60 protein-coding genes (2 of these 60 cut by a window edge) are annotated in these 54953 nt (G+C 74.3%); 13 read left to right on the plus strand and 47 right to left on the minus strand.

The window, feature by feature from the left end:
* From rosag_RS05080 to rosag_RS05120, 9 genes are all read right to left on the minus strand, one after another.
* Positions 1-639 carry the 5' portion of an MltF family protein gene (locus rosag_RS05080; RefSeq protein WP_284348963.1) on the minus strand. 987 nt of this gene lie to the left of the window's left edge, so only the first 639 of its 1626 coding nucleotides appear in the window; its start codon is at positions 637-639; its stop codon lies off the left edge, out of view.
* Between the two features lie 75 nt (positions 640-714).
* Positions 715-1377, minus strand: a complete 663-nt coding sequence (locus rosag_RS05085; RefSeq protein WP_284348964.1) for a hypothetical protein — start codon at positions 1375-1377, stop codon at positions 715-717.
* 383 nt (positions 1378-1760) lie between these two features.
* The gene (locus rosag_RS05090; protein WP_284348965.1) at positions 1761-2453 is read right to left on the minus strand and encodes a hypothetical protein; all 693 of its coding nucleotides are present in this window, start codon (positions 2451-2453) and stop codon (positions 1761-1763) included.
* Between the two features lie 67 nt (positions 2454-2520).
* Complete coding sequence (locus rosag_RS05095; protein ID WP_284348966.1) at positions 2521-2979, minus strand: DUF2214 family protein; 459 nt, start codon at positions 2977-2979, stop codon at positions 2521-2523.
* The gene (locus rosag_RS05100) at positions 2976-3443 is read right to left on the minus strand and encodes an FKBP-type peptidyl-prolyl cis-trans isomerase (protein ID WP_284348967.1); all 468 of its coding nucleotides are present in this window, start codon (positions 3441-3443) and stop codon (positions 2976-2978) included. The genes rosag_RS05095 and rosag_RS05100 overlap by 4 nt, the downstream gene beginning before the upstream one ends.
* 85 nt (positions 3444-3528) lie before the next feature.
* On the minus strand, positions 3529-4845 hold the full coding sequence (locus tag rosag_RS05105) for an App1 family protein phosphatidate phosphatase (protein WP_284348968.1): 1317 nt from the start codon (positions 4843-4845) through the stop codon (positions 3529-3531).
* A 5-nt stretch (positions 4846-4850) separates the two neighbouring features.
* Positions 4851-5132, minus strand: coding sequence for a hypothetical protein (locus rosag_RS05110; RefSeq protein ID WP_284348969.1), 282 nt, complete (start codon positions 5130-5132; stop codon positions 4851-4853).
* Between the two features lie 46 nt (positions 5133-5178).
* Positions 5179-5736, minus strand: a complete 558-nt coding sequence (locus rosag_RS05115; protein WP_284348970.1) for a hypothetical protein — start codon at positions 5734-5736, stop codon at positions 5179-5181.
* Between the two features lie 16 nt (positions 5737-5752).
* Positions 5753-5959 carry a hypothetical protein gene (locus rosag_RS05120; RefSeq protein ID WP_284348971.1) on the minus strand — a complete coding sequence of 69 codons (207 nt, stop codon included), beginning with the start codon at positions 5957-5959 and terminating at the stop codon, positions 5753-5755.
* 225 nt (positions 5960-6184) lie between these two features.
* Here rosag_RS05120 and rosag_RS05125 point away from each other — a divergent pair, with 225 nt between their 5' ends.
* Positions 6185-6397: a cold shock domain-containing protein gene (locus tag rosag_RS05125; protein ID WP_284348972.1), complete on the plus strand. Its 213-nt coding sequence runs from the start codon at positions 6185-6187 to the stop codon at positions 6395-6397.
* Positions 6398-6521: 124 nt separating this feature from the next.
* Positions 6522-6716, plus strand: coding sequence for a 30S ribosomal protein S21 (rpsU, locus tag rosag_RS05130; RefSeq protein ID WP_284348973.1), 195 nt, complete (start codon positions 6522-6524; stop codon positions 6714-6716).
* Positions 6717-6936: 220 nt separating this feature from the next.
* On the opposite strand, the gene rosag_RS05135 is transcribed toward rpsU, so the two are convergent.
* The 4 genes from rosag_RS05135 to rosag_RS05150 form a co-directional block, all read right to left on the minus strand.
* On the minus strand, positions 6937-7113 hold the full coding sequence (locus rosag_RS05135; protein WP_284348974.1) for a hypothetical protein: 177 nt from the start codon (positions 7111-7113) through the stop codon (positions 6937-6939).
* Between the two features lie 61 nt (positions 7114-7174).
* Positions 7175-7783: a peroxiredoxin family protein gene (locus rosag_RS05140; RefSeq protein ID WP_284348975.1), complete on the minus strand. Its 609-nt coding sequence runs from the start codon at positions 7781-7783 to the stop codon at positions 7175-7177.
* A 153-nt stretch (positions 7784-7936) separates the two neighbouring features.
* Positions 7937-9118, minus strand: a complete 1182-nt coding sequence (locus rosag_RS05145; RefSeq protein ID WP_284348976.1) for a glycosyltransferase family 2 protein — start codon at positions 9116-9118, stop codon at positions 7937-7939.
* Positions 9119-9321: 203 nt separating this feature from the next.
* On the minus strand, positions 9322-9810 hold the full coding sequence (locus rosag_RS05150; protein ID WP_284348977.1) for an NUDIX hydrolase: 489 nt from the start codon (positions 9808-9810) through the stop codon (positions 9322-9324).
* Between the two features lie 382 nt (positions 9811-10192).
* Here rosag_RS05150 and rosag_RS05155 point away from each other — a divergent pair, with 382 nt between their 5' ends.
* The 3 genes from rosag_RS05155 (at position 10193) to rosag_RS05165 (ending at position 14243) form a co-directional block, all read left to right on the plus strand.
* Entirely contained in the window at positions 10193-10891 is a 699-nt protein-coding gene (locus tag rosag_RS05155) for a response regulator transcription factor (RefSeq protein WP_284348978.1), read from the plus strand.
* A gap of 113 nt (positions 10892-11004) precedes the next feature.
* Positions 11005-13380, plus strand: coding sequence for a histidine kinase (locus rosag_RS05160; RefSeq protein ID WP_284348979.1), 2376 nt, complete (start codon positions 11005-11007; stop codon positions 13378-13380).
* A 35-nt stretch (positions 13381-13415) separates the two neighbouring features.
* On the plus strand, positions 13416-14243 hold the full coding sequence (locus tag rosag_RS05165) for a LytR/AlgR family response regulator transcription factor (protein WP_284348981.1): 828 nt from the start codon (positions 13416-13418) through the stop codon (positions 14241-14243).
* 423 nt (positions 14244-14666) lie between these two features.
* On the opposite strand, the gene rosag_RS05170 is transcribed toward rosag_RS05165, so the two are convergent.
* From rosag_RS05170 to mnmG, 14 genes are all read right to left on the minus strand, one after another.
* Positions 14667-15134 (minus strand): nuclear transport factor 2 family protein, encoded by a 468-nt coding sequence (locus rosag_RS05170; RefSeq protein ID WP_284348982.1) that lies wholly within the window; start codon positions 15132-15134, stop codon positions 14667-14669.
* Positions 15135-15256: 122 nt separating this feature from the next.
* On the minus strand, positions 15257-15703 hold the full coding sequence (locus tag rosag_RS05175) for a DUF1801 domain-containing protein (protein ID WP_284348983.1): 447 nt from the start codon (positions 15701-15703) through the stop codon (positions 15257-15259).
* Positions 15704-15725: 22 nt separating this feature from the next.
* Entirely contained in the window at positions 15726-16208 is a 483-nt protein-coding gene (locus rosag_RS05180; protein WP_284348984.1) for a DinB family protein, read from the minus strand.
* Positions 16208-16723: a hypothetical protein gene (locus tag rosag_RS05185; RefSeq protein ID WP_284348985.1), complete on the minus strand. Its 516-nt coding sequence runs from the start codon at positions 16721-16723 to the stop codon at positions 16208-16210. Before rosag_RS05185 ends, rosag_RS05180 begins: the two co-directional genes overlap by 1 nt.
* On the minus strand, positions 16720-17133 hold the full coding sequence (locus tag rosag_RS05190) for a DUF3052 domain-containing protein (RefSeq protein ID WP_284348986.1): 414 nt from the start codon (positions 17131-17133) through the stop codon (positions 16720-16722). The genes rosag_RS05185 and rosag_RS05190 overlap by 4 nt, the downstream gene beginning before the upstream one ends.
* 76 nt (positions 17134-17209) lie before the next feature.
* Positions 17210-17800: a YggT family protein gene (locus tag rosag_RS05195; protein WP_284348987.1), complete on the minus strand. Its 591-nt coding sequence runs from the start codon at positions 17798-17800 to the stop codon at positions 17210-17212.
* 49 nt (positions 17801-17849) lie between these two features.
* Positions 17850-18626, minus strand: coding sequence for a Nif3-like dinuclear metal center hexameric protein (locus rosag_RS05200; RefSeq protein WP_284348988.1), 777 nt, complete (start codon positions 18624-18626; stop codon positions 17850-17852).
* Positions 18623-19624: a BMP family lipoprotein gene (locus rosag_RS05205; protein WP_284348989.1), complete on the minus strand. Its 1002-nt coding sequence runs from the start codon at positions 19622-19624 to the stop codon at positions 18623-18625. The genes rosag_RS05200 and rosag_RS05205 overlap by 4 nt, the downstream gene beginning before the upstream one ends.
* Before the next feature lie 149 nt (positions 19625-19773).
* Positions 19774-20676, minus strand: coding sequence for a ParB/RepB/Spo0J family partition protein (locus rosag_RS05210; RefSeq protein WP_284348990.1), 903 nt, complete (start codon positions 20674-20676; stop codon positions 19774-19776).
* Complete coding sequence (locus rosag_RS05215) at positions 20673-21476, minus strand: ParA family protein (RefSeq protein WP_284348991.1); 804 nt, start codon at positions 21474-21476, stop codon at positions 20673-20675. Before rosag_RS05215 ends, rosag_RS05210 begins: the two co-directional genes overlap by 4 nt.
* Complete coding sequence (locus rosag_RS05220; RefSeq protein WP_284348992.1) at positions 21473-21832, minus strand: hypothetical protein; 360 nt, start codon at positions 21830-21832, stop codon at positions 21473-21475. Before rosag_RS05220 ends, rosag_RS05215 begins: the two co-directional genes overlap by 4 nt.
* 199 nt (positions 21833-22031) lie before the next feature.
* Entirely contained in the window at positions 22032-22781 is a 750-nt protein-coding gene (locus rosag_RS05225; RefSeq protein WP_284348993.1) for an SIMPL domain-containing protein, read from the minus strand.
* A 181-nt stretch (positions 22782-22962) separates the two neighbouring features.
* Positions 22963-23538: a hypothetical protein gene (locus rosag_RS05230; protein ID WP_284348994.1), complete on the minus strand. Its 576-nt coding sequence runs from the start codon at positions 23536-23538 to the stop codon at positions 22963-22965.
* Positions 23539-23632: 94 nt separating this feature from the next.
* On the minus strand, positions 23633-25564 hold the full coding sequence (gene mnmG, locus rosag_RS05235; protein ID WP_284348995.1) for a tRNA uridine-5-carboxymethylaminomethyl(34) synthesis enzyme MnmG: 1932 nt from the start codon (positions 25562-25564) through the stop codon (positions 23633-23635).
* Between the two features lie 69 nt (positions 25565-25633).
* Between mnmG and rosag_RS05240 the strand changes: the two genes are divergently transcribed.
* Both rosag_RS05240 and rosag_RS05245 read left to right on the plus strand, forming a co-directional pair.
* Complete coding sequence (locus rosag_RS05240) at positions 25634-27025, plus strand: M20/M25/M40 family metallo-hydrolase (RefSeq protein ID WP_284348996.1); 1392 nt, start codon at positions 25634-25636, stop codon at positions 27023-27025.
* Between the two features lie 41 nt (positions 27026-27066).
* Complete coding sequence (locus rosag_RS05245) at positions 27067-27351, plus strand: hypothetical protein (protein WP_284348997.1); 285 nt, start codon at positions 27067-27069, stop codon at positions 27349-27351.
* An 18-nt stretch (positions 27352-27369) separates the two neighbouring features.
* Here the strand turns inward: rosag_RS05245 and rosag_RS05250 are convergent, their stop codons facing one another.
* The 6 genes from rosag_RS05250 to rosag_RS05275 form a co-directional block, all read right to left on the minus strand.
* The gene (locus rosag_RS05250; protein WP_284348998.1) at positions 27370-28191 is read right to left on the minus strand and encodes a Spy/CpxP family protein refolding chaperone; all 822 of its coding nucleotides are present in this window, start codon (positions 28189-28191) and stop codon (positions 27370-27372) included.
* A 32-nt stretch (positions 28192-28223) separates the two neighbouring features.
* The gene (locus rosag_RS05255) at positions 28224-28523 is read right to left on the minus strand and encodes a hypothetical protein (protein ID WP_284348999.1); all 300 of its coding nucleotides are present in this window, start codon (positions 28521-28523) and stop codon (positions 28224-28226) included.
* 12 nt (positions 28524-28535) lie between these two features.
* Positions 28536-29102, minus strand: a complete 567-nt coding sequence (locus rosag_RS05260; RefSeq protein ID WP_284349000.1) for an NfeD family protein — start codon at positions 29100-29102, stop codon at positions 28536-28538.
* Positions 29103-29192: 90 nt separating this feature from the next.
* On the minus strand, positions 29193-30116 hold the full coding sequence (locus tag rosag_RS05265; RefSeq protein WP_284349001.1) for a dienelactone hydrolase family protein: 924 nt from the start codon (positions 30114-30116) through the stop codon (positions 29193-29195).
* Between the two features lie 35 nt (positions 30117-30151).
* On the minus strand, positions 30152-30922 hold the full coding sequence (locus tag rosag_RS05270; protein ID WP_284349002.1) for a M15 family metallopeptidase: 771 nt from the start codon (positions 30920-30922) through the stop codon (positions 30152-30154).
* 79 nt (positions 30923-31001) lie between these two features.
* On the minus strand, positions 31002-31982 hold the full coding sequence (locus tag rosag_RS05275) for a hypothetical protein (RefSeq protein ID WP_284349003.1): 981 nt from the start codon (positions 31980-31982) through the stop codon (positions 31002-31004).
* A 72-nt stretch (positions 31983-32054) separates the two neighbouring features.
* Between rosag_RS05275 and rosag_RS05280 the strand changes: the two genes are divergently transcribed.
* Positions 32055-33407: an MFS transporter gene (locus tag rosag_RS05280; RefSeq protein ID WP_284349004.1), complete on the plus strand. Its 1353-nt coding sequence runs from the start codon at positions 32055-32057 to the stop codon at positions 33405-33407.
* Between the two features lie 216 nt (positions 33408-33623).
* On the opposite strand, the gene rosag_RS05285 is transcribed toward rosag_RS05280, so the two are convergent.
* From rosag_RS05285 to rosag_RS05310, 6 genes are all read right to left on the minus strand, one after another.
* A complete protein-coding gene (locus rosag_RS05285; RefSeq protein ID WP_284349005.1) occupies positions 33624-33947 on the minus strand; it encodes a hypothetical protein in 324 nt (107 codons plus the stop codon).
* A 30-nt stretch (positions 33948-33977) separates the two neighbouring features.
* Positions 33978-34409, minus strand: a complete 432-nt coding sequence (locus rosag_RS05290) for a type IV pilin protein (RefSeq protein ID WP_284349006.1) — start codon at positions 34407-34409, stop codon at positions 33978-33980.
* A 285-nt stretch (positions 34410-34694) separates the two neighbouring features.
* Complete coding sequence (gene polA / locus rosag_RS05295; RefSeq protein ID WP_284349007.1) at positions 34695-37748, minus strand: DNA polymerase I; 3054 nt, start codon at positions 37746-37748, stop codon at positions 34695-34697.
* 487 nt (positions 37749-38235) lie between these two features.
* Entirely contained in the window at positions 38236-38436 is a 201-nt protein-coding gene (locus rosag_RS05300) for a cold-shock protein (RefSeq protein ID WP_284349008.1), read from the minus strand.
* Between the two features lie 275 nt (positions 38437-38711).
* Entirely contained in the window at positions 38712-39335 is a 624-nt protein-coding gene (locus tag rosag_RS05305; RefSeq protein WP_284349009.1) for a phosphatidate cytidylyltransferase, read from the minus strand.
* An 18-nt stretch (positions 39336-39353) separates the two neighbouring features.
* Entirely contained in the window at positions 39354-40850 is a 1497-nt protein-coding gene (locus tag rosag_RS05310) for a GWxTD domain-containing protein (RefSeq protein WP_284349010.1), read from the minus strand.
* Between the two features lie 168 nt (positions 40851-41018).
* Here rosag_RS05310 and rosag_RS05315 point away from each other — a divergent pair, with 168 nt between their 5' ends.
* The gene (locus rosag_RS05315) at positions 41019-41936 is read left to right on the plus strand and encodes a serine/threonine-protein kinase (RefSeq protein WP_284349011.1); all 918 of its coding nucleotides are present in this window, start codon (positions 41019-41021) and stop codon (positions 41934-41936) included.
* Positions 41937-42105: 169 nt separating this feature from the next.
* Here rosag_RS05315 and rosag_RS05320 read toward each other — a convergent pair whose 3' ends face one another.
* Positions 42106-43326, minus strand: a complete 1221-nt coding sequence (locus rosag_RS05320; protein WP_284349012.1) for a sensor histidine kinase — start codon at positions 43324-43326, stop codon at positions 42106-42108.
* 101 nt (positions 43327-43427) lie between these two features.
* Between rosag_RS05320 and pyrE the strand changes: the two genes are divergently transcribed.
* Positions 43428-44018, plus strand: a complete 591-nt coding sequence (gene pyrE, locus rosag_RS05325) for an orotate phosphoribosyltransferase (RefSeq protein ID WP_284349013.1) — start codon at positions 43428-43430, stop codon at positions 44016-44018.
* A gap of 17 nt (positions 44019-44035) precedes the next feature.
* Here the strand turns inward: pyrE and rosag_RS05330 are convergent, their stop codons facing one another.
* The gene (locus rosag_RS05330; RefSeq protein WP_284349014.1) at positions 44036-45193 is read right to left on the minus strand and encodes a histidine kinase; all 1158 of its coding nucleotides are present in this window, start codon (positions 45191-45193) and stop codon (positions 44036-44038) included.
* A gap of 149 nt (positions 45194-45342) precedes the next feature.
* Between rosag_RS05330 and rosag_RS05335 the strand changes: the two genes are divergently transcribed.
* Positions 45343-47061 (plus strand): methyl-accepting chemotaxis protein, encoded by a 1719-nt coding sequence (locus rosag_RS05335; RefSeq protein WP_284349015.1) that lies wholly within the window; start codon positions 45343-45345, stop codon positions 47059-47061.
* A gap of 13 nt (positions 47062-47074) precedes the next feature.
* Here the strand turns inward: rosag_RS05335 and mnmE are convergent, their stop codons facing one another.
* From mnmE to rpmH, 6 genes are all read right to left on the minus strand, one after another.
* Complete coding sequence (gene mnmE / locus rosag_RS05340; protein ID WP_284349016.1) at positions 47075-48487, minus strand: tRNA uridine-5-carboxymethylaminomethyl(34) synthesis GTPase MnmE; 1413 nt, start codon at positions 48485-48487, stop codon at positions 47075-47077.
* Positions 48488-48744: 257 nt separating this feature from the next.
* On the minus strand, positions 48745-49581 hold the full coding sequence (locus rosag_RS05345; RefSeq protein ID WP_284349017.1) for an MBL fold metallo-hydrolase: 837 nt from the start codon (positions 49579-49581) through the stop codon (positions 48745-48747).
* Between the two features lie 208 nt (positions 49582-49789).
* A complete protein-coding gene (yidC, locus tag rosag_RS05350) occupies positions 49790-51529 on the minus strand; it encodes a membrane protein insertase YidC (protein WP_284349018.1) in 1740 nt (579 codons plus the stop codon).
* A 120-nt stretch (positions 51530-51649) separates the two neighbouring features.
* Positions 51650-51844, minus strand: coding sequence for a membrane protein insertion efficiency factor YidD (yidD, locus tag rosag_RS05355; protein WP_309298176.1), 195 nt, complete (start codon positions 51842-51844; stop codon positions 51650-51652).
* An 83-nt stretch (positions 51845-51927) separates the two neighbouring features.
* The gene (gene rnpA, locus rosag_RS05360) at positions 51928-52392 is read right to left on the minus strand and encodes a ribonuclease P protein component (RefSeq protein ID WP_284349020.1); all 465 of its coding nucleotides are present in this window, start codon (positions 52390-52392) and stop codon (positions 51928-51930) included.
* 64 nt (positions 52393-52456) lie between these two features.
* A complete protein-coding gene (gene rpmH / locus rosag_RS05365) occupies positions 52457-52624 on the minus strand; it encodes a 50S ribosomal protein L34 (RefSeq protein WP_275835241.1) in 168 nt (55 codons plus the stop codon).
* A 345-nt stretch (positions 52625-52969) separates the two neighbouring features.
* Here rpmH and dnaA point away from each other — a divergent pair, with 345 nt between their 5' ends.
* Positions 52970-54472, plus strand: a complete 1503-nt coding sequence (dnaA, locus tag rosag_RS05370) for a chromosomal replication initiator protein DnaA (protein ID WP_284349021.1) — start codon at positions 52970-52972, stop codon at positions 54470-54472.
* A gap of 381 nt (positions 54473-54853) precedes the next feature.
* Positions 54854-54953, plus strand: the start of a protein-coding gene (gene dnaN, locus rosag_RS05375) for a DNA polymerase III subunit beta (protein ID WP_284349022.1). Its footprint extends 1013 nt past the window's final position; 100 of the gene's 1113 nt are visible here — the first part of the coding sequence; it begins with the start codon at positions 54854-54856; its stop codon lies beyond the right edge, outside the window.

A 54953-nucleotide genomic window follows, 5' to 3' on the forward strand; every position in this document is an offset into this window, starting at 1 on the left:
CTCCGACGGGCGCTGCACGAGGCGCGCGCGGATCGTCGTCTTCGTCTCGGGCGCCGCGGCCGGCGCACGCTCGGCCGGCCCGCGCTTGAGCATCGTGTCGACCGGATCGGGCAGCGCGGCCGCCGCGGCCTGCGGCGACGCCTTGCGCTGCACCAGCACCGGCTCCGCGCGGTAGAGCGCGCGCGTGAACGTCGCGCGCCCCGAGTCCTCGGGCATCGGGATCAGCCGCGCCGCGACGACGTCGGCGCGGCCGTCGTGCAGCATCGCGAACAGCGAGTCGCGGTCCTGCACCACCACCCAGCGCAGCGTGAGATCCTTGTCGGCCGCGAAGCGCTTCAGCAGCTCGTACTCGTAGCCGAGCGGCAGGCCGCGGTAGATGAAGTACGTCGTCGAGTTGTAGGGCGCGGCGACGACGAGCGTGTCACGCGTGCGGATCGCCGCCCAGTCGCGGCCCGGCCGCTCGACGGTGCCGTCCGCGCGCGACGTCACCACGCCGCGCTCCACCACCGCGCCCGCGAGCGTCGCGCTGTCCGCGCCCTCGGGCCGCTCGTGCGCGCCCTGACATCCCGCCGCCGCCACCACCACCACACCCACCAGGAGCCGTCGTCCGCACTGCCGCATGCTCGCCGCCGTCGCCATGTGTGCCGCCGGGAATGGGGGCGGCGCGGAGGGGCAAGAGGGCGGCCAGCCGTGCGACTGATGGCCGAATGTGCGTCAGTGCGCGGACTTCGCGGGCTCGGGCGCGACGTTGCGACCGTCCAGCCGCAGCGTCGAGACGTGCGTGTTCGTGCCGGGCTCCAGCCGGAAGCCCACGACGCCGTCCGGCTGCACCGTCGTGCGCGGCAGCTCGGCCACCGCGGCACCGTTCACGAGGAAGCGCACCGCCTCGCCCGCGCTCTCGACGCCGAGGACGAGCTTCACGTTCGGCTTGTCGGCGGGGCGGACGGGGATGGCGGGATGCGCCGTCCACGGCACCAGCTCGCGCACGGTCGTCCCGTCGCGCCGCAGCACGCGGAAGCGGCCGTCGGGCCCGGCGACGAACGCGGTCCACCGCGCGCCGGATTCGCCGAGCGCCTGCCCGCCGACGAGCAGCCCGGTGCCGGTGCCGGGCGCCTTCGCGAACAGGAACAGCTCGCTCTCGATGCGCGGCGTCCCGCGGACGACGTGCGCCGGATCCCACACCATCCCGCCGGTCGCGGGCGCGGTCAGGTGCCAGCCCGGCGGCATGGCCGCGAAGGCGAGCGCGCTGTCCGGCACCCCCACGGCGTCGAACGCCGCGCGCCAGCTGGCGGGACGGGCCGGCGCCTGCGCGCCCACGGGCGCGACGAGGCCCGCAGCCACTACCAGAGCCGCGAGATGGAGGGGTCGGGTCGGCATGCGGAGGGAGGGAATCGAGGAGGGGAGGAGGCTCGCGCTACGCTAGCACCGTCTTGCCGTCGTGCCCACGGGCGACTTCGTCAGGAGTGCGTAGAGGCTTGGTCGCGTGCTCATGCCGGCGGCCGGTCCTCCCGCGCGGAGACCGCGCCGCCGCCACGTCACTCACGCCCTCCAGTGCCGCCTGCCGCCGACCTGTGGGGGCGCGGGCCTGATGCTGGGCGGAGGCGACCTGCGAGATGACCAAGGAGACTCACGCGCAAGCAGTGAGGCTCCGCCGTGTGAGATCGCGGGGAGCCGGAGCCCAGCGTCAGGCCCGCGCACCTGCGCACGAATGCCGGCCGCCCCCGCACGCACCGCGGGCATGACGGCGGGCGGCGCGGAAGTCAGCGTCGCTCCGCGGCGGCCTCGAGGGTCGGAACCGGCGCCAGCTGCCGCTGCTCCTGGGCGTGCGCGAGCAGCTGCGTCACGAAGCGCTGCCCCTCGGAGATGCGCTCGACCTCGACCGCGATCGTGTCGACCGCCTGCTCCAGGCGCATCAGCCGCTCGGTGTCCTCGCGCGAGGCGGCGCGCACCGGCGCCGCGCCCGTACGCTTCCAGATCCGCCGCGCGAACGCGATCGCGATCGGCATCAGCACCGCCAGCGTGAACGCGACGCCGATCGGGGCGACGTCGATCCGGGGGCCGCCGGTCTGGATGATCCGGGTCGCCTCGCTGCTCGACGTGAGCAGCTCGGCCGGCGCGGCCACCACCAGCTGGCCGGTCTGCGCGATGTCGGTCTCGAGCTGCAGGATGCGCTGGTCGAGCAGCTGGATGCGCTGCTCCACCCCCTCGCGCGCCTGACCCTCGGGCATGCGCCGCAGCTCGTTGACCAGCCGCTCGCGACGGTCGGCGGCGGAGTTCAGCTGGTTCGAGAGCTCGGAGCGGCGCGAGCGCAGCGCGCGCATCTCGCGGGCGGTCGTGGGGACGGACACCGCGGTGCGGGCGCCGAACACCTCCGCCGCGGGCGAGCCCGCCGGGAACTGCACGGGAGGCGGCACCGGGGGCGCGGCCGGGATCTCGGGATGCTGCTGCGGCATGTGGCCGTCTACGTCGGGCGCCGGAGCGCGGTTTCAGGACGGGCCCGGACGCGGGACCCGTCCGCGGTCAGCCACGCAGGCCCAGCCCGCGCGCCATCGCCGTGGCGGCGAGCACGATGCCGACGATCAGCAGCGCCTGCACGGCACTCAGCCGCGAGATCGTGCGCGCGCCCTCGGTGTCGAGGCGCGTCCCGCGGGAGAGCGCGCGCCGCCAGCGCATCAGCGTCAGCATCGGCCGGATCTCGAGGACGAGGACCAGCAGGAAGAGCCCCATCTTGGCGTGGAACGCGGTGTTCGCCAGGTAGTAGCTCGTCCCCTTCTCCAGCCCGCCGAACGCGCGCCACACGCCCGTCCCCAGCCAGAGGAGCGCGGCCACGCCCCACCACGCGTCGGCCGCCAGCGCGCGGCGGATGGCGGCGTTGTCGAGCACCGGCCCCCGCAGCGCGCGCGAACGGCCCCACACCGCGCCCAGCCCGATGCCCAGCGCCAGGAGGTGCGCGGCGGCCACCAGCCAGCGCAGCGTCACGGGCGCGACGTCCCCGCGGCCGCGGCCTCCTGCACCTCCACCAGCTCGAGCGCGAACGTCAGGTCCTCGCCCGCCAGCGGGTGGTTGCCGTCGAGCGTCAGCGTGTCGTCGCCGACCTCGCGCACGACGACCATCAGCGCCTGGTCGCCGCGCCCGAGCTGCAGCCGCTGCCCGACGCGCGGCGTGATCTGCGGCGGCACCTGCGCGCGCGGCACCGTCACCACGAGCTCCGGCCGCTGCGCGCCGTACGCCTCGGCCGCCGGGATGGTCACCGTCTTCTGCTCGCCGACGGTCATCCCCGTGACCGCGGCGTCGAAGCCCGGGATCACGTCGCCCGCGCCGATCGTGAACGCGAGCGGCTCGCGCCCGCGCGACGAGTCGAACTCGCTGCCGTCGCGCAGCGTCCCCGTGTAGTGGATGCGGACGGTGTCGCCCGGCTTGGCTTCCTGGGACCCGTGTGACATGGCGGCGCGGGGCTGGAGACTGGATCGCGTGGGACGGCGGGTGCTGCCCGCTGGTCGGGCAAGATGTCGACCGTCGGCCGCCGCGTCAGGCGGGCGGGTGCTTGGGGAGCGTCTCGTCCACCACCAGCGTGGGCGCCGCATGCGCGGGGTGCGGCGCGTCGGTCGGGACGCCGGGCGTCTCCGGCGCCGCCCCCTGACGCTCCGCGCGCGCCCGGTCCGCCTCGGCCGCCGACGCGGCGGCGACGGCATCCACCGCAGCGGGCGCGATCCAGCCGTGCGCCGCGGCGTGGCGCGCCGCGGCCAGCGTGTCGTCGGCCAGCACGAGCGCCGCGCCCGTCGCCTGCACGTCGGCCGCCAGCGCCTGGATCGCGGTGCGGCGCGCCGCGTCGCGGTGCACGTCGCGGATGTAGATCGCCAGCACGCGCCCGGGATACTCGCGCGCCAGCGTGCCGTAGATCTCGGGATCCTCCTGCGTGCTGTCGCCCACCAGGAGGAAGGGGAGCTGCGGGTACGTCGCGAACACCTCGCGGATGCGCGCCAGCTTGTGCCCGCGGTTGCTGCGCAGCGAGGGGCCGAGGTCCCAGTCGCGCAGCAGGAGCGGTCCCGCGGGGATCGTCTGCGCGTCCAGGAAGTCGGCGATCACGTCGTACAGGTTCCAGGGGCTGCTGGAGACGTAGAAGATCGGGTTGCCCGCGCCGTCGCCGCCGACACCGCCCGGCACCGCCGCCTGCAGCGCGCGGTAGAACGCCGCCACGCCGGGAAACGGCAGCCGCGTGCGCGCGTTCTCCAGCAGCACCATGCGCGCGGCGCTGAGGAAGCTCGTCACGTCCGACTGCAGCACCGTGTCGTCCATGTCGCTGATGACGCCGAAGCGCGCGTTCGCGGGCGGCACGAGCACGTGGGCCGTCGCGCGCGCATCGGGGTCGCCGGGCGCCGCGTTCTCCGCGAGCGCGAACTGCACCGGATGCCACGCGCCCGGCGCCAGCGGCTGCGGCAGCGTGACCCAGCGGTGCACGAAGCCCTCGTCGTCGGCGCGCAGCGCGTGCGCGGTGCCCGCCAGCCGGGCGGTCACCTGCGCGTGCGGCAGCGGATCGCTGCGGATGCGGCGCAGCGCGTCGAGCAGGTTGCGCCACCGCGGGAGCGCGGCGTCCGCCTTCGAGAACGCACGCCGCCGCAGCGCGCGCGCCTGCACCAGCGCGGTGTTGCCGGTGCCGTAGCCGCGGTATCCCACCACGTGATGCGGCGCGGGCTCGTCGTCGCGTGCGATCGCGTCGCGCAGCGCGCCGGCCACGCGCCGCGCGCCACCGATCGCGCCGCCGAGCGCATTGGCGGCGCGCAGCAGCGGATCGCGCGGATCGCGCGGATCGCGGTCGTCGCCGTCGCGGCGATCGTCGCCGGCCATGCGCGTCAGCGGCCGCCGCTCGCGCGGCGCGCGGCGAAGAAGGTGTACGTGCGCCAGAGCGTCACCAGCGTCGCGAGCCCCACCAGCGCGCCGACGAGCGCGCTGCGCGACATCGACGGCTCGGCCGCGCCACCGGGCATCGCGCAGCGGCGCACGCCCTCCATCCACTCGCCGCCGGCGTCGGCGCAGGCGCGCGCGCGCATCGCGGTGGTCGCCAGCAGCGCGGCGAGCGACGCGGCGGTGCCGGCGAGGAGGGCGGCGAGGCCGCGGCGGAGCTCGGGAGACATGGCCATGCGATCGGGGCGAAGCGAAGCGTGCGGGCGAGCGGCGAATCTACGCGCGTGGGTCGGGCTGCGGTGCGCGCCCCGGCGCGCTCTCCAGCATGCGCGCGACCGCGGCGTAGTCGCCGGCACTCAGCCGCTCGCACAGCGCGGCCAGCGCGTCGGCGTCGGCGTGCGTCAGCCAGAGCTTCGCGTGCGGCGGATAGCCCGCGTTCGCCAGCACGGAGAGGAAGCCCGTGCGCGAGACGAGCCCCTGCGCGTGCCGCTCGACGATCGTGCACAGGCGCGGCTGGTCGATCACCAGCGGCAGCAGCTCGAGCGTGTCGGCGGGGCTCACCGTGCTGGCGAGGCAGCGCACCGCGCGGCCGGCGAGCGCGCGCAGCGCGGGCTCGCCCGCGTCATCGGGCTCGCTCGACTCCACCAGATAGAGCAGCCGCCAGAAGAGGCGCTCCTCGTCGGGGGCGTCCTCCCACGGCACCGCGTCGGAGTGCTCGACGTCCAGCGGATCGGCGGCGAGGACCGGCGCGATCCAGGCGTCGAGCGCCTCGCGCGTCAGCTCGCCCGCGGCGAACGCCTGCAGCCGGGCCGCCAGGTCGTAGAGGCTGGGCACCGGGACCGGGCGCCGGTCAGCGGGGGCCGGTGGGACCGGCGGGGCGCCGGGCCGCGCGCAGGTAGAGCGCGCCGCGGACCAGGAAGAAGAGCGCGAAGCCGACGTCGAGCAGCGGCTGGCGGGTGAGCGAGGCGCCGACCCAGAGCGCGCGGATGGCGACGAACGCCCCGAGCGCGATCATGACGAGGCCGAGGACGAGCGAGAAGGTGCGTGGGACGGGCATGCGGGCGGGAAGAGGCCGATTGCGTCGGCGCACGGCGCCGCATAGGTTGCGAGTGCGCAAAATACAGCGCAGCGGCTACGGACGTCGACGACCCTGGGGCCTCGCTCTCGCGGTGGCCCCTTTTCGCTGCACAACCTAGCTGCTCCGTGCCCTCGGGCGCGGGCTTCTCGTCGGATGGTACGGCAGGACCGGACTCCGACTCTCTTCTTCTCTCGGAGTTCCGCAATGCGTACGACCGGCACCGTGAAGTGGTTCAACGACGCCAAGGGCTTTGGCTTCATCACGCCCGAGAACGGCGACAAGGACTGCTTCGTGCACCACTCGGCCATCCAGGGCCGTGGCTTCAAGTCGCTCGCCGAGGGCGAGCGCGTCGAGTTCGAGGTCGTCCAGGGCCAGAAGGGTCCGGCGGCCGAGAACGTCGTCAAGCTCGGCCAGTAAGCCTGATCGCTGCGGCCGGGGCAACCTGGCCGCAGCCGTCTCGGGCCGGCCCGGCGCACGTCGGGCCGGCCTTTCAGCACCCAGCCGCCATGGACGGCGGCCCTCATCTCCCAGAGGTACACGCGTGATCGAAGTTCGACTTGGCGACGACGACCGGATCGAGTGGGCGCTCAAGGCGTTCAAGCGGAAGGTCCTCAAGGCCGGCATCCTGAAGGACGTGCGCAAGAAGCGGCACTACCTGAAGCCGAGCGAGGCCCGGCAGCTGAAGGCCGCCGCGGCGCGCCGCAACGCGCGCTCCAAGAACCGCGCGTCGCGCTGAGCCGGCGCCCAGGTCGATCGGTCGGGGCCTCGCGCCCCTGCGATCACCGCGCCGCGCTCGGGTAGGTCCGGGTACACACCGCCCCGACGGTCGTCCTGCGCGACCGCCGGCGCTCCGGCGTGTACGACAGCACGAGCCGCATGCGCGAGGGGCCGTCCCGACGATGTCGGGACGGCCCCTCGCGCGTTCCCACCCTCAGCAGAGGGCGGTCAGAACTCGCTCAGAACTCGCGGCGCTTCAGCTCCTTGAACAGCTGCTGCCGCTCCGCGTCCCCCTCCTCCTCGTTGTTCGTCACGAGGGTCGGGTCGAACGCGCGGCCGGAGCGCGGCTTCTGGGCCTTGGCCTGCGCCTTCGCCTGGTTCTGCTTGATGAGCTTCGCGAGCTGCTTCTCGTTCACGGGAGTCTCCGGAAGACGCGGGGCGAAGGGAAGGGGGAGCGCGCCGACGGTCGGCGGACGGTCAGCTGCCGCGCGCCTTGGCGACGGCGGCCGCCAGCGCCTGATACGCACCCTCGTTCAGCGCGTTGAAGCGCAGGTCGCGCCAGGCGATCGTGCCGTCCTTGCCGATGACGAAGACGGTGCGCCCGGAGGTCGGGCGGCCGGCGACGTGCGAGCCGTACGCGTCCGCCGCCGTCAGCTGCGGGTCCGACACGAGCGCGAACGGGAACTTCATCTCCTTCGCCCAGTCGGTGTGCGTCGCCACGCTGTCCGCGGAGATCGGAAGGACGACGACGTCCTTGCCGAAGAGCGTGTCGAACTCGTCGCGGAACTTGGTCAGCTCCGCCGTGCAGCCGGTGGTGCGGTCCTTCGGATAGAAGGCGACCACGACGACCTTCCCCTTCTGCGCCGCCAGCGAGACGGGCGTCGCGCGGGTGCCGGACGCGTCGGCCCAGGCGAGGGTGAAGTCGGGCGCGGCCTGGCCGATCTCGGGGGCCGGCGCGGTGGGCGCGGGCGCGGCGGCGGCCGGCGTCGCGGGCGCCTGCGCACGCACGCCCGCGGGCGCGGCGATCAGGGCGGCGAGCGTGGCGGTCGAGAGCAGCGCGGGGCGGAGGAGCGACGGTCGGGACATCGGACGCGGACCTCGGGACAGGGACGGGCGGCCGCCCGCGAGGTGGCGGGCGGGCCGGCAGGAAAGATGGCGCGCGGACGCGCCGGGTGCGATGGGACGGCGCGTCAGGATGCGATGGCGATCACCACGCGATCGCCCCTGGCGCCTGGCGGCTCACTCGGTGGCCCGCAGGATGTCGTACCGCCGGCCGCGCCAGGCGCGCGGGCGCCGGAGCGTCGAGAGCCAGAGCCGCGCGACGGCGGCCGGATCGGCGGCGACGCTGAGCCAGTACGGAAGCCCGCGCCGCTCGTACGACCCGCGCATGGCGACCAGCAGCAGCACGCGGATCGCGACGAGGGCGAGGTTCAGCGCCAGGAGCGCAGTCGGGAGCCACCCGGGCGACAGCTTCGCGGCGACCGGCGGGATCGCGGCCAGCACGACCAGCGGAAGCCCCTGGACGAGCGTGACGGTCGCGACGTCGAGCGCCTGCCGCGCCCCGCCCGCCGCGTCGCTCAGGTCGAACGACCGCCCCCACTCGCGCCACGCCTCGGCCGCCGACGCGTACGAGCGCACACGGTAGAGGCGCGAGCCGTCCAGGAAGCCGACGCGCGCCCCGCGCCGCGCGAGGTGGCGGGCGAGCGAGACGTCGTCGCAGAACGAGGCGCGGGCGGGCGCGTAGCCGCCGTGCCGGACGAGCACCTCGCGCCGGGCGAGGAAGCACTGGCCGTTCGCCATCACCCGGTCTGGCGCGGTGCCCGCCGCCCCGACGGCGCCTACGCGGTAGAGGAGCGTCGCCAGCATCGCCGGCTGCAGCCAGCGCTCGCCCGCCGTCTGACCGGCGAACCGGGGCGCGAACGACACGACATCCAGATGGTGGCGCCGAGCTGCCGCGACGGCGGCGCCGACGAGCCCGGGATCTGGCTCGACGTCCGCGTCGAGCCCGAGCACCCATTCGCCGCGCGCGTGGCGCAGACCGGTCTCCAGCGCCCAGACCTTCCCGACCCAGCCGGCGGGGAGGGGCGCATCGGTGAGCAGACGGATGCGCGGGTCGGCCATCCCCGCGGCTTCGACCAGCGCACGCGTCCCGTCGGTTGAGCGCGAGTCGACGACGAGCGCCTCGAGCATGGGGGCGCCCTGCGCGCGCAGGCCGGTCAGGCAGGGCGCGATCCGGTGCGCCTCGTCGAGCGTCGCGACGACCACCGAGACCGTCGTGTCGGTCGGTCCGTCGGGCAGCGGCTCGACGGGCGGCAGCCGATGGCGTCCGGGCAGCAGGCGACAGCCCACGCGCACCGCGGCGAGAGCCTGTGCCAGCAGCAGGACGGCCAGGACCGACGCCGGCAGGCCAGATCCCGTCACCGCGCCTCCCGCGTCGCTTCAAATACCAGAGGCGACGACGTTGAAGCGCAGCTACTTACACTTCGTGCCCTCAGGCATCGCCTGACATTCGGCCAGGAGCGCGGGGCGGGCGACGGAACGAGGAGTGGCATGCGCGGGGCAACCGGAGGTGGTGCGGACGAAGCGCGTCCGCGGTCACGCCGGTTCCCATCGCCCGAGCGCGGTCAGGCCGTCCGCACCTCGCGCGCGAGCGCCGCCTCCAGCCGATCGAGCAGCTCGGCCTGCGCGGCGAGGAGCTTGCCGCGCGCCGTCGGCAGGTCGAACCAGGCGCAGCGGTCCACCTCGGGGAAGGTGATCCACGTCCCCGAGCCGCGCGGCCACTCGCACTGCATCGAGTTGCTGGTGACCCGCGCCGGATCGGCGTCGCCCTCCCAGGCCCACGCGTGGACCTGCTTCCCCGACCGCTGCCGGATGGAGCCGAGGGCGAGGAAGGGCCCCGTCGCGGGGACGCCGGTCTCCTCCTGGAACTCGCGCTGCGCCGCGGCGAGCAGCTCCTCGCCGTCGTTGACCACGCCCTTGGGGATGGTCCAGGCGCCGGCGTCGCGCTGCCGCCAGAACGGGCCGCCCGGATGCGCGAGGAACACCTCGAGGCCGCCCCCCGCCGCACGGCGGTAGAGCAGGAGTCCGGCGCTGACGGTGGCGCGCTTGGGCATGCGCGAATGATGGTACGGTGGAGTACGGAGACACCAGCGGAGCGCGCCGGGAATGCATCCGAATGCGCGCGATTCCGTGCCGTCTGGTCTACGCGCGGCGCGGGGAACCGCTGGAAGGAGGACGCCGCGGCGTGTCGTTCGCCTCGTCCCCTGAGCTGTCGACGATCGGTTCGTTTGCTGTGCCCCCTCTTGCGCCCACCGGCCGGGAGGCCCCCGGCCCGCATCTGCTGGCGACGTTTCGTCCCACTCCAGCCGCGCCCGGCGTCCTGAGGCGCGCGTCCCGTCCCGACTTCGTTGTCGCGGTGCGTCCCACCCCCGATCGTGTGCCGTGTCCGGACGCCCTCGTCCGGCCGTGCTCCACGTCCTCGCCGCGCTCCCCGCCATGCTGCACGCCCTCATCGTCGACTCGGACACGCCGCACGCCCTGCTGCTGGCGCACCACCTCGAGCGCGCGGGCTACCGTGCGCGGGTCGAGCCGGCCGGCGAGGCCGCGCTGGCCGCGGCCTGCGAGCGGCGTCCCGACGTCGTGGTCACCGAGCTCGCGCTCCCCGACCTGGACGGCGTCACGCTGCTGCACCTGCTCCGCGACGCGCGCGCCCTGCCGGCGGCGCTCGTGGTCAGCCGCAGCGACGCGCTCGACGACAAGCTGGCCGCCTTCGACGCCGGCGCCGACGACTACGTCGTGAAGCCCTGCGCCTGGGCCGAGCTGCTGGCCCGCGTGGGCGCGGTGGTCCGCCGCCGCGACGGCATGCGCGCCGACGCCGCCCCCGCCGACCTGGCTGCCTCTCCCATGCTCGGCGGCTGGACGGTGGATCCGGACGCGCGGTGCGCCCGCCGGCACGGCATGGCGGTCCCGCTCCGCCCCAAGGAGTTCGCGCTGCTGCAGACGCTCTGGGAGCGCCGCGGCCGCGTCGTCACGCGCGCCGAGCTGCTGTCGGCCGTCTGGGGCTACGCGCCCGACACGACCACGCGCACCGTCGACTCGCACATCTTCGCGCTGCGCCGGAAGCTCGAGCCCGTGCCTGAGCGGCCGCGCTACATCGTGACCGTCTCGCGCGCGGGGTACCGGCTGGTGGCCTGACGGGAGGCATCGCGCCCGGGCCCACACGCCCTTCGCGCGTCGCGATCCCGTCCCTATCCTCAGGACGTCACCCTCCCTCTCCCGCGTCGCGCGGGCGCGGGCCCCAGCCGCCGATGTCGAGCCTCCCGCGCGCCCTCCGCCCCCACGCGTCCGCCCCGCCGTCCGACGGCCTGCCGCTCGGCATGCCGCCGGGCGCGCTCCCGGTCACGGGGCTCCTGACCGTCGCCACGCCGCTGGCCACCGCCGCGGCGCAGCGCCCGCGGCGCGGCTGGCCGCTCGTGCTGGCCGCCTGGGCTGGCTACAGCGCGATGATGGTGATGCTGTTCGAGGTCACCGCCACGCAGGGGACGGCGACCTTCGGGTGGAGCGTGCCGGTGATGTTCGGCGTCGGCGCGTTCTGGGCCGCCGTGACGCCGCTCGTCCGCCGGCTCACCGTGCGCCTCGCACCGGAGCGCGTGGGCCTCGCGCGCAGCGTCGCGCTGCACGGCGCGGCTGCCCTCGGCCTCTCGGTCGCGAGCATCGTGCTGCGGTGGGCGCTGTTCGCCGTCATCTACCGCGGCGAGGGCGCGCCGTCGCTGCTCGGCATGCTGGGGCGGCTGCTCGACTACTACGTCTTCCTCTACGCGCTGCTGGTCGCGCTGTCGCGCGCGGCCAACTCGCACCGCGCCTACGTCGAGCGCGCGCGCCACGCGCTGCTGGCCGAGGCGCGCCTCGCGCGCGCGCGCCTCGCGTACCTGCAGCGGCAGCTGCAGCCGCACTTCCTGTTCAACGCGCTCAACGTCACCGCCGAGCTGACGCAGGAAGCGCCGAGCGTCGCCGAGCGGATGCTGCGGCAGCTCGCGCGCCTGCTGCGCGCCGCCACCGCGCACCTCACCGACGCCGAGGTGCGCCTGTACGACGAGCTGCACGTGCTCGACGCGTACGTGGACGTGCAGCGCACGCGCTTCGGCGACGCGCTGACCGTGACGTACGACTTCGATCCGCGCGCGATGGACCTGCTGGTCCCCGCGTTCGTGCTGCAGCCGCTGGTCGAGAACGCGATCCGCCACGGCCTGGCGAGCGGGCAGGGGCAGGTGCGCGTCGCGACGGCGCTGCTCCCGGGCACGCCGGGCGCCGAGCGCCTGCACCTGTCGGTGACGAACGACGGCGCGCCGCCGCTGGCCACGGAGCGTCCGTCGGTGACGCGCACGGGCGGCCACGGCATCGGCCTGCGCAACACGCGCGACCGGCTGGCGCAGCTCTACGGCGAGTGGCACCGCTTCGACATCCGCTACGATCCCGGCGTCGGCACGACGGTGGAGCTCGAGCTCCCCGCCCGCTCGGCCCCCGCGCACGCGCCGACGCGCGTGGGTGCGACGCCGCCCATCGAGAGCGCGCCGCCGCCGGACGCGGCGATCGTCGTCGAGCTGGCGCCCGCCGCGGCCGCGCGCCGCGATGCGCCCGCGCCCGAGCCGCCCGCCGTGGCGGCCGAGCCGGCGGGCGACGCCGTCGCGGTGTCGCCGGGGCTGCGCGTGCCGTTCCGCGCCATCGCGGGCTTCTGGACCGCGTGCGCGCTCGTCTGGTGCCTCCAGGTCCTGCTGATGGGGCTCGGCGGCATCGCGCGGCTGGACGAGGCGCGCAACTACCTCGTGCAGTTCGTCGGCGCCGGCACGTGGGCGCTGCTGACGCCGCTCGTGTTCTGGCTCGCGCGCCGCGTGCGCCTGTCGCGCGAGCGGTGGGCGGGCCCGCTCGCGCTGCACGTCGTCGTGTGCGCGGTGATCGCGGTGGCGCAGGTCGCGGTGGCGCGCGCCGTGTTCGGCGCCGACGTGCCGCTGTTCTCGATCGCCGTCGTCTTCCCGATGACGCTCAACGGCGTGATCTACGCGTCGCTGGTGGCGTGGTCGCACGCGCGCGACTTCTCGGTGTGGCACCGCGAGCGCGCGGTCGCGACGGCGCGGCTGGAAGCCGACCTCGAGATGACGCGCGTGCGCAGCGTCGCCGTGGAGCTGCGGCCGGAGTTCGTCGCCGGCGTGCTCACGGGCGCGGCCGACGTGGCCGTGACCCAGCCCGAGCGCGCCGAGTCGATCGTCGAGCGGCTGGCCGACCTGCTGCGCACGCTGCTCGACGAGTCGCGCGCCACGCGCGCGCCGACCGTGCGCGAGGAGCTGTCGCTGCTGGAGCAGTCGCTCGACGTGCTGTCGCTCACGGCGGGGCGCCCCGTGCGCCTGCGCAGCGACGTGCCGGCCGACCTGCAGGGCGCGACGCTGAGCGCCGGCGCGCTGCGCCGCGTGCTCGACGTCGCGTCCGCGCGCGTGGCCCTCGCCGACGCCGACGCGCTCGAGGTGCGCGTCACCGTGACCGCCGGCGCGTCCGACGCCGCCAACGTCTCGGGCGGCGTGGTGCGGGTGACGCGCACCGGCCCGTGGCTGGTGGCGCGCGTCCGCGCGGCCGAAGGCACCAGCGGCAACGCCGGCCCCGCAGGCGGCGCCTCGCTGGCCGCCGCGTCCTGAGTCGCGTCCTGAATCTCCCGTCCATCCGATCGCACATGCCGATCCGAGTCCTCCTGGCCGACGACGAGCCGCTCGCCCGACGCCGCCTGCTGCGCTTCCTGCGCGCCGAGACGGACGCCGACGTCGTCGCCGAATGCGGCAGCGGCACCGAAGCGGTGCGCATGCTGCGCACCGAGCCGATCGACCTCGCGCTCCTCGACGTGCAGATGCCCGACCTCGACGGCTTCGGCGTGATCGCCGAGGTCGGGGCGGACCGCATGCCGCCGGTCATCTTCGTGACCGCGTACGACGCGTACGCGCTTCGCGCGTTCGAGGTGCACGCGCTCGACTACCTGCTGAAGCCCGTCACCGCGGACCGCTTCCGCGAGGCGTTCACGCGCGCGCGCGACCACCTGGACCGCGCCAGCACCGCGAGCATGGGCCGCCGGCTGAAAGCGATGCTCGCGACGGTGCTCGCGAACGAGGAGGTGGACGGCGGCGGCGCGGCGGCCGCCGCGGCCGCGGGCGTGCTCCCCGAGCGGCAGCGCTACGCGGACCGCCTGACGATCAAGGCGAACGGGCGCGTCTTCTTCGTGCGCGTCAACGAGGTGGACTGGTTCGAGGCGCACGGCAACTACGTGCGCGTGCACGTCGGCACGACGACGCACCTGATCCGCGAGGCGCTGAGCGTGGTCGAGGCGTCGCTGACGCCGGACCGATTCGCGCGCATCCACCGCAGCACGATCGTGAACATCGATCGCATCAAGGAGCTGCAGCCGTGGTTCGCGGGGGACTACATCGTGCTCCTCAAGGACGGCACGCAGCTGAAGCTCTCGCGCACCTATCGCGACCAGTTGCAGGTGCGGTTGCACGCGCTGTCCTGATCGTTCGTTCGGCGGGCTGGGCTCCGTGCGTGGTCGTCGGAACGCAGGGGCCCCGCCGGCTCGGAAAATGGGGCGGTCGAGCCACGGAGCGCTGCGCGCTCGTGTCTCGGCACGCCCCATTTTCAGGTCGCTCGGCGGGACCCCTGCGTCCCTCCTTCCCCAGAGGCCCGCGTCACGACATGGAGGAGCGGATGCACGTGCCCCGTCGCGGCCACGATACAGGGTGCGCTGCGTGCTCCATGATTGCGCGCCCGCCTGTGGGACGTGGGGGCGAGGGGGTGGGCGCCGAGCGACCTGAAATCGTCGCGTGCGGAGACCCGTAGGGGCTCCGCCGCGAGGATTTCCGAGCCGGCGCCCGCCCCCTCGCCCTCACGGCCGCGCGAAGGACTCTGTGCGGGTCTCCTACGACGCGGCGCGACCGGATCAGCGCGTGGCCGACGCGGGCTTGGGCATCGGCGACTGCCACAGCACGTGCGTGATCATCCAGCGGTTGTCGAACTTCCCCATCAGCAGGTAGTCGGTGCCCCACCAGGCGGTGACCTTCGCCGCCGCGGTCTGATCCATCACGTCGAGCAGCTCGATCTGCTTCGGCCACTTCGGATCGGGCGCCTTGCCGCTCGCCTTCACGCGGTTCGCGAACGCGTGGAACTGCGGCCACGTCATCTGCTGGCCCGGGTTGTAGCGCACCGAGTCGCGCGACCGACCGAAGCCGTACTTGTAGACCTCGGGGCGGATGGAGCGCACGTGCTTCGTCGAGTCGCCCTCGTAGAAGCCGTCCAGGTAGTCGAGCGAGGCCTGGCGGACGCCCGCGCTGTCGGCGCGGGTCTGGGCATGCGCCGGCGCGGCGGCGGCGAGCAGGAATGCGGCGAGGGCGAAGGACGGGCGGCGCATGCTTCGGAGCTCCGGGTGAGGGGACCTGCACCGTACGACGCGGACGGGCGGCCGGTGGCGCGCGCGCTGTTCCGCTTCCGTCAACGCGCGCGGTCGCGCGTGGTCGCGCGTGGTCGCACGCGTCACTTCCGGCGGCTCGCCTCGTAGCGCGCGATGAACGTTGCCGGCGGCGTGCTGGCGATGGTCGCGCCCACCGCGTCGAGCGCGAGGTCGTCGAGCCGCTTGAAGCGCAGGCACGACTTGCCCATGTCCAGCTTGAGCCCGCGCGCCGCGAACGCCTCGCGCAGCCGCCGCTCGTCCTCGCCGTCGCCGTACACGTTCATCAGGTAGAGCGCGTAGTGGCGCTTCTGCGCCGCCAGCGCGGCGTAGCACAGCGGCTGCTTGTTGTAGGTGTCGGGATACTCGCTCAGCGGGATGCCGTAGCAGATCATCCCGAAGCCCATCGTCTCGCGGTAGCCGGCGGGGAGGTGCTGCAGCACGAGATCGCGCACCGCCGCGACGACGGCGCGGCGCTCCTCCGGCAGCTCGGCCAGATATTCGTCGACGGTGGCGGCGGCGCTCTGCACCATGGGACGCGCGGTGGGGATGGGGTCAGGCGTCGCGGCGGATCGACGCGCCGCGCGCCCAGAGGATGAAGTCCGTGGGCAGCGGCGTGCCGCCGCCCTCGCGGACCATGAGCGCGATCTGCCCGCGGTGGTAGCTGCCGTGCAGCGCGACGTGCGCGACGATCTCGCGCACCGTGCTGCGATGCGGCTCGCCGGTGGTGGTGCGGTAGGCGACCGGCTCGTCGAGCGCGTCGGGGTCGAGCGCGTCGACGTGCGCGCGCAGCGCGTCGGCGGTCTCCGCGGCCAGCGTCGCCGCCTCGCCCAGCGAGAGCTGCGGCCACACCGGATGCTCGGGCGCACGCCCCTGCAGGCGCGCGAGCCACACGTGCTCCGCGGCGGCGACGTGGGCGTACAGCGCGCGCGCGGCCTCGGTGCGCGGCGACGTCGCGGGCAGCGACTGCAGCGACTCGCGCGCGCGCACGTCGGCCCAGCGCAGGTGGTCCAGCAGCGCGAGCAGCGTCGCGGGCATCAGGCGGCTCCGTGGTGCGCGGGGGACGACAGCCACCGCGCGAGGTACGCGTCGACGCGCGCGGCCAGCGGCGCCCGGTCGGCGTCGTCCGTCATCACCGTGTCGACCCACGCGTCGCGCTCGAACGCGATGACCTGCAGGTCCCACACGCAGAACGACTCGCCGTCGCGCGCGGGGCGCCACGACGCGCCGGGACGCTGGTCGCGCCGCAGCACGCGCACGGGCAGCTCGTTCTCCTCGCTCCACCAGCCGAGGACGAGGTAGTCGGCGCCGCGGCCGCGGTGCGCGATGAGGAAGCCGACGCCCAAGCGCCGCGGCGCGATCGCGGGCCGGGGCAGGGTGGCGAGCGCCGTCGCGACGCCCTCGTCGAACGCGTCCCACGGCAGCGGCGCGTCGTCGACCGTGATCGCGTAGCGCTTCAGGCGCCAGCCGTCATGCGCGAGCACGTCGCGCGCGACGATCGGACGCGGCGCGAACGGCCGCACCTCCAGCGCGTCCTGCACGCTCGTCGTCATGACGTCACCCGCCGGTGGAGGAACTTGAGGCCGGACCACACGTCGTCCACCGCGCACACCTTCACGTCCACGAGGCCCGTCGCGAGCCCGAGGCGCCGCACGACGTCCTCGGTGATGTCGGTCGGCTGGCGCGACGCCTTCTTGGGCCACGCGACCCAGAGCATCGCGCCGCGCGGCAGCGCGCGGGCGGCGGTCTCCAGCTCGGGCGCGAGCGTGGCGGCCTGGCGCGCGAACAGCAGCAGCACGTCGGCCGACGCAGCGCCGTCGCCGCGCGTGGAGGTGAGCACGACGTCGTCGGGGAGCGGCGCGAGCGTGTCGGCGAAGTCGGGCGGCGCATCGACGAGCGCGACGCGATGGCCGGCCTTGATGCCGAGCTTCTGCCCGAGCGGCTTGCCGGAGTAGCCGGCCATGATCGGGAGGGGCTGGAGACGTCCGCGACGAGCTTCGCGACGTTAGCGCGGCCGCGCGGGCGGGGCTAGATGCCGCTCAGATGCCGCGCAGCAGCAGGCCCTGGAGCAGCGTGAGACCGAAGTACGCCACCAGCGGCGTGAGGTCGACCATGCCGAGCGTGGGGATGACCTGCCGCAGCGGGCGCAGCATCCACTCGGTGAGCACGAATGCCCAGCGGATCCAGCGCGAGTATGGCGACAGCTGGAACCAGCTCGAGATCACGCGGGCGAACAGTGCCGCCTTGAGGATGCCGAACGTCCACGCGACGAGCAGCGCGAACAGCCCGCGCGGTCCGGACTGCACCGCGTACAGGGCGCCGAGCAGCTCGTTGCGGACGAAGCCGAGCAGCGACAGCAGCACGATGCCGCCGACGACGACCGCGGCGAGCGTCCACCAGGGCGCGTGCGCGGGCTGGCCGCCGGCCCGCAGGATGCGCCGCTCCATCGGCTGGAACATCGGGTCGATGCGCGAGCGCGTGAGGCGCGCGACGCCGCTGAACGGCGAGAGGCGCCGCGTGCGCGCGGCCCAGCTCAGGCCCGCTGCGGCCGCGACGAGCACCGCGCCCGCGAGGAGCACGACGCGCAGCGCGCCGAGCGCCACGCCGGTGGCGTAAAGGATGGTCTCCACGTGGGGAAAGCTCTCCCGGATGCGGGCCGCGCGGAAGGTCGCGCGGCGGTCAGAGCCCCGTCGGCTCGCCCACGAACGACCACGGCACGCCGAACGTGCGCTCGATCTCCTCGCCGAGCGCCTGCACGCCGAGCGTCTCGGTCGCGTAGTGGCCCGCGTAGATCACGACGATCCCGCGCTCCACCGCCTCGACCGCGGTGTGGTGCGGGCCCTCGCCGACGATCAGCGTATCGAGCCCGCGCTCCGAGGCCTCGCGCAGCGAGTCGATCGACGCGCCGCCGCCGGTGCACATCCCCCAGCGGCGCGTGCGACGTCCCGGCGCGATGGGCGTGTGCACGGTCGTGTGGCCGTACCGCGCGGCGAACGCGGTGGCGCGCGCCGCCAGCTCCGCGGTGTCGAGGTCCGACTCGCCGCTCAGCCCCACCTCGATGTTCTTGTAGCGCAAGAACCCACCACTCGGCGCGAGGCCGAGCAACGACGCGAGGCGCGCGTTGTTGCCGAGGGTGGGATGCACGTCGAGCGGGATGTGCGAGCCGTAGACCGCGAGGCCGTGCGCCAGCAGCAGTCGCATGCGCTCGTACGCGGCGCCGACGAACGGCTGCGCGCCGTTCCAGAACATCCCGTGGTGCACGAGCAGCAACGATGCGCCGGCCGCGATCGCTCCCTCGATGGCGGGGCGCGAGAAGTCCACCGCCGCGGCGACGCGCGACACCGTACCCGCGTTCGCGACCTGCAGGCCGTTCAGCGCGCCCGAGTAGTCGGGGATCTCGGGGGTGCGCAGCGTCGCGTCGAGGTGCGCGACGATCGCGTCGAGCGTGGCGGTCATGGCGCGGGCTTCGTGACGTCGGCCCAGTTGGGCGTGTCGCCGAGCGGCTTGAGCGTGCCCGCCTCGATCGCGACGCGCGCGCTGTCGACGGCGGCGCGCGTGGCGGCGGGGATGCGCGACTCGAGCTGCGGGTTGTAGACGAGCTGCACGACGCCCGACTTCATCCCGAGGTCGACGACGCGCGGCTTGAAGCCGCCCGCCTTCACCTCGCGCGCGACGGTGAGAAATGCGCGCGGCAGGTCGATCACGACGGAGCCGAGGATCACGTCGGGCGCGACGCCGTTCTGGTTGGAGTTGGCGCCGAACGCGTAGACGCCGCGCTCCTTGGCCGCCTGGAAGATGCCGAGGCCCGCGGCGTCGGCGTTCTGGAAGACCGCGTCGGCGCCCTGGCCGATCTGCGCGAGCGCCTGCTCCTTGCCGGCGCTGACGTCGTCCCAGTTGCCGATGTACGAGGTCAGCACGCGCACCTTCGGGTTCACCGCCTTCGCGCCGGCGGCGAAGGCCGCGAAGCTCGCCTTCACGGGCGGGAGCTCGGTGCCGCCGATCGCGCCGACGACGTTGGTCTTCGTCATCGCTCCCGCGACCATCCCGGCGAGATAGCTGGCCTCCTCGAAGGCGAAGGTCATCCCGGCCACGTTCGCCGCCGTCGAGTTCCCCGACGTCGTCACGTAGATCGTCTTGGGATAGCTCGGCGCCACGCGGAGGGCGGCGTCCTGGAACTCGAAGCCGTGGCCGAAGACGAGCGCGTAGCCCTGCGCGCCATACTGCCGGAAGTTCTCCTCGAACTCCGCCGGCGTCTTCGTCTGGATGTGGCTGGTCTGGGCGTCGAGCGAGTCCTTGATCGCCTTGAGGCCGTTGAAGGCGCCGGCGTTCCACGACTGGTCGGAGATCGGCCCCGGCGTCAGGAGCGCCACACGGAAGGGCGCGTCGCCGCTGGCGGCAGAGTCGGCTTTCGGCTTCGCATCGCCGCCGCAGGCCGCCATGGCGAGCGCGGCCACGCCGACATGGACGAGGCGGCCGATGTGGAGAACTGTGGAGAACCGCCGCTCACGCATCGTGCAAAACTCGCAATCTGTTGTCTGGCAACGACTTGTGCGGCTGTGGAGAAGTCTTCCACAACCGTAGTGGTCGCGTGGAGAACGCAGGGTCAGTCCGGCCGGGTTCCGAAGAGCTCGATCACGCGGTCGAAGTCGTCGGCGGAGTAGAAGGAGATCCGGATCTCGCCCTTGGCGGCGTCGCTGAGGGTGATGCTCACGTCCGTCCCGAAGTGCCGGCGGAGGTGGTCCTCGATCCGGCGCACCTCGGCCGGGCGCGTGTCGCGGGTGCCGGCGACGTCGGCGGGCTTGGCGGGCCGGCCGGCGCTCTCGCGGACGCGGCGCTCGACCTCGCGGACGCTCAGGCCCTTGGCCGCGATCTCCTTGGCGAGGTCGACGATCACGTGCTCGCGGCCGAGGGCGAGGAGTGGGCGGGCGTGGCCGCTGGTGAGCGAGCCGTCGGACACCATGCGCCGGACAGAAGCGGGCAAACCCAGGAGCCGCATGCAGTTAGCGATCGTCGTCCGGTCCTTCCCGACGACCTCGGCCATCTGCTGCTGGGTGAGGTTGAACTCCTCGGACAGCCGCTGGTAGCCCTCGGCCTCTTCGATCGGGTTGAGATCGGCGCGCTGGAGGTTCTCGACCATCGCCAGCGTTAGGAGCGTCTGGTCGTCGATCTCCTTGACGATCGCCGGGATCTCGGGCCAGCCCAGGCGCGTCGCAGCGCGGAAGCGCCGCTCGCCGGCGATCAGCTCGTAGCCGCGCCCATCGCGCGCGCGGCGGACGGTGACGGGCTGGAGCAGCCCGGTCGCCCGGAGGCTCGCCTCGAGGTCGGCCAGGTCCTCCGCGCGGAACTCCTTGCGGGGCTGGTACGGGTTCGGACGGATCTGGCCGAGTGGGAGGCTCTTGAGAGCGGAGCGGTCTTCGGGGGTCGGCTGCTCGACCGCCTGCCGCGTCGCGAGGAGCGCCTCGAGGCCGCGGCCGAGGCGTCGCGGCTGCTTGTCAGGGGCGCTCATGCGGCGGGCGTGGTGGCGGCCGCGAGGGCGCCGCTCGTGGTGCGGGCGATGAGCTCCTGGGCGACCTGGAGGTAGGCCTGCGCGCCGATCGAGGCCACGTCGTAGAGGATGATCGGCTTCCCGAAGCTGGGCGCCTCCGCCAAACGGACGTTTCTCGGGATGACGTTCTGGAAGACCTTGGCGCCGAAGTACTCGCGGGCGTCGGTGGCGACCTGGCGCGAGAGGTTGAGGCGGTTGTCGAACATCGTCAGCAGGACGCCGTCGATGGCGAGGCGGGGGTTCACGCCCTGCTGGACCAGGTGCACCGTGTTGAGCAGCTGCGAGAGCCCTTCGAGCGCGTAGTACTCGCACTGGACGGGGATGAGCAGCGCGTCGGCGGCGGCCAGCATGTTGAGCGTGATGAGGCCGAGCGAGGGCGGGCAGTCGATCAGGACGTAGTCGTAGCGATCGAGGACCGGCGCCAGGGCCGAGCGCATCAGCTCGCTGCGGTTGGGCCGGTCGACGAGCTCGACTTCCGCGCCCGCGAGATCGGGGGTCGCGGGGAGGACGTCGAGGTGGCCGAACTGGACGCCGCGGTGGAGCGCCTCGTCGATCGTGGCCTCGCCCAGGAGCACGTCGTAGAGCGTGGCGCCGAGCGCGTCGCGACTGATGCCGATGCCGCTGGTGGCGTTCCCCTGCGGGTCGCCGTCGATGAGCAGCGTGCGCTGTTCGGCCACCGCGAGGGAGGCGGCGAGGTTGACGGCGGAGGTCGTCTTACCGACCCCGCCTTTCTGGTTCGCGATGGCGATGACGCGGGTCACGGCAGGTGTGCAGCAGGCACGCGGAAGTCATGGGGCTCGAGCTGGAGCGCGCCGTAGTGGGCCGCGCGCCATACGAGGAACTGCTCGCGCTTGTGGGAGGGCGGAAGGTAGCGCTCCAGCACCGGGAGCGCTTGGCGGAGCGGCTCACCGCGCAGGTGCCATACAGAATAGTGGCGGCCCTGGCTCTGGTAGGGGCCGAAGACGCGCCCACCGAAGACCTGCTCGAGGAGGCGGAGGGGCTCGGGATCACGGGCGTGGAGGCGAACCGACAGGGCTGGCTGGCGGCCATCCCAGCTGAAGGAGCCCTCGCCGACGATCAGGCCCATGGCGTATCCGAGCAGGAAGACGTGGACCATGGGGGCGCGCGGAGAGGATCGTAAGCGTACGAGGGTGGCAGAATGACCGGAGTGCCGAGGCCGCAGTGTGCCACGTGAAAGCAAGGCAGGCTCGACCATAAACGTGCCACGTGAAAGCAAGCGGCACCCGACTATTCCACCGTCGGGTGCCGCACGCCAACGCTCCCGACGCGCTCCGGCGCGCCCCGACGCTACCACATCACCGGGGCACGAACGCCCACCGCGCCGTCACCGTCGCCGCCACCGTCTGCGTCCCCTCCGAGATCGGAGTCTGCGCCCCCGCCTCCGCGGCCATCGCACGCACCGCCATGTCCATCGGCCGCGGGCGCACCGGCTCGTAGACCGACGACAGCTCCAGCAAGCCCCCGAGCTGACCACCGGCCGCCCGCGCCATCGCCTCCGCGTCCGCCCGCGCGCGCTCGACCGCCTTCGACAGCGCCCGGCGCCGCGCGGCCTCGCCCTCGGAGGAGTAGAACTGGAGCGAGGAGACCAGGTTCGCCCCCTTCGAGAGCACCGCGTCCAGCACCGGGCCCACCTGGTCGATGCGGCGCAGCTCCACGATCACCGTGTTCTGGACGTTGTAGCCCGTGATCCGCGTCCGGCGCGTCGGCTGGTCGTAGACCTGCTCGGGGAAGACGTTGTAGCCGCTCGTCGTCAGCTGCTCGCTGGCGATCCCCAGCGCCCGCAGCGTGTCGAAGATCGCCCGCTGCAGCCGCGCGTTGCGCGTGGAGGCGTCCGCGGCCGTCGCGGCCTGCGTCTGGACGCCGATCGAGAGCCGGGCGCGGTCGGGGGTGATCTGCTCCTCGCCGACCGCGGACACCGCGATGCCGGCCGAGGGGATCACGGCCACAGGCGCCGGGGCAGGGGCCTGCGCCATGGCGGCGCGGGGGCCGGCAAGGGTCAGCGAGCTGGCGAGCGAGCTGGCAACGACGAACGAGGCGAGGCGCATGGTGTGGGCGTGGAGGGAAGGCGCCACGCCCGGCCCCGCGCGGATCGCGACGCGTGCGGCGTGGCACTCGACCGCATGCTACCCCACGCGCGCCCGCCGGTCACCCGAGTTCCCGCAGGTTCCAGCAGGTTCCAGCAGGTTGCAAGACGGGCGGTGGCCCACCACCGCCCGTCCAATCGCATCAGGGGGCGATGCCCGCCAGCACCGGCCCCGCGATCCGCCGCTCCGACACCCGCGACCAGCGCCGCTCCCCGGGGGCCCGCACCTGGCCCACCAGCTCAAAGGCGAGGCGGGTGCCGCGCAGGGCGTCGGCGCCGCTGGTCGGGATGTCCAGCCGCACCGTGTTCGCCAGCCGGCCGTCGACGCAGCCCACGAGCTTCGCGGCCGCCACCGGGAGGCTGACCGCGCGCACCTTCCAGCCGTGCGTCGTGTCGGCGTCCGCGAGGATCGCGCGCACCGCCACCACGCGGGCGTTCGGGGAGGCGATGCGGAGCGCCGAGCGGGAGACGGAGACCGCGAGCCCGCTCTGGACCCGCTGGAGCTCCACCCCCAGCCAGCCGCGCTCCTGCCCATCGGGAGCGAGGTCGACGACGCGCACGGCGGGCGCGGCGAGGTCCGGCGCCTTGAGCGGGGCGGGTGTCGGCACCGCGCTGGCGAAGGTCGTGGGGACGGTGGCCTGCGCACCCGCGACGGCGGCGCGAGCGAGGGCGAGCACCGCCAGCAGCGTGGCGGCGCGGGGAGCGTGGGGGGCGCGCACGCCGAAGGGCGCGCCGGGGCGGGGGAGCGGGAGCGGTCGCATGCCCGCCCTAGCTGCCAGCCGCGTGCCGGACCGACGCCGCGGCCGACGAACCTCAGTCGGCGGCGACGCGGGAAGTGTCGCCGCCCGCGCGGCGCCGGCGCTCCACCTCGAACACGAGCCCCTGCAGATCACTCGGCGACACGCCGGGAATGCGGCCCGCCTGCGCCAGCGTCTCGGGACGGACGGCGGCGAGCTTCTGCCGCGCCTCGAACGAGAGGGAGAGCAGCGCGTCGTACGGCAGGTCCGCCGGCAGCGCGAAGCTCGAGAGGCGCGCCAGCCGCTCCGCCGCCTGCCGCTCGCGCGCGAAGTAGCCCGCGTACTTCAGCTCGAGCTCCGCCGTCACCGCCGCCTCGCGATCGATCGGCGCATCGACGCCCGCGGCCACGAGCAGCGCGTGCAGCGAGACGCCCTGCCGCCGCGCCAGCTCCGCGACCTTCACCGCGTGCGCGGGCAGGTTCTCTCCAGGAGGAGAGAGCACCGGCGACGCCTGCGACGGCTGGATGCTCGTGCGCTCCGCCAGCGCGCGCAGGTCGTCCTCCGCCTGCAGACGGCGGTGCACCTGCGCCAGCTCGCCGGGCGCGTAGAGGCCCAGCGCCTCGCCGACGCCCGAGAGGCGCCGCAGCGCATTGTCCTGGCGGATGGTGAGCCGGAACTCCGAGCGCGAGGTGAAGAGGCGATAGGGCTCGTCCACGCCGCGCGTCACCAGGTCGTCGGCGAGCACCGCGACGTACGACGTCTCGCGCCCCAGCACGAGCGGCGGCCGCTCCAGCGCCGCGAGCCCCGCGTTGAGCCCCGCCAGCAGCCCCTGGCCCGCCGCCTCCTCGTAGCCCGTGGTGCCGTTGATCTGGCCGGCGAGCCACAGCCCGTCGAGCGCCTTCACGCGCAGCGTCGGATCGAGCTGCGTGGGCGGATAGTAGTCGTACTCGATCGCGTAGCCGGCGCGCGTCATCACCGCGCGCTCCAGCCCCCGCACCGTGCGCAGGATCGCCAGCTGCACCGGCGCCGGCAGCGACGTCGAGAGCCCGTTGACGTACAGCTCCGCCGTGTCGTGCCCCTCGGGCTCCAGGAAGAGCTGGTGCCGGGTCGCGTCGGGGAACTTCACGATCTTGTCCTCGACCGACGGGCAGTAGCGCGGCCCGCGCGCCGCGATCGCGCCGCCGTACATCGCGCTCTCGCCGATGTGCGCCGCGATCAGCGCCTTCCCCTCCGCCTCCAGGTGCGTCAGCCAGCAGGGGAGCTGCGGCAGCGCACTCGGGTCACCAGGCGCGGAGAAGTGGCTCCAGCGATAGTCGAACTCCGCCAGCTCGCTCGGCTGCCGCACGAGGGCGTCGAGGTCCACGCTGCGGCCGTCGATGCGGGGCGGGGTCCCCGTCTTGAAGCGCGCGACCGTGAGGCCGGCGTCCTCCAGCTGCTCCGCGAGGTGCGTCGTGGCACCCTCGCCCGCGCGGCCGCCGGCCATCGCCGTGGTCGTGCCGATGTGCAGCCGCCCGCGCAGGAAGGTGCCCGTCGTGATGACGACCGCGCGCGCGCCGATGCGGCGCCCCTCCAGCGTCTCCAGCCCGACGACGCGCGCGCCGTCGAAGACGAGCCGCGCGACGGTGCCCTGCAGCGTGACAAGGCCGGGCTGCGCCTCGAGGAGCGTGCGCACCGCCCGGCGATAGAGCCCGCGGTCGCACTGCGCGCGCGGCGACCACACGGCGGGGCCCTTCCCGCGGTTCAGCATCCGGAACTGCACCGTCGCGCGGTCCGTCGCGCGGCCCATCACGCCGCCCAGCGCATCGACCTCGCGCACCACGACGCCCTTCGCGACGCCGCCGATCGCGGGATTGCACGACATCTGGCCGATGGTCTCGAGCGCGCTCGTGACGAGCGCCGTGCGCGCGCCCAGCCGCGCGGCGGCGACGGCGGCCTCCACGCCCGCGTGCCCGCCGCCGATCACGACGACGTCGTACGTCTCCTCGAACGCTGCGCGCGCGTCGTTCATCGCCTCATGCGACTAAATGCGACTCCTCGCGGCGCAGCGCCGACCGGGCGCACGCCGTAGAATCAGCATATGCGATCCCCCCGCCGCCCCGCCACCGCCGCCGCGCTGGCCGCCCCGCTGGCCGCCGTTCTCGCCGGCGGCTGCGCGCCCGCCGCGCGCCCGTCCGGTGCGCCTGCCGCCGCCACGCCGGCGCCCTCCGCCGCCGCGCCGACGGCGAGCACGACGCTCACCGCCGACGAGACGCGCATGCGCGACGCCGTGCGCGCGCACTACGACGCCTCCATCGACCTGCTGGCGCGCGCCGTCGACATCCCGAGCGGCACGCACAACCTGGCCGGCGTGCGGCGCGTGGGCGACCTGTTCGCCACCGAGCTGCAGCAGCTCGGCTTCCGCACGCGCTGGGTCGACGCGCCCGCGGGCATGCGGCGCGCGGGGCACCTGGTGGCGGAGCACCCGGGGCAGGGTGCGCGGCTGCTGCTCATCGGGCACCTCGACACCGTGTTCGAGGGCGACGACCAGAAGTGGGTGCGCCAGGACACGATCGCGCGCGGCGCCGGCACCGGGGACATGAAGGGCGGCGACGTGGCGATGGTGCTCGCGCTGCGCGCGCTCAAGGAGGCCGGGCAGCTGGAGCGCATGCACGTCACCGTCATCATGACCGGCGACGAGGAGGCGCCCGGCCAGCCGATCGCGGCGGCGCGCACCACGCTCACCGACCTCGCGCGCGCGAGCGACGTCGCGCTGGCGTTCGAGGGCGGCTCGCGGTCGCAGATCTCGGTCACGCGCCGCGGCTCGTCGTCGTGGACGCTCGAGGTGAAGGCGCGCCAGGCGCACTCCGCGGGCGTCTTCTCGGAGGGCGCGGGCTACGGCGCGATCTACGAGGGCGCGCGCGTGATCGACGAGTTCCGGCGCACGCTCTCCGGCCAGCCGGGACTCACCTTCAACGTCGGCCTCGTGGGCGGCGGCACCGCGGCCGCCACCGACACGTCGCTGACGCGCATCACGTCCGAGGGGAAGACCAACATCATCGCGCCGACGTTCGTCGCGCGCGGCGATCTCCGCTTCCTGCGCGAGGCGCAGAAGGACTCCACGCGCGCCGCGATGCGCGCGATCGTCGCGCGGCCGCTGAACGGCGCGACGAGCACGATCACGTTCACCGACGGCTACCCCGCGATGCCCGCCACCGACGCCGGCGCGCGCCTCGTCGCCGCGTTCGACGGCACGAGCCGCGCACTCGGCTACGGCGCGGTGCAGGCGCAGGACGCGAGCAGCCGCGGCGCGGGCGACGTGTCGTTCGTCGCGCCGTTCATCCCCGGCATGGACGGCCTGGGCGTGAGCGGGCGCGGCGCGCACTCGCCGCAGGAGTCGGTCTCGCTCCCCTCGCTGCGCATGGCGGCCGAGCGGGCGGCGGTGCTGATGTCGCGCCTGTCGCGCGAGTGGCCGCGCCGCCCCGCGTCCTGACGCATCCGCCGCACGCGCCTCCCGTCACCCCTTCCGTCCCCATGCCACTCGAAGTCCCCGCGTCGCATCCGACGCTCGTCTTCCGCCGCGCCGCGTACGAGCGCGCGAACCTGGTGCGCGCGGCGCTCGACGAACGCCTCGGCCTCACGCCGGACGAGTTCCGCGTCGAGGGCGACCTCGTGGCGATCGGCCCGATCCACGACGAGGACGCGCTGGGCGCGCTCGTCGCGGAGCTGGAGCAGCTCGGCCTCGTGTACTACGACGACTTCTTCGAGCTGAGCGGCAACTGGCCCGAGTGGCTGCACCTGCGCGTGTCGAGCCGGTAGCGCCTCACGGGTAGCGCATCAGCCGCCGCGCGGCGCGGGGAGCGCGACCGGACAGCCGGACGCGCGCTGCTCCGGCGTCAGCACTGCGTCGATGTCGGCGCGCAGCTTCGCCTCGGCCGCCGCGAGCCGGTCGCGGATCGGCGTCGACCGCGCGAGGATCGCGCGCAGCTCCGCGTCGCTCTTGCCGGCCTGACGCGCGGCCTGCACCTCGCGCGCGATCCCCGCCAGCGCCTCGAGGTCGGCCCGGTGCGCGGTCTCGAACGCTTCGAGCAGCGCGTGGATGCGCGCCACCTGCTCGCCGCTCAGCTGCACCGCGCTCCCGCGCTCGCAGCGGTTCGCGCGCTGCGCGTCGATCCACGCGCGCTGCTCGCGCGTGAGCACCGCCGCGATGTCCGCCTGCAGCGCGCGCGCCGCCGCGTCGAGCCGAGCACGCGCCGCGTTCGACTCGGCCATGATCGCGCGCACTTCGGCGGCGGGCTTGCCCGCGCGCATCGCGGCCTCCGCGCGCTTCACGATCGCGGCGACCGCCTCGACGTCCGCACGCGTGGCCGTGGCGAACGCACGCAGCAGCGCGTCGATGCGCGCGCGCTGGTCGTCGGTCAGGCGCAGCTCCGCGGGCAACCGATCGAGCGCGACGCCGTCGACGGTCGCGCCGGGCGGCGCCGCGAGCAGGCCGACCGCCGTCGCGACGCTCGTCACGTCGGCGCGCAGCGCCTCGTCGGCGAGGGGCGCCGGCTCGACCGGCGCGGGCGTACGGTCGCTGCTGCAGGCGCCGAGCGTCGCGAGCGTGGCGACGAGGATCGCAAGGCGCAGGGAATGGCGCGTGAACCGAGGCGACACGACGACCTCCGACGTGCGGGTGGCGACCGTGGCTACCGGTCGACCTGCTTCGACAGCGAGCCGGGCGTGGGGAGCGCCGGCGGCGTGGTCGCGACGGGCGTCAGCGCGCCGCTGCGCAGCCACCCCTTCCAGCCGCACTCCATGCACCAGCTGGGGCGGAGCCACGGGACCCACCGGTGCCAGAACGCCGGCTGCACGCGCAGCGTGGGCGCGTCGCAGTTCAGGCAGCGGTCGCCCTCCGGCAGCAGGAGGAGGAAGAAGACCGTCGCGGCGATGATGCGGAGGACGAACAGCCCTCCGAAGACGCCGATGAAGATGGCCGCGTCCGACATGATGCCCCCTACCTAGAGCCGCGCTTCCACCTCTGCCCACTGCTCGACATAGGCCACGCCACCCTCCACCCGCTCGATGGCGACCTCCGTGCCGGCCGCGATGGCGGCGCCGTCCCAGCTGCGCGCGCCGACCGTCCACGTGCGGCCGTCGGCTTCGTACGCGATCTCTCCCTCGCCGTCCACCGCGATGTCGCGCGTCACGCGCGCCGGGTGCCCCTGCATCAGGTAGCGCTCGTCGACCACGTCGCGCCGCACGCTGGGGATCGCCCAGGCGGCCAACAGCACGAGCGAGAGGCCGGCGCCCGCCGCGCCCATCAGCAGCGCGAGCCCCACCGTCGCCGGCGTGCCGAGGGTGGTGAAGCGCTCCAGGAGGTACCCGCCGACGCCGAAGGTGGTGACGAACGCGGCGACGTTCTGACGGTTGAGGAGCGGCGACGGCTCGGTGCGCGGGTCGTGACCGCCGCCCACCTCGTGCGGCGCGCGCGTCGCGGGCGGCGCCGGCCGCTCGACGCCGTGCAGCATGACGTAGACGGCGAGCAGCAGCCCGAGGACGAAGCAGGCGACGAAGACGGCGGTCATGACCTTCGGAAGGAGGCGGCGAACGGGGACGGGCGGTGCAAGATCAGGGCGCGAGGTCGCGCCCGGCAAGCACCGCCGTCGCCGCCGCGATCAGCGCGCCTCGAGGTGCTGGCGGAACCAGGCGATCGTCTTCGGCCACGCCTTCTCGGTCGCGGCCATGTTGGCGCCGTTCTGCCCGTCCTGCTGGCGCAGGAAGCCATGCCCCGCGCCCGGGTAGACGACCGACTCCCACGGCACGCCGGCCCGCTTCAGCGCGCTGTCGGCGGCCGGGATGGTCGCGTTCACGCGCGCGTCGTTCTCGCCGTAGAGGCCGAGCACCGCGGCCTTCGCCTTCGTGAGATCGACCTGCGCCGTGTTGACGCCGCCGTAGTACGCGACGGCCGCGCCCAGCCCCGGCGCCGTGGCCGCGTGCGCGAACACCGTCGACCCGCCCCAGCAGAAGCCGACGATCCCGTAGCGCTTCTCGGCTGCCGGAAGGCCCATGCCGTACTGCGCGACCGCCTGCAGCCGCGCCTGCACCTCGGCCTGCTGGAGCTGACGGACCGCGGCGACGGCTGCCGTCGCGTCGGCCGAGTCGGCCGTGCCGCCGACGCCCTTGCCGGTGAGGAGGTCGGGCGCGATCGCGATGAACCCCTCGGCCGCCAGCTGGTCGGTCACGGCGCGGATCCACGGGCTGATGCCGAAGATCTCGTGCACCACGAGCACGACCGGCGCCTTCGTCGCGCGCTCGGGATAGACGACCCACGCGCGCACGCTGTCGCCCGCCGGCGTGCGCACCATCGCCCACTCGCCGTGGCGCGGCGACCTGTCGACGCGGGCGCGCGCCTCGGCGGCGCCGGCGGGCAGCCCCTTCGCCGTCGTGATGGTGGTCGTGGTGGTGGTGGACGTGCTCGTGCGCGTCGTCTCGGTGTGACCGGCGTGCTCGTCGGTCATGCGGGCGCTGCGCGCGCACCCCGCGACGGCGACGACGAGCGCGCCCGCGAGCAGGGGCGAACGGCGACGGACGGTGGACATGGGAGAACCGGGAAAGAGGTCGGGAGTCGCTGCGCTCACTGGTCGCGCACCGGCCGGATCACGAGGTCGAAGCGGAGCGGATCCGGCACGTCGTAGCTGAAATGCCACCACTCCTCCGGAAGGTTCGTGAAACCCTCCGCGGACATCGCGCGCACCAGCCGCTGCCGGTTTACGGCCGCCTCGCCGGTCGCGTTCGCGGTGTGCGCCGCGCGCGAGAAGGTGTCGAACGCGGTGCCCATCTTCCGCTCGCGGCCGGTCGCGAGATCGACCAGCGTCAGGTCGACCGCGAGCCCGAGGTTGTGGCGGCTGCGCTCCGCGATGTAGCCGTCGCGGAGGAGGTCCTCGCGCTGCACGCGGTGCGTCCACGCGACCATGGCGGCCGTCGCGCGCACGGGGCGGTAGCCGTCGAACACCTTGAGCCCCAGCCCCTCGGCCTGCAGCGCGGCCTGCACGCGCCCCAGCGCGGCCGCGGCCTCGCGGCGCAGCAGCACGCGCGGCGCGTCGTACCCGGGCAGCACCTCGCCCACGAAGTTGTACGGCGTCGCGTAGCGCACGTCCACGCGGATGGTCGAGTCGACGCGCTGCACGTCCACCAGCAGCGACTCGGCCACCGCGTCAGGCATCACGACGTCCGGCGACGCGGGCGGCGGTACAGGGGCGGGCGCCGCCGCCGTGGGCGCCGGAGCGGCCGCGGGCTGTGGCGCGGGTGCGGCGACCGGCGTCAGCGGCGGCGCGCACGCGCCCGCGAGCGTGAAGACGAGCAGCGCGCCCACGAGCGGCGCGCGCGGACCGGCGGAGAGAGGCATGGCGCGGGAACGTAGCCCGCGGCCAAGGGAGCGGCGAGGCGGCGACGTGCGCCGCCTCACCAGCGCCAGCGCGCGCGTCTCAGCAGCCGCGCGCGACGCTCGTCCAGCGCACCTGCCAGCGGCCCGGCGCGGCGCGCTCCAGCAGCGAGTAGCGGCTGCCGTCCTCGCCCACGCGCGCGACCACCAGCGCGGGACGTCCCGGCTCACCGATGCGCAGCGCCGCCAGCACCTCGGCCGCCGGGAGCACCTCCTCGCGGCCGACCGCGCGCTCGTGGTAGGCGGTCGCCCAGCGGCCGGTCCTCAGGTCCAGCGGCCGCTCGGCCACCAGCAGGATCACCTCGCCGATGGGCGACGCCTCCTGCGCCAGCGCGCGCGTCAGCACCGCGACCACCGTCTCGGCCGTGGAGTCGGGACGGAAGCGGCCGGCCGTGCGCACCACGAACGGCAGCCCGCGCAGCGCGCGCGACGCGCTGTCCGCCGGCAGCTCGGACGCCAGCCGCGTGACCGCCGCCGCGAGCGACGCGGAGTCGGCGGGCGAGAGGCCGTGCAGCGAGTCGAGCGGGAGCGCGGCGACCGGCGTGGCGCCGCCGGCCGGCTGCACCAGGCCGACGGTCCACTGCGGGACCGCGTCCGCGCCGGAGGCGGGGCCCAGGCGCGCCGCCGGCCAGCTGCCGCACGCGCTCCCCGTCGGCGCGGCGGCCACCGGCTCGGCGCGCGCACGCCCCGCCACCCCGACGCGCGAGACGAGCAGCACCTCGCCCGGGAGCACCGCGTCCGCGGCGCCCGCCGCAGTGTCGGCGGGCGCGCCGGCGCCGGTGCCCGGCACCACCAGCCGCACGTCGCCCTGCTCGCCCGGCACGACGAGCGCGAGCCCCGCCTGCGCGTCCCAGGTGGACGTCGCGACGGGGGCGGGCGGCGGCGGCGCGTCGGGAAGCGGCGGCGCGGGGATCACGCTGTCCACGCGCTCGGGCTGCGACTTCCGCTCGCACGCGGCGACGGCGAGGAGGCTGGCGACGCCCGCCGTCACGAAGCGGGCGCGGCGCTGGCTGGGGGATGGCATCGCGGGTAATCTGCGGGCGCCGCGCCTCTCCCGCCTCCCCCCGCCGCGCCAGACGGCGCCACATCGCGCTCCATGCCCGCCTTCCTCCAGCGCCTCGGCCTCCACCGCGCCGAGCTGCGCGCCTGGGCGACCTACGACTGGGCCGTGTCGTCGATGCAGACGACCGTGATGGCCGCGGTCTTCCCGATCTACTTCGTGCGCGTGGCGAGCGCTGGGCTGCCGCCGGGGCGCGGCGCGCAGCAGCTCGCGTACGCGAACACGATCGCGATGGTCGTCATCGTCGCGCTGTCGCCGATGCTCGGCGCGCTGGCCGACCATTCCGCGGCGAAGAAGCGCTTCCTCGCCGCATTCGCGCTGGTCGGCGCGGCCGCGTGCGCGGGGATGTTCACCATCGGCCACGGCGACGTGACGCGCGCGTCCGCGCTGTACGCGATCGCGATGGTGGGCGCGTCGGGGAGCATGGCGTTCTACGGCGCGCTGCTGCCGCACGTCGCGCGCGCCGACGAGATCGACCGCGTGTCGACCGCCGGCTACGCGCTCGGCTACCTGGGCGGCGGCGTGCTGCTCGCGCTCAACCTCGCGTGGATCCAGCTCCCGGGCAGCTTCGGGCTGCCGAGTGGGCCGGACCTCACGCGTGCGCAGGCGACGCTGCCGACGCGGCTCGCGTTCCTGTCGGTCGCCGTGTGGTGGCTCGTGTTCACGATCCCCATCATGCGCCGCGTGGCGGAGCCGCCCGCGACGCGCGAGCCGGGCGAGCCCGCGGGGCGCGCGCTGCTGTCGGCGATCGGCGCGTCGTTCGTGCGACTGGCGCACACCGCGCGCGAGCTGCGCGGCTTCCGCCAGGCGATGCTGCTGCTCCTCGCGTTCGCGGTCTACAACGACGGCATCCAGACCATCATCAAGATGGCGACCGCGTACGGCTCGGAGCTCGGCATCGGGCAGAGCGCGCTGATCGCCGCGATCCTCGTGGTGCAGTTCGTCGGCATCCCGTTCGCGTTCGCGTTCGGCGCGCTCGCCGACCGCTTGGGCGCGAAGCGCGCGGTGATGCTCGGCCTCGCGGTGTACGTCGTGATCGCGATCCTCGGCTACGGGATGCGCACGGCGACGCACTTCATGCTGCTCGCGCTGCTGGTGGGGATGGTGCAGGGCGGCACGCAGGCGCTCAGCCGCTCGCTGTTCGCGTCGATGGTGCCGCCGCACCGCTCGGGCGAGTTCTTCGGCTTCTTCGGCGTGTTCGAGAAGTTCTCGGGGATCTTCGGCCCGCTGCTGTTCGCGGTCGTCGTGCAGCTGGGCGGCACGAGCCGCAGCGCGATCCTGAGCGTGATCGTGTTCTTCGTGGTGGGGATGCTGCTGCTGACGCGCGTGGACGTGGCGGCGGGGCGGGCGTACGCGCAGCGGGTCGAAGAGGAAGCGATCATCGTGTGAGCGTCGAGCGTCGAGCGTCGAGCGTCGAGCGCCGAGCGCTGAGCGCCGACGCGACTCCCTGTGGCGGGGCGGGGCGCAGGTGTGGGCGGAGGCGACCTCCGATCGCAGCAAGGAGACCCGACGCGCATCGCGCCGTCTGGGGCTCCGCAGCGGCCGCGATCGGTGGGAGCCGCAGCCCGCGCCTGCGACACGCCACGCGGTGCGACAGCCCGAGCCTCAGGGCGGCAGGAAGCGGCCGACCAGGTCCCAGTGCCAGGCCGGGCGGCGCTCGCCCGTGCGGGGGTCGCGCAGCGGTTTGTCCTGCAGCCGCTCCGCCGGCATCCCCACCGCGCGCCCGTAGGCCAGCAGCGCCTCGCGGTCCGTCGAGACCAGGTGCGCCATCGGTGTGCCCTTCCAGACGTGGCGGTGCAGCCAGAGGCCGCCGTCCATCGCGTACACCATCCCGTCGTACCGGCGGGCGAACTCGCGCCAGGGCACGGGGTCGGGCTGGACCACCCGGGGTCCCTGCCAGAAGCGCCGGCGGTCCTGGTCCGGCGTCACCGGCGCGTCACCACAGGCACCGCGTCGCCATCACTGGCAGGTCAGCTGCCCCTCGATCGTCGCGGGGGCGACCGGCGCGGCGTTGCCGTAGAAGATCGCGCAGGTCGTCGGGTTGGCGCCGGCGGCCGTGCCCGTGGCCGACCAGCCCGCGACCGTGGCCGAGACGATCGTCAGCGTCACGCCGGGCGACGGCGTGAGGCCGAGGACGCCGAGGTCCGTCGTGTAGGTGCCGCTGCCGTAGAAGTAGCCCTCCTCCGCCGTGGCCACCTGGCGCAGGTCGCTCTTCACCTTGGCGACGAGCGCCTTGCCCTTCGTGTTCGCGAACGCCGGGATCGCGATCGCGGCCAGGATGCCGATGATCACGACGACGATCAGGAGCTCGATGAGCGAGAAGCCGGCGCGCCGCGAGGTGCGGCGGCGGGAGGTGGCCCCGGGGCGGGGCGAGGAGGGCTGGAGGAGCATGGGGGGTCTCCGGACGGAGGGCGGCCGAACGGCGCCGAGGCTACGTCGCCCACTGGCAACGCCGGTGCCCGTCCCGCGGGATACGACGCATCTCGTTGGAACGTCACGACTTGGCGTCGCGACGGCAGTGCCGGTGTGGGCGCCGCCCCCCGGCGAACGGCCCGGAACGTCGCAAAATGCACGAGCGCCCGGTGGCCGATCGTGGCCGGCGGCCTCACGCGGTGCGCCGCCCGACCCGGCGCGGACGCCGTGCGGTCGCCGGGCGGCACGCGACCGCGCGACCGGTCAGCCCTTCGTCTCGAGCCAGTTGTCGCCGACCCCCGCGTCCACCACCAGCGGCACCGAGAGCGTGGCCGCGCCCTCCATCTCGCGGCGCACGAGCGCGGTGACCGCCTCGACCTCGGGGCCCGGGACCTCGAACACCAGCTCGTCGTGCACCTGCAGGAGCATCCGCGCGTTCACGTCCGGGGCGTGCAGCGCGTCGGCGATGCGGATCATCGCGATCTTGATCAGGTCCGCGGCCGAGCCCTGGATGGGGGCGTTCTGCGCGACGCGCTCGCCGAACGCGCGGATGTTGAAGTTGCGCTCCTTGAGCTCCGGGATGTAGCGCCGGCGTTTGAAGATGGTCTCGACGTAGCCGTGGTCGCGCGCGAACTCGACCTGGCTCTCGAGGTACCCCTTCACGCCCGCGAAGCGCTCGAAGTACGTGTCGATGAACGCGCGCGCCTCGGCGTTGCTGATCTTGAGCTGGCGCGAGAGCGCGTGTGCGCCCTGCCCGTAGATCGTCGCGAAGTTGATCGTCTTCGCGCGCGCGCGCATGTCCTTCGTCACCTGCTCCAGCGGCACGCCGAAGATGATCGCCGCCGTCTCGCGGTGGATGTCGCCGCCGCGCTGGAACGCCGCGACGAACGCCGGGTCCTGCGACAGGTGCGCGAGCAGCCGCAGCTCGATCTGCGAGTAGTCGGCGGAGAGCAGCTTCCATCCCTTGCGCGGCACGAAGCCGCGGCGGATGTCGCGTCCCAGCTCGCGGCGGATCGGGATGTTCTGCAGGTTCGGATCGCTCGACGAGAGGCGGCCCGTGGCGGCCACCGTCTGCGCGAACGACGTGTGGATGCGCCCCGTCTCGGGGTTCACCGTCGCCGGCAGCGTGTCGAGGTACGTGCCCTCGAGCTTGAACAGCTCGCGGTACTCCATCAGCAGCTGCGGGATCACGTGGCCCTCGTCGGCCAGCTCCGTGAGCACGCTGGCGTCGGTGGACGGGCCGGTGGCCGTGCGCTTCTTGGAGGGGAGGCCGAGCTTCTCGAAGAGGATCGTGCGCAGCTGCGGGTTGGAGTTGATGTTGAACTCCTCGCCCGCCTCGGCGTAGATCTCGCGCTCCAGCCGCTCGCGCTCCGCCTGGAAGCGCGTCTTGAGCGACCGGAACCACTCGACGTCGATCGCGATGCCGTGCGCCTCCATCTCGGCCAGCACGTCGATCAGCGGCACCTCGATGTCGCGGAAGAGCGCCGTGAGCCCCTGCGCCTCGAGCTGCGGCTCGAACAGCTCGCGCAGGCGCATGGTGATGTCGACGTCCTCGCCCGAGTAGTCGCGCGCCGCCTCGATGGGCACGACGTCGAAGGTGAGCTGGCCCTTCCCCTTGCCGACCAGGTCCTCGTACGACGTCATCGTGTGGTCGAGCAGCTCCAGCGCGAGCACGTCGAGGCCGTGCGAGCGGCGCCCCGGATCGAGCACGTAGCTGGCGAGCATCGTGTCGAAGTCGACGCCGCGCAGCGTGAGCCCCGCGCGCCGGAGGGCGAGGATGTCGTACTTCGCGTTCTGCAGCGTCTTGGAGACGCTCGCGTCCTCGAGCAGCTCGCGCAGCGGGCGCATCTCGTCGCTCTCGAGCGGCGGGAGGTTGCGCACGGGGTACGCGCGCTCGCTGAGCATGCGGCCGGCGATGCCGGCGCCCGCGAGCTCGCTGGCGGGGGTCTTCTTGGCGGACTTCTTCGCGGCGGCCTTCTTGGGCGCGGGTGGAGCGGCCGCCGCGGGGGCCCCCCCCAGATCCAACATGCCCTCGACCGCGCCGTCCTCCCCCACCATCTCGACGCGGCTCGGATCCTCCGCACGCGCCGCGTCGTCGGCCGAGCCGTCGCCCAGGCCCAGCTCCGCCTGCGCGGGCGTCCACACGCGGTGCGCCAGCGGCAGGTAGTACGCCTCGCCCGGCGCGAGCGCGATCGAGATGCCCACGAGCCGCGAGCGCAGCGGATCGACCTTCGACGGCGCGTCGGGGTCGATCACCGTCTCGGTATCGACCGCGATCGTGCGCGCCTTGCGCGCGCGCGCCACCAGGCGCTGCATCGCCTGCACCGTGTCCACCGTCTCGTAGCGCGTCGGCGCACGCTCGGGCTTCGCCGCGGCGGGCGACGCCGCGGCGGATGCCGAGCTCGCGCTCTGCAGCGCGACCTCGCGCGCCAGCGACGTGAACTCCAGCTCCACGTACAGCTGCTTCAGCGCGTCGCGGTCCGGCTCCTCGAGGCGCAGCTTCTCGAGGTCGAGCGGGACGTCGAGGTCCGTGCGGATCGTCACCAGCGACTTCGAGAGCCGCGCCTCGGCGGCCTGCGTCTGCAGCGCCTCGCGCGGGCGCTTGGCCTTGATGTTCTCGACGTTCGCGAGGATGGCCTCCAGGTCGCCGAACTCCTGGATCAGCGCCTGCGCGCCCTTGTCGCCGATCCCCTTCACGCCGGGGACGTTGTCGCTCGTGTCGCCGACGAGCGCGAGGAAGTCGATCGTGCGCTCGGGCGGGACGCCGAGGCGCTCGCTGCCGTTCTCGACGCCGACCCACTGCTCGTCGACGGCCGCGGGGCCGCCGCGGCCGGGGTTCAGCAGCCACACGCCGGGGCGCACGAGCTGCTGGAAGTCCTTGTCGCCGCTGACGACGACGACGTTGAGGTTCGCCTCCACGCCGCGCTGCGCGAGCGAGCCGATGACGTCGTCGGCCTCGTAGCCCTTGAGCGTCAGGATCGGGATCCGCCACGCGTCGAGGATCGCGCAGATGCGCTCCATGCCGCGGTCGAAGTCGTCCTGCAGCTCGTCGGTGAGCTTCTCGCGCGTCGCCTTGTAGTCGGGGTACTGCTCGTGGCGGAAGCTCAACCCGCTGTCGTGCACCCAGCCCAGGTAGTCGGGCTTGTGCGTGGTCACCAGGCGGTTGAGGAAGTTGACGATTCCCCAGGCGGCGCTGGTGTTCTCGCCGCGGCTGGTGCGCAGCGGGCGCGAGATGAGCGCGAAGAACGCGCGATAGATCAGGGCGTACCCGTCGACCAGGAAGAGGCGCGGGGACGGAGGCGGGGCGACGTCGGGCATGCCGGGAAACTAGAGCGAATCCCGGCGGCGGGCAGGGGAGCGCGACGGGCTGCGGACTGCGGGCTGCGGATCTGCTCCGTGTCCTCGGCCGCCAGCGTCGCGCCCGCACTCCTTGCCGTTGGAGGGATGCGGATGCTCCGGATGAGAACGGATCAGACGGATCGCTCCGTGTAGCGCATGGGGCGTCGCCACCACGCGGGACGATCCGAAGCATCCGCTCGGATCCGGAGCATCCGGATCCTCCCCAACAGACAAAGGGGTCCAGCGCGTGCAACCCGAACTACGACAGCAGACGGGATGACAGGATGACGAAGCAGCTCCGTGCCGGCGCCTGGAGCATCGCGCCACACGGAGCCTTCTGGGCATCCTGTCAAAGCAGTTCGCCGTCCAGACCCGCAGTCCGCAGCCCGCAGCGCCGCAAAAGATCACCGCCCGCCAGGCGCGTGGCCTGACGGGCGGAGACAGTCGCTCGACCGTGGAGGGAAGATCAGACCTTCGTCACGTTCGCGGCGTGCAGACCCTTGTCGCCGGTCTTGATCTCGAAATCGACCAGCTGTCCTTCGACGAGGGTCTTGAACCCGTCCATCATGATCGCGGAGAAGTGGACGAACACGTCCTCGCCGCCGTCCTGCTCAATGAAGCCATAGCCCTTGGCGTCATTGAACCACTTGACCTTCCCTCTGGCCATTGGAACTGTCTCCTGCCCGGTGGATGCCCGGTGAAGCGGAAGCGTGCCTGCGCCTGCGTGCGCACGGGTGGGAGGTGCGCGCGGGTGAGGACAAGCCGGTCGGCTTGCGCGGGCCTATATAGGATTGGCCCGAAAGCTTGTCAAGGGAATGGGATGCGTGTACCGCGCACCACGGGGCGTCCGCGCCACGGTGACCACGCCCGCCCTCACGACTCGTTCACGATTCCGGCATTGGTGGCCGGATGCGCCCAAAGGTGCGAAAGGGCCCACCCGCGTCAGAGCCGCGACGCGACCAGCGCGCCCACCACCGTCGCGAGCTGCGCGCCGCCACCCGCCGCCAGCGCCACGCGCACGTTGTCGTCGAACGGCCCGCGCGGCCGCTCGGCCAGCGCGGCGGCGACCGCGCAGGCCAGCGCCGCCCCCGGCGCGAGCCGCGCCACCAGCAGCGCGCCGAGGACCGTCGCCACCGCGCACGCGATGGTGCCCGCCCACGTCTTGCCGGCAGCACCCGCTGTGGGCGTCACGCGCCGCGCGCCCGCCCACCGCCCGATCACCGCGGCCGCCGCGTCGCCCAGCGCGACGGCGAGCATCGCGGCCACCGCCACCGCGCGCGGGAAGAGCGCGAGGGCCAGCACGTACGCGACGAGCATCCACGTCGCGCCCGACCAGCGCGCGCGCTCGTGCGGCCGCAGCAGGTCGCCCACCGCGCGCTCGAACGGCGCGCGCACGCTCGGCACGCGATGGCGCGCGACCTCCACGCCCAGCGCCACCACGAGCGCGCCGCCGAGCAGCGCCGCGAGCACGTCGCGACGGAGCCCGGCGGCGTAGGCCGCCGGCACGACCGCGGAGGCGAGGTGGATCGCCTTGCGCGCGACCTCGTGCCGGAGAGTGACGGCCACGCCGCGCGGCGCCTCGCGCTACTTCACGAGGCGCTGGCGCAGCGCGTTCTGCACGACCGCCTGGCTCTGCGTGTTCAGGCGCCAGCGCCCGAAGCCGCTCTGGTCCACGAACACCAGCGTCACGCGCGGATCGCGGTACTCCCACACCTGCGTGCGGCCGCGGACGTTCTGCTCTGGGCCGTTCGGGTCGAGGATCTGATCGGGCTCGCCGAACGCGAGGAACGCGGTGCCGCGGTCGGTGAGCCAGCCGCTCGTCGCCTCCTCGCGGAAGCGCGCGTTGGCGGCGCGCAGGCGCGTGAAGTACTCGCGCAGCCCCTCGTGCTGCGCGGTCGCGGGCACCGGATCCGTCTCGCGCAGGAACGTCGACCACGCGGCGGCGCGCGCCTCGGGCGTGGTGTCGCGCAGCACGCGCAGCCGCTCGGGCGTGGCGTAGTAGCGCAGGTAGTTCACCATCTCCTCGAACGACGCGACCGGCAGCTCCTCGCCGAGCGACACGAAGAGCGGCGCGCGCACGGAGTCGGGGCCGGTGGCGCTCACGCCGTCCATCGCGGGGCGCACGACGTCGAGCGCGACGACGCCGATGCCGGCGCGCGCGACGGGCACGCGCACGACGCCGCTGTAGAGCGCGAGCGGCGCCGCGGCGGCGGCGCTCACCGAGACCACGCGCCGCTCCAGCGACACGGTGTCGCGCCACAGCTCGGGACCCGCGGCGACGCGGATCGCGGTGCGCAGCGTCATGCGCGCCGGCGCCTCGGGACCGCCCGCGGCGTACGTCTCGAGGTAGACGGGCACCAGCGAGTCCTGCCCGAACACGACCGCCGCGCGCGGGCTGGCGACGAGGCGCGGCAGGGTGTCGAGGCGCGCGCGCGGCGTGACCTCGTACGCGAGCACGGGCGTCGACACGGTCCCGGCGCCGAGGCGCGGCACGGTGACCGGCACGTCGACGACGCTGCTGCGCGAGGCGCCGATGTCGCGCACCGCGAGCGCCACCGTGTAGCGCCCCGGCGCGAGCACCATCGCCTGCGTGAACAGCACGCTCTCGTCGGTGCGCGCGGTCTCGCGGAAGGTCGCCACGCGCACCGCCTCGTCGCTGGCGAAGGAGCGCACGCGTCCGCCGGCCACCGAGGCGTCGGGGCGCACGTCCAGGCGCACCTGGTAGTTGGCGCGGTAGCGGTCGCCCTCGCGCACGAAGGCCAGCGCGCGGTTGGCGAGCGACAGCGTCAGCACGGCCAGCGTCGAGTCGTCCGAGCGCGCGAAGTAGGCGATGGTGCCGACCGCGGGCAGGTCGCCCCTGGGGACGATGAGCCCCATCTGGCTGTAGATACCCGTCATCTCGGTCAGCGGGCCCGGCACGCCGGCACGCCGGGCGTCCGGGCGCGGGCCGCCGGCCGGGTCGTCCACCCGCGGGCGCGACGCGCAGGCCGTGAGCGTCGCGCCCGCGGCCAGCGACAGGGCGAGGGCGGCACGAAGGCCGCGGACCCGGGGAGCGGCGGCGCGCGGGAGGACGCTGGACATAAGGACGGGTTCTGGCTGCGAAGGCTCGGCTCGCCGGAGGGGCGGCGGCACGAATGTACCCCGGGGTGCGGGGATTGTGCGACGGCGCGGGCGGGGCGCGGCGCCCGCCCACGTCGGAGAAACACGCTTCGCTTGCATCCCCCCGGCCATCGTCGGTAGAGTTGCCGCATGTCCCGAGAGAGCCTGGTCGGCACGACCCTCGCCGGCTACGAGATCCGCAGCGTGGTAGGGGAGGGCGGCACCTCCGCGGTGTACCGGGCCGACCACCCGACGCACGGGACCGTGGCGCTCAAGGTCCTGCGCGATCGCCTGCGCCAGGATCGCACGGCGGTGGCGCGCTTCGTCCGCGAGGCGCAGTACGGCGGCCGCGTCCTGCACCCCAACGTCGTCCGCACGATCGAGATCGGCGAGGCGGAGCCGGGGCTGCACTTCCTGGCCATCGAGTGGGCGGGCGGCGAGATCCTGGAGCGCTACGCCAAGCGCCACTGCCCGCTCGCCCCGTCGGAGGTGGCGGACATCGTCGAGCAGATCGCCGCCGCGGTGCAGGCCGCGCACGACGCCGGCATCGTGCACCGCGACCTGAAGCCGGAGAACGTGATGTACGATCCGGCGACGCGGCAGGTGAAGCTGCTCGACTTCGGCATCGCGGCCGAGACGGACCAGGGCGCGGACGAGCGGCTGACGCGCGCGGGCTTCTTCGTCGGCACGCTGATGTACGTCGCGCCCGAGGCGCTGTCGGGCGAGATGGTGACCGCCGCCGCCGACCAGTACTCGCTCGCCACGATCGCCTACTTCCTGCTCTCGGGCTGCCACCCGTACTCGGGCAAGTCGCCGCGCGAGATGTTCACGCAGCTCCTCTCGCAGCCGCCGCTCCCGCTGAGCAAGGCGAAGGAGGGGCTGCTGGTGTCGCCCGCGATCGAGGCGGTGGTGATGCGCGGCCTCGCCAAGTCGCCGGCCGAGCGCTACCCGAACGTGCGCACCTTCGCGCAGGAGCTGCGCAACGCGCTCGACGCGCCGACTCCGGAGCCGGAGCGGAGCGCGCAGCCGGGGATGCTGGGGAAGATCAAGGGACTCTTCAAGCGGTAAAGCGGAGAACGGAAGGGCGGAGGACGGAACCGCGGACGACGATACGGCGCGATACGAAAGGGCGGACCTCACGAGCTTGACGCTTCAAGCCGAGAGGTCCGCTTTTCCGTTTCACGCCGTATCGGTTTCCGCCTCATCGTCCTCCGCCGTTCCGTCCTCCGCCTTCTGGCTACGCGTCCACGCGTAGCCAGAGGGTGAAGGTGGCGCCTCGCCCCGGCGCGCTCTCCACCGTCAGGTCGCCGCCCAGCAGCCGCGCGAGCCGCCGCGAGATGGCGAGGCCGAGCCCCGTGCCGCGTACCGCGGAGTCGCCCGTGCGCGGGCCGATCTGCTCGAACTCGTCGAAGATGCGCTCGTGCTCCTCGGGCGGGATGCCGATGCCCGTATCGATCACCTGCAGCGCCACCCAGTCCGTCGCGTCGGGCTCCGGCTCGTCGGCGCGGCGGCGCATCCCCGGCAGCAGGCGCGTCGCGGCCAGCGTCGCGGCCGTCGCCGCCTTCGCCGCGCCCACCAGCCGCGCGCCGTCGCGCGACTCCGACGCCTCGTCGCGCCGGCGGGCGACCGCGGCGCGCACCGCGATGCGTCCCTCGGGCGTGAACTTCACCGCGTTGCCCAGCAGGTTCACGAGGATCTGCCGCAGGTGCGTGGGATCCGTGCGCACGCGCGGCAGCGTCACCGGCACCGCGAGCGAGAGCGCGAGCCCCTTCGCCTGCACCAGCGGCTCCAGCTCCGTCGCCACGTCCAGCACGAAGGGGCGCAGCTCCACCGCCTCGGGCGCGACGTCCAGCCGGCCGGCGGAGATCTTCGCCAGGTCGAGGATCTGGTCCACGAGCTGGCGCAGGTGCGCGGCCGACGACGCGAGCCGCTGCACGGGCGCGGTCTGCCGCGGCGTGAGCGGGCCGTACACGCCGTCGTGCAGGAGGTCGACGAAGCCGACGATCGCGTTCAGCGGCGTGCGCAGCTCGTGCGACACGTTGGCGAGGAACTCGCTCTTCGTGCGGTTCACCTGAATCAGCTCGCCCGAGAGCCGCTCCAGCTCCGCCGAGCGGTCGGCGATGCGGCGGCTCAGGCGGCGCTCGTGCGCCAGCCCCACCGCGACCGACCCGAGCGCGGCGAAGCCGAGGCACCACGCGCCCAGGCGGAGCCGCCAGAGATCGTCGCCGCTGGACGCGCCGTCGGCGCTGGAGACGACGGCGTCCGTCGGGCTGCGCGAGGCCGCCAGCGCGCGCCGCGCATCGGCGGCGTGGCCGATGGCGCGCTCGGTCGCCCACAGCCCGCCCAGCACGCCGCCGAACGCGATCGCCAGCGCGGCCGTCGCCAGGCGCGAGCCCGTCGTGCGGCGCGGCGGGATCGGCACCACGATCGGCGCGTAGGGCGTGAGGCGCGGCGTCATGCGCGGCTCCACACGGTTGTCGACGCCGACGGGCCGCGGTATGCTGCCGCGCGCGGGCGCGCATGCGCGCCGCGCGCCCTCGCCTCGCACCACGCTGCCCGATGTCCCACCCGTCCGCTCCCGACGACGCCTCGCAGGAGGCTTCCGCGCGCCTCGTCGCGCTGCTGGCCGAGCGCTCCGCGCGCCGCGGCGACTTCACGCTCGCGTCGGGGCGCCGCTCGACGCTCTACGTCGATGCGCGCCTCACCACGATGAGCCCCGACGGGCTCGCGCTCATCGGCCCCACCGCGCTCGCCGCCATCGCGCGCGAGGGCTGGAGCGTCGACGCCGTCGGCGGCCTCACCCTCGGCGCCGACCCGGTGTCGTACGCCATCGCCTACGCGAGCGCGCTCGCCGGCCGGCCCGTGCGCGCGTTCACGGTGCGCAAGGAGGCCAAGCAGCACGGCACCGGGCGCCTGATCGAGGGCCCGTTCCGGAGCGGCGACCGCGTGGTCGTGGTGGAGGACGTCATCACCACCGGCGGCTCCGCGCTGCGCGCCGTCGAGGCGATCCGCGCGGCGGGCGGCACCGTCGTCGGCGTGCTGGCCGTCGTCGACCGCGAGGAGGGCGGCCGCGAGGCGATCGAGGGCGCGGGGCTGCCGGTCGTCGCGCTCGCGCGCGCGGCGGACATCGTCGCCCGCATGCCGGCGTAGCACGACGCGGCGCGCGCTCACGCCGCGCCTCCGTCGTCGGCCGCCAGGTCGGGGAGCAGGAGGTGCAGCGCGGGCGCGTCGTCCAGCGCCGCCGCGTCGTCGGCGCGCGAGAGCCCGGGCGCGCCGGTGGTGAGCCGCCCGCCCGCCGCGGCCAGCAGCGCGGCGGCCAGCGTCACGCCGGCCGCGTCCCAGCGCGGCGCGCCGTCGTCGGCGTCGGGCGCGGACTCCGGCGCATCGGCCGGCAGCCGCGCGATGCGCAGCACCGGCGCGCCCGACGACGCGCGCCCCGCGGCCGGACTGGGACGATCGACGCGCAGCACGTCGCCGCGCCGCGCCTGCGCGAGGCCGGCCAGCATCAGCACCGTCAGCGCGAGCTCGATCGTCGCCGGCTCCACGGTCGTCGGCGGCTCGTCGGGCACGTGCGCGACGTCCACCTCGCACCCCGCGTCGCGCGCGGCGTCGCGCACCTCGCGCCGCGCCGCGTCCGCGAGCGCGCGCAGCGACACCGCCTGCTGCGCCGCCAGCACCGACGCCGCCGCGCGGTCGTCCAATCCGTCGGTGATGAGCTGCGCCAGCGTGCCGGCGTTGCGCGCGACCATCGCGCGCATGCGCGGATGCTGCCGGCTCTCCACCGGCAGCGCCTCGTCGTCCATCAGCGCCAGCGCGCTCTGGATGGTGCCGATCGGGTTGCGCAGGTCGTGGCGCAGCGTGCGCCAGCGGGTGCGCAGCGACTCGCGCTGCGCGTGGAGGAAGCCCGCCACCGCCGCCTGCGCGTGGCCGGCCGCGAGCCGCTGCAGCCGCCGCGCGAGCGCCAGCGCGGCCGCCGGCGTCGCCGCCACGTCCGCCGGCGCGTCGGCCACCACGCGCTCCGCCTCCGCCAGCAGCACGGCGAGCAGCAGGTCGGCGTCGCGCTGCACGTGCGGGATGGCCAGCCCGGCGCCGTGCGCCGCCACCCCGCTGCTCCATCCCAGGCGCATTACCTCACCGGCTGGCCAGGCGTCCTTCGTCAGGCCGGCGGCCAGCGCCCGCACCACGGCCTCGGGTCCCGACGCCACGGCGCCCGCGGGCGCGTCCTGCCGCGGGGTCGCGGCGACGGCGCGGGTCTGCCAGTGGACCGCCAGCTGCGGCGCGCGCGCGTGCAGCGCGGCCGCAACGAACTCCGAGAGGGAAGTCACGCCGTGATTCCAGGTCTGCGATCCGAGAGCCGCCGCCGCCGTCGCCGTCACGGGCGGGTGGCGCCGTGAGCGCCCAACGCGCCACGGGTACCGCCGGTGCCACCGGTGCCAGACGCGCGCCAGCGCAGGACGCGCGGCCGGCGCGCGGCGTGTCCGCGCCGGCGCTCGCGCGCCCCACGCACGATGATGGGGTCCAAACCTCCGGCGCGCCACACCTCGCGTCGCCACTTACGTCACCGGACGCGCCACATCGCGACGCCGACGGCGCGCTCGCGGCGGAGGCGCGCGTCAAGGACGTCCTGACCTTCCGCCTCGGCGCCAGGCGGCGCGTGCGCTGCGCGGTCCTCATGGGCATCGCGCTCGGCGCCGCGCGCGTGGCGGGCATCACCGACGCGTCGCCGACGCTGATGGTGACGCTGTTCAGCGCCACGATGGCGGTCAGCCTCGCCGCCGAGCTGCTGGCGCGTGCGTTGAGCCGCAGGGAGGGCGCCTGGCGCCCATGGCTGCAGCCGACGTTCGCGATCGTCGACGCGCTGCTGATCAGCGGCAGCGTCGTGGTGTTCGGCGCGCCGGCGATGGCGCTGCTCTACATGGTGGCGATCGTCCCGTACTCGTTCGACCGCGGGCGCTCCATCGGCTGGGTGGCGACGCTGGCGTCGGTCGCCGGCTTCCTGGGCGCCAGCTGGGCGCACGCGCAGCTCTTTCCCGCGAGCGCGCCGTCGGCGACCGCGGTCCTCGCGGCGGCCGCGCTGCTGCTCGCGGTGGCGCTGCAGATCGTGCCACTGCCGGCGCGGCTGATCCGCCGCGTGCGCGCGACCCGCACCGCGATGGCGCGCGCCGAGCATGGCGACCTGTCGGCGCGGGCGGCGGCACGCCACCACGACGAGCTGGGGTTCCTGGAGCTCGGCTACAACCGCATGCTGGACGAGCTGGTGGGGCTGCTCGAGACGGTGCGGGCTGAGGCGGCGCAGGTGGTGGCGGCGGCGGGCGCGCTGGACCACGCGAGCGCGGGGCTGGCGCGCGGCGGCGAGACGGCGCGCGGCGAGACCGAGGCGATGGCGAGCGCGCTGGAAGGGCAGCGGCACGAGGTGGGCGAGGCCGCGCGCCGCGCCGCGCAGGCGGCCGATGCCGCCGCGCGCCTGCAGCTGCGCGCCGCCGACGCGGCCGACGAGGCGCGCGCGCTGGCCGCCGCCGCGGGCACGGGCCGCGACGCGGTGGCCGACGCGGCGCAGACGCTGGTCGAGGTGGGGGCGCGCGTGCGCGACTCGGCGGCGTCGGTGGCGGTGCTGGTGGAGGCGTCGGCGCGCGTGGGCACGCTGGTGGCGACCATGCAGCGCCTGGCGCGGCAGACCAACCGCGTGGCGCTCAACGCCAGCATCGAGGCGGCGCGCGCGGGCGACGCGGGGCGCGAGTTCGCGATCGTCGCCGACGCCATGCGCCGCCTGGCCGAGGAGAGCGCGCAGGCCGCGCGCGCGGCGGGATCGTCGGTGGGGCGCGTGCGCGACGAGATCGACACCGTCGCGCGGCTGCTGGCCGCCAACGAGCAGGCGGTGCGCGACGTCGGCGAGGTGGCGTCCGGCGCGGTGGACGCGTTCGAGCGCGTGGAGGCGGGCGTGGCGCGCATCGACACGGTGACGAGCGACGCGTCGTCGCTCGCGCTGGCGCAGGGCGGCGCGCTGCGCGACCTCGCGGCGGCCGTGGAGTCGGCGGGGCGGGTGGCGGACGACGCGGCCGCGCGCGCGCGCGGCGCCGCGCAGGCGATGCGCCGTCAGGGCGCGTCGATCGACGAGGTCGCGCGCACCGCGCGCGGGCTGGGCGCGCTGGCCGCGCGGCTGCGCGCTGCGGCCAGCGGCCGCTCGGCCAGGTAGCGCCGAGCGACCTTCACTTCCCGACGCAGAACGTCCCGAACACGCGGTCGAGCACGTCCTCGACGTCGACCGCGCCGATGACGGACTCCAGCGCGCCGACGGCCGCACGCAGATGTACCGCGGCCACCGGCGCCGGGAGCGCGTCGTCGCGCCACGCGTGCGCAAACGCGTCGAGCTCCTCGCGCGCCGCCGCGAGCGCGTGCTGGTGGCGCGCGTGCGTGACGAGCGGGAGATCGGGAGCGCTCCAGCGCGCATCGACGGCATCGACGGCGGCTCCGAGCAACGCATGCAGTCCCGCACCCGTCTCGGCACTCACGAAGTGCAGATCGAGCGCCGAGCGCCGAGCGCCGAGTGAGGATCCTCGCTCGGCGCCCGGCGCTCGGCGCTCGTCCTGCTTGGTCAACAGCGGCAGGACCGGCGCATCGGTGATCGTCTCCACGTAGTCGATCGTCCGCTGCACGTCGTCGATCGTCTCCCCGCACGCCAGCACCGCGTGCGCGCGCCGCAGCCAGCGCTCGCTCACCTCGATGCCCAGCCGCTCGACGCGGTCGTCGGTGTCGCGCAGCCCCGCGGTGTCGATCAGCCGCAGCGGCCATGGCGCGCGCCGGCCGTCGACGGGCGCGGGCTCGACGACGACTTCGAGCGCGTCGCGCGTGGTGCCGGGGATCTCGGTCACGAGCGCGCGCGCCTCGCCGGCGAGCGCGTTGAACAGCGACGACTTGCCCGCGTTGGGCGGCCCCGCGATGACGACGATCGCCCCGTCGCGCGCGATCGCGCCCGCGGGCACGGTCGCCAGCAGCGCGTCGATGCCGCGGCGCGCCTCGTCCGCCGCGTCGGCGACGCGCGTGCGCGACACGGGCCCGTCGTCCTCCTCGGGGAAGTCGATGTCGTAGGCGAGCAGCGCCTCGACGTGCAGGAGCGCCTCGCGCAGCGCACCGACACGCCGCGACAGCCCGCCGTCCAGCTGCGTGAGCGCGGCGCGCCGCATGGCCTGCGTGCGCGCGTCGATCAGCGCTCCCACCGCTTCCCCCTGCGCGAGGTCGAGCTTCCCGTGCAGCACCGCGCGGCGCGTGAACTCGCCCGGTGCGGCGGGGCGTGCACCCGCCGCGGCCAGCGCCGCCAGCAGCGCCGCCGGCACCGCGGTCCCGCCGTGCGTCGCGATCTCGACGACGTCCTCGCCCGTGTACGAGCGCGGGGCGGGGAAGCACGTCACGAGCGCGCGGTCGATGCGCTCGCCGGTGCGTGGGTCGCGCAGCGTGAGCAGCGTCGCCACGCGCGGCGCGGGCGGCCACGGCGCGGCGACCGTCTCCACGAGCGCGAACGCCGACGGCCCGCTCACGCGCACGACCGCCAGCGCGCCCCGTCCGGGCGCGGTCGCCAGCGCGGCGATCGTGTCGTCGAGGGCGAGGGGGTCGGTGGCAGACACTCGGTAATGCTAGCGCTGCGTGCCGCGTGCTGCGTGCCCCGCCCCGGTGCGCTGAACCCCTTCGCCCTTGGGCGAGGGATGCGGATGCTCCGGATCGAGACGGATGCTTCGGATCGCTCCGCGCTGCGGCGACGCTCCATGCACCGGAGAGGAACGATCCGAATGATCCGTTCAGATCCGGAGCATCCGCATCCCTCCAAAGGCCAACAGGTCCGGCGCGCCGACGTGCTCCGAGCGGCCCTCAATGCTGCGTGCAGCTACGACGCCGCCTGCCGCTCCCCCGCCGTCTCGACCGTCCAGCTGTCGCCCGGCTCCAGGATCCGCACCGCGTCGCGATGCCGGTGCGTCGGCAGCATCGCGCGCAGCCGGTCGATCGCGTCGTTGGCGCCGGCGCTCAGGTGGTTGAAGGTGCCCCAGTGGTACGGCACCATCCACCGCGCGCGCAGCCGCTCGAACAGGTCCAGCGCGTCGGCGTAGGTGAGGTGTCCGGCGCGGAAGCTCCGCTCCTTCCACCACGGCGCGTGGCCGATGGGGAGCAGCGCGACGTCCAGCGGACGCCCGGCGGCGTGGCAGACGCGGTCCGCCAGCGCGTGCGTCGTCGCGGTGAGCCCCGTGTCGCCGGCGAAGAACGCGCTCCCCGCGTCCGACTCCAGCAGGTACATGTTCGCCTCGGCGCGCCAGCGGTCGACGCCGTACCGGCTGCCGACGTGCGTCGCCGCCTCCGCGTGCACCGAGACCGCCGCGCCGCCGTCGCGCGGCGCCAGCTCCACCGTCGCACCGGGAGCGAGCGCCCGCACCTGCGCGAAGCCGCGCCCCGCCAGCCAGCGCGCGACCGCCGGCGGCGCGTACACCGGCACGTCGCGCGACAGCGCCGCGAGCGAGTCGAGCGACAGGTGGTCCATGTGCGCGTGCGTCACCAGCACCGCGTCCAGCCGCGGCAGCGCGTCGAGCGCGATCCCGGGTGGCGCCACCCGCCGCAGCCGCTCCCCGAAGGTGAAGCGCCCCAGCGAGGCGTCGAAGTTCGGGTCGGTCAGCAGCGTCACGCCACCGAGCTCGATGAGGAGCGTCGCGTGGCCGATGTAGGTCAGACGCACGGTGAGGCGGAGAACGGGAAGGGGGAGGACGGAAGGGCGGAAGACGATGGAGCGTGAGACGGAACGGCGGAGCCGAGCGCACGCTTCACGCCAGCGCCTGCCAGCAAACGGAACGGCGGGGCCGCGCTCTCGCGCCGACCCCGCCGTTCCGCCTCACGCCGTTCCGCTCTCCGCGGTACCGTCCTCCGCCGTTCCGTGCTCCGCCTTCTCAGGCTCTCTTCAACGGTGTCCCCTGTACCAACGGCGGCGCCGACTTCGACCGCTCCCGCGCCAGCAGCCACTGCTGCGGCAGCGCGACCAGGTTCTGCACCAGGTAGTACAGGTTCAGCCCCGAGGCGACGTTGAGGAAGAAGAACAGGAACATCGCCGGCATCATGTACGTGATCATCTGCGTCTGCGGGTTCGGCGGCGCGGCGCGCATGCCGATCCACGACAGCAGGAAGCTCGTCCCGGCCACCAGCACCGGCATGATGTAGTACGGGTCCTTCAGCGACAGGTCCGGCAGGTAGAACCACTCGACGCCGCGGAACTCGATCGTGTTCTGGAACACGAAGAAGAGCGCGAAGAAGATCGGCATCGGCAGCAGCATCGGCAGGCAGCCCGTGAGCATCGCGAACGGGCTCACGTCGTGCTCCTTGTAGACGCGCATCATCTCGACCTGCAGCCGCTGCGGGTCGTTCTTGTACTTCTGCTGGATCGCCTGCAGCTCCGGCTGCACGCGCTGCATGCGGATCTGCGAGCGCATCGCGTTCTGCTGCAGCGGCCAGAGGAGCAGGCGCACCAGCACGCCGAGCGCGATCAGCACCGCGCCGTACGACAGGCGCAGCGCGTCGTGCATCCACAGGATCAGGCGGATGACGATCGTCGCGAACGGCTGCACGATCCCCTGCAGCCAGCCGCCGTACGGGTTCGACGTCTCGAACTCGCGCCCCATCGCCACCAGGCGGCGCCACTCCTGCGGGCCCGCGTAGCCGTCGAACGCGAAGCCGCCGTTCGTCAGCGGCACCACCACCGTGCCCTGCGCGTGCGTCGCCACCTTCGCGCCGCGCACGCCGCCGGTGATCGACAGCTCGCTGAACTGCTGCCCGTTCGGGGCGAGCACGCCGAGGATGAAGTACTTGCTCTTCGCGACGGCCCACGTGAGCGGGCCCGCGATCAGCTCGCGCTCGCCCGGGTCGAGCTTGCCGAACGCGACGCTGCTGGCGTCGTCGTTCTGGGGCTTCCAGGCGTACGCGAGGTGGTTGTAGTGGTCGAGCGTGTCCTTCTCGGTCGGCGCGATGGTCGCCGGCATGTCGACCAGCAGGAACGCGGGGCCGGTCACGCCGGCCGTGCCGCGCACCTGCAGCGTGTAGTTGTCCGGCGCGAAGCCGTACGTGATCGACACCGGGATGCTCTGGCCCAGGCGGCTCGTCGCCGTGCCCTGGAGCTGCACCGTGCCGCCGGCGCGCGTCGCCCGCATCGGCGTGCGCGCGAGCGCGATCGTGTCGCCCGGCACCACCAGCCGGTACGACAGCAGCGGCTCGCCGCGCCGCGCCAGCTGCGCCGACCCCTGCGTCCCCGGCGCCAGCGTCTGGTAGTTGCGCATCTCGGCGCCCACGAGCGCGCCGCCGGCGCTGCTGACGGCGTAGGCCGCGCGGCTCCCGGCCACCAGCGCCGTCTCCACCGGAAGGGCCGGCGTGGCCGCGCCGACGGCCGGCGTCCCCGCCGCCGTCGTGTCGCCGGCCACGCCCGCCACCGCGGGCACACCGGGCGCACCGGGCGCACCGGGCGCGGGCGTCGCGGCGGCTCCCGCGGGCGCGGGCTGGCCGGGCTGGGCCGCGGCGATGCTGTCCGCCGTCGCGCCCGGGCGCTTCGCCGGCGCGGGCGGGGTCGGGAAGAGGAACTGGGTCGCGACGATCACCAGGACGGTGAGCGCGATCGCGAGGAGGAGCCGTCTATTGTTTTCCATGAGGGGAAGCAGACATCACGTACGTCGACGCTCGGCGCTCCGCGCTCGGCGCTCGGCCACGTCGTGCGAACGGGCGGAGCGCCGAGCGCGGAGCGCCGAGCGTGAGGGGAGCCGCACGAGTCACGGCACCGGGTCGTAGCCGCCCGGGCGGAACGGATGGCAGCGGCCGATCCGCCGCACCGCCAGCCAGGCGCCGCGCCACGCGCCGTGGCGCTCGAGCGCCTCCAGGGCGTACGCGGAGCAGGAAGGATAATAGCGGCACTGGCCCCCGAAGACCGGCGACAGCGCCACCTGGTAGACGCGCACGCCGAACATGAGCGCCCGCGCGCCGAACGACGGCGGGGCTGCGACGACGGAAGGCTCGGAGGCGTCGGTCACGTGTGGGACCCTACGGCCGCTCACGGCTCGGGTTCCGGCGCCGGTTCCGCCACCGGCGGCGCGGGAGTGGGAGCGGATGCGGGCGGCAGCGTCAGCCGCGCGACGTCGCGCCGCACGCGCTCGATCTGCCGCGCCAGCTGCTCGAAGCTCGCGCCGTACGCCTCGGGGCGGACGCGCACGACGAGGGCGACGGGGGGCAGGGTGGGGAGGAGCCGCAGCCGCACCAGCTCGCGCAGCCGCCGCTTGAGTCGGTTGCGCGCCACGCCGCTCTGCCGGTGCTTGGGCACCACGATCCCCACGCGCGGGCGCGCCGGCTCGGCCGCCCGCGCGAGCGGGGAGTCGGCCCGCAGGAACGACTGAAGGGAAGCCAGGACGCGGACCTCGAGATGCTCGGTCCGGACCCGCTTCCCTTCGCGTCGTACCACGTCCAGCTCGGTGCCGCGCGTCAGTCGGTGCCGACGCGGAAAGCCCTGGGCAGGCGACATCGCGATCCGAGGACCGCCGCGGCCATCGACTCCACCGAAGTGGGGTCGGGCAGCCGCGCGGGGCTCAGGCCCCGGCGACGTACTTGGTCGGCAGCTGGACGGTCAGGCGCTTGCGCCCCTTCTTGCGGCGGCGGCTGAGAACTTCACGCCCCCACTTGTCCGCCATGCGCGCACGGAAGCCGTGCGTGCGGATGCGGCGCTTGTTCCGGGGCCGGTAGGTGGGCTTGCCCATGTCGTGCTCCAGCGGGGTCAGAAAGAACGGTCAGACGCAGCCGCGCAGGGAGACCCCCTGAGCCGGCGCAGACCGCCAAGACTAGCCGGGGCTGGAGCTTAGGTCAAGCCCGCCACATCCGCCGCCGCCCCGTAGCTCGCGCCGCCACACCGACTTCCGCGAGAAACATCTGGCGCGCACGTGAGACCGGGCAAGCCGCGCGGCCGCCCCAACGGCGTCGCCGTGACGCCCGTTACCATCGCGTTGACTTTTCCACACGACGCGCGCTACCTTCGCGCCCCCCGATCGGTCCCGCCCCTCGACCGACGGGCCCGCCTCACCCGAACTCGCCGTACCCGGTCCCTCATGTCGCTCTCGGCCGCCGAAGTCTGGGACCGCCTCCTCGCCCGCGCCCGCCAGGAGCTGCCCGAGCAGACCTTCCGCACCTGGCTGGAGCCGACCGCGGCCCTCTCGGTCGACGACCGCACCATCGTCGTTGGGACCCCGGACCGCTTCTCGGCCGAGTGGAACGAGTCGAAGCATGCGGCCCTCCTGAGCTCCTACGCGCCGGTCGCCCTCGGGCACCCCGTCCACGTCGTCTTCACGGTGGACGAGGAGCGCGAGAAGAAGCCCCAGATCGACTTCTTCATCGCCCCGCCGCCGCCCGTGCTGCCCGAGCGGCGCCCGACGGGCGGTGACCGCGCCACCTCGACGCTCGACGCTCGACGCTCGACGCTGGGGAATGCCCCGGCGATCTCCGCGCCGCTCAACCCGCGCTACACGTTCGACCACTTCGTCATCGGGAAGTCGAACGACGTCGCCGCCGCCGCGTCGCAGGGCGCCGCGCAGGCCCCCGGCAAGGTCTACAACCCGCTCTTCATCTACGGCGACACGGGGCTCGGCAAGACGCACCTGATGCAGGGCGTCGCGCACGCGATGCTGGAGCGCGATCCGTACACGCGGATCACCTACATCGGCACCGAGCAGTTCACCAACGAGTTCGTCGCCGCCATCCAGAGCCGCACGACGGCCGAGTTCCGCCGGCGCTACCGCGAGACCGACCTCCTGCTGGTCGACGACGTCCAGTTCCTGAAGGGGAAGGAGACGACGCAGGAGGAGTTCTTCCACACGTTCAACGCGATCTACGAGGCGGGGCGCCAGATCTGCCTCACGAGCGACCGCCCGCCCAAGGAGATCCCCGGGCTCGAGGCGCGCCTCGTCTCGCGCTTCGAGTGGGGCATGGTCGCGCACGTGGACCTGCCGGAGTTCGAGCACCGCGTCGCCATCCTCCGCAAGAAGGCGGAGCTGGACCACCTCGAGCTCACGATCCCCGACGAGGTCCTCGAGTTCATCGCGCAGCACGTGAAGTCGAGCGTGCGCGAGCTGGAAGGGTCGATCATCAAGCTGCTGGCGTACGCCTCGCTCAAGCGCGGCGACATCACCGTCGACCTGGCGCGCGAGGCGCTGCGCGACAAGCTGCGCTCCGAGGGCGCCGTCGAGGCGCTCGCCGTCGCCGCCCGCACCGGCACGCTGGTGAGCGCGCCCGGCCAGGCGCTCGGCATCCCCGCGGGCTCGCCGCTGACGCCCTTCGTCATCCAGCAGGCCGTGAGCGCCGAGTGGGGCGTGACGCCGGACGGGCTGCAGTCGAAGACGCGGACCAAGACGCTCACCGTGCCGCGCCAGGTCGCGATGTGGCTCACGCGCGAGCTGCTCGCGCTGCAGCTGGTGGAGATCGGGAGCGCGTTCGGCGGCCGCGATCACTCCACGGTCATCCATTCATTGGAGCGCGCCGTGGCGATGATGGCCGAGGACGAGGCGTTTCGCGCGCGCGTGGAGAAGGTGCGGCGCGTGTTGGAAACCCTGCGCTGATGCCCACCGGCTTCCACATCGCGGGCACGTACTCCACAGCGGCGGGGCCGCACTCCACACGCCGCGGTTCTCCACGGTGCCGCCACGTGGAGAAGGCCGCCGATCCCCACCGCCGTCCACATCGAGCCGGACCGATTCCCACTGGCAAAGTGCCGACGCCAGCGTAACTTCCGGCGGCTCTCGACACGTCCACAGCCTCTACTGGTACTGCTGTCTTCTAGATCTATAAAACAGCAAGTACCAGTCGGACCTGGGCAGATGTGGACGAGCCGCACGATCCCGCCCGCTCGACCGCTCGTTCCCGCAGCCGCGCGGCATCGTCCGTCGGTCTCGCGACTCCTCGCGTTTCAACCGCCCGTCTCGCGGGCACCCGTGCCGCTCATGCGCTTCACGATCTCCCGGGAGAAGTTGCAGGAAGGCCTCAGCGCCGTCGCGGCGAGCATCCCGGCCAAGACCACGCTGCCGGTGCTCGCCAACATCC

It is taken from the genome of Roseisolibacter agri (assembly GCF_030159095.1).
In the GTDB taxonomy this organism is placed as follows: Bacteria; Gemmatimonadota; Gemmatimonadetes; order Gemmatimonadales; family Gemmatimonadaceae; genus Roseisolibacter; species Roseisolibacter agri.

Coding starts and splice junctions, on each gene's coding strand:
- rosag_RS05090 (WP_284348965.1), bottom strand. CDS start 2,453: ATGCCGCAGCAGCATCCCGAGATCCCGGCCGCGCCCCCGGTGCCGCCT.
- rosag_RS05310 (WP_284349010.1), bottom strand. CDS start 40,850: ATGTCCAGCGTCCTCCCGCGCGCCGCCGCTCCCCGGGTCCGCGGCCTT.
- rosag_RS05170 (WP_284348982.1), bottom strand. CDS start 15,134: ATGCGCCGCCCGTCCTTCGCCCTCGCCGCATTCCTGCTCGCCGCCGCC.
- rosag_RS05155 (WP_284348978.1), top strand. CDS start 10,193: ATGCTGCACGCCCTCATCGTCGACTCGGACACGCCGCACGCCCTGCTG.
- rosag_RS05220 (WP_284348992.1), bottom strand. CDS start 21,832: ATGGTCCACGTCTTCCTGCTCGGATACGCCATGGGCCTGATCGTCGGC.
- rosag_RS05245 (WP_284348997.1), top strand. CDS start 27,067: ATGCCACTCGAAGTCCCCGCGTCGCATCCGACGCTCGTCTTCCGCCGC.
- rosag_RS05265 (WP_284349001.1), bottom strand. CDS start 30,116: ATGTCCACCGTCCGTCGCCGTTCGCCCCTGCTCGCGGGCGCGCTCGTC.
- dnaA (WP_284349021.1), top strand. CDS start 52,970: ATGTCGCTCTCGGCCGCCGAAGTCTGGGACCGCCTCCTCGCCCGCGCC.
- rosag_RS05110 (WP_284348969.1), bottom strand. CDS start 5,132: ATGTCTCCCGAGCTCCGCCGCGGCCTCGCCGCCCTCCTCGCCGGCACC.
- rosag_RS05175 (WP_284348983.1), bottom strand. CDS start 15,703: ATGGTGCAGAGCGCCGCCGCCACCGTCGACGAATATCTGGCCGAGCTG.
- rosag_RS05200 (WP_284348988.1), bottom strand. CDS start 18,626: ATGACCGCCACGCTCGACGCGATCGTCGCGCACCTCGACGCGACGCTG.
- rosag_RS05120 (WP_284348971.1), bottom strand. CDS start 5,959: ATGCCCGTCCCACGCACCTTCTCGCTCGTCCTCGGCCTCGTCATGATC.
- rosag_RS05185 (WP_284348985.1), bottom strand. CDS start 16,723: ATGACGACGAGCGTGCAGGACGCGCTGGAGGTGCGGCCGTTCGCGCCG.
- rosag_RS05290 (WP_284349006.1), bottom strand. CDS start 34,409: ATGCTCCTCCAGCCCTCCTCGCCCCGCCCCGGGGCCACCTCCCGCCGC.
- rosag_RS05125 (WP_284348972.1), top strand. CDS start 6,185: ATGCGTACGACCGGCACCGTGAAGTGGTTCAACGACGCCAAGGGCTTT.
- rosag_RS05225 (WP_284348993.1), bottom strand. CDS start 22,781: ATGCGCCTCGCCTCGTTCGTCGTTGCCAGCTCGCTCGCCAGCTCGCTG.
- rosag_RS05270 (WP_284349002.1), bottom strand. CDS start 30,922: ATGCCTCTCTCCGCCGGTCCGCGCGCGCCGCTCGTGGGCGCGCTGCTC.
- rosag_RS05240 (WP_284348996.1), top strand. CDS start 25,634: ATGCGATCCCCCCGCCGCCCCGCCACCGCCGCCGCGCTGGCCGCCCCG.
- rosag_RS05210 (WP_284348990.1), bottom strand. CDS start 20,676: ATGAGCGCCCCTGACAAGCAGCCGCGACGCCTCGGCCGCGGCCTCGAG.
- rosag_RS05100 (WP_284348967.1), bottom strand. CDS start 3,443: ATGTCACACGGGTCCCAGGAAGCCAAGCCGGGCGACACCGTCCGCATC.
- rosag_RS05280 (WP_284349004.1), top strand. CDS start 32,055: ATGCCCGCCTTCCTCCAGCGCCTCGGCCTCCACCGCGCCGAGCTGCGC.
- rosag_RS05315 (WP_284349011.1), top strand. CDS start 41,019: ATGTCCCGAGAGAGCCTGGTCGGCACGACCCTCGCCGGCTACGAGATC.
- yidD (WP_309298176.1), bottom strand. CDS start 51,844: ATGTTCGGCGTGCGCGTCTACCAGGTGGCGCTGTCGCCGGTCTTCGGG.
- rosag_RS05255 (WP_284348999.1), bottom strand. CDS start 28,523: ATGTCGGACGCGGCCATCTTCATCGGCGTCTTCGGAGGGCTGTTCGTC.
- rosag_RS05180 (WP_284348984.1), bottom strand. CDS start 16,208: ATGCCCGCGACGCTGCTCGCGCTGCTGGACCACCTGCGCTGGGCCGAC.
- rosag_RS05320 (WP_284349012.1), bottom strand. CDS start 43,326: ATGACGCCGCGCCTCACGCCCTACGCGCCGATCGTGGTGCCGATCCCG.
- pyrE (WP_284349013.1), top strand. CDS start 43,428: ATGTCCCACCCGTCCGCTCCCGACGACGCCTCGCAGGAGGCTTCCGCG.
- rosag_RS05300 (WP_284349008.1), bottom strand. CDS start 38,436: ATGGCCAGAGGGAAGGTCAAGTGGTTCAATGACGCCAAGGGCTATGGC.
- rosag_RS05140 (WP_284348975.1), bottom strand. CDS start 7,783: ATGTCCCGACCGTCGCTCCTCCGCCCCGCGCTGCTCTCGACCGCCACG.
- rnpA (WP_284349020.1), bottom strand. CDS start 52,392: ATGTCGCCTGCCCAGGGCTTTCCGCGTCGGCACCGACTGACGCGCGGC.
- rpmH (WP_275835241.1), bottom strand. CDS start 52,624: ATGGGCAAGCCCACCTACCGGCCCCGGAACAAGCGCCGCATCCGCACG.
- rosag_RS05085 (WP_284348964.1), bottom strand. CDS start 1,377: ATGCCGACCCGACCCCTCCATCTCGCGGCTCTGGTAGTGGCTGCGGGC.
- rosag_RS05165 (WP_284348981.1), top strand. CDS start 13,416: ATGCCGATCCGAGTCCTCCTGGCCGACGACGAGCCGCTCGCCCGACGC.
- mnmG (WP_284348995.1), bottom strand. CDS start 25,564: ATGAACGACGCGCGCGCAGCGTTCGAGGAGACGTACGACGTCGTCGTG.
- rosag_RS05260 (WP_284349000.1), bottom strand. CDS start 29,102: ATGACCGCCGTCTTCGTCGCCTGCTTCGTCCTCGGGCTGCTGCTCGCC.
- yidC (WP_284349018.1), bottom strand. CDS start 51,529: ATGGAAAACAATAGACGGCTCCTCCTCGCGATCGCGCTCACCGTCCTG.
- rosag_RS05150 (WP_284348977.1), bottom strand. CDS start 9,810: ATGCCCAAGCGCGCCACCGTCAGCGCCGGACTCCTGCTCTACCGCCGT.
- rosag_RS05160 (WP_284348979.1), top strand. CDS start 11,005: ATGTCGAGCCTCCCGCGCGCCCTCCGCCCCCACGCGTCCGCCCCGCCG.
- rosag_RS05105 (WP_284348968.1), bottom strand. CDS start 4,845: ATGGCCGGCGACGATCGCCGCGACGGCGACGACCGCGATCCGCGCGAT.
- rosag_RS05190 (WP_284348986.1), bottom strand. CDS start 17,133: ATGGCCGGCTACTCCGGCAAGCCGCTCGGGCAGAAGCTCGGCATCAAG.
- polA (WP_284349007.1), bottom strand. CDS start 37,748: ATGCCCGACGTCGCCCCGCCTCCGTCCCCGCGCCTCTTCCTGGTCGAC.
- rosag_RS05275 (WP_284349003.1), bottom strand. CDS start 31,982: ATGCCATCCCCCAGCCAGCGCCGCGCCCGCTTCGTGACGGCGGGCGTC.